This is a genomic window from Oceanibaculum sp., assembly GCF_022449305.1.
Taxonomy (GTDB): domain Bacteria; phylum Pseudomonadota; class Alphaproteobacteria; order Oceanibaculales; family Oceanibaculaceae; genus Oceanibaculum; species Oceanibaculum indicum.
Window position 1 is genome coordinate 1 of record NZ_JAKUSO010000019.1, and the last position, 55,580, is coordinate 55,580.

The window sequence follows — 55,580 nt, forward strand, 5'->3', positions numbered from 1 at the left end:
CAGCGACGGCCTGTCCTCGCGGATCAGCTCCGGGAATTTCGCCTCGATCGCCTGGTTGCGCCGGAACAGCGCGTCATAGGCGGCGTCGGTGATCTCCGGCGCGTCTTTCTGGTTATAGAGCGCATTGTGATGGGCGAACTCCCGCGCCAGCCGTTCCCGCTCCTGTGCGGCCTGGTCCAGGGTCAGCCCATCGACCGGCAGGCTGGACGTGTCGGCAGTATCCTCGGTGTCTGTCATGTCAGGCTCTCAGGAGCTGGCCATCAGGCGGTTCGCGGCGGCGCGCGCCTCGTCGGTGATCTGCGCGCCGGACAGCATGCGGGCGATCTCCTCGCGCCGGTCCGGGTCGCTCAGCGGGACGACGGTGGTGGTCGTGCTGTCGCGCCCGGCGCGCTTTTCCACGCGCAGATGCTGCCCGCCGCGCGCGGCGACCTGCGGCGAATGGGTGACGACCAGCACCTGCAAGCCATCACCTAGCCTCGCCAGCCGTTCGCCAACGGCATCCGCCGTGGCGCCGCCGACGCCGCTGTCCACCTCGTCGAACACCAGGGTCGGCACGGGCGATACCTGGCTCAAGACCACCTTCACCGCCAGCATGAAGCGCGACAGCTCGCCGCCCGAGGCGATCTTGTTGATCGGCCCCGGTGCCTGGCCCGGATTGGTTGCGACCTCGAAGGCGACGCGATCCATGCCCTGCGGCCCCCATTGCGCCTCCGGCAGCGCCTCGATGCGGGTGGCGAAGCGTGCCTTGTCCAGCTTCAGCGGCGGCAGTTCCGTCCCCACGGCCTTGTCGATGCGGCCGGCGGCCTTGCGCCTTGCCTCGCTCAACCGGCCGGCGGCAGCGGAATAGGCTTCGCGCGCCGCCTTCGTCGCCGTTTCCAGCGCTGCCATGCGGTCGCCGCTGTCGTCGATGGCGGCCAGCCGCTCGGCCAGCCGGTCGCGCAGCGCGGGCAGCGCATCGACCTCGACGCCATGCTTGCGGGCGACATCGCGCAGGGCATAGAGCCGGTCCTCCGCCTTCGTCAGTGCCGCCGGATCGGTTTCCAGCTCGCTGGCGACCGATTGCAGCAGGTGTACGGCCTCCTGCGCCTCCGCCGCCGCGCGGTCGAGCGCGGCCAGCGCAGGATCGAGGATCGGGCCGGCCTTGCCGGCGATCCGGCCAAGCTGGCGCGACGCCCCGGCCAGCCCGGACTCAGCCCCCCGCTCGCCGCTCAGATGTTCCAGCGCGGCGGCCATCGCCTCGGCGATCTGCTCGGCATTCATCATCAGGCTGCGCTGCTCGGCCAGCCTTTCCTCCTCGCCCGGCTCGGGGGAGAGCGCGTCCAACTCCTCCACCGCATGGCGCAGGAAGGTCTCGTCGGTGCGGGCCTGTGCCGCGTCCGCCTTCGCCCGGTCCAGCGCCTCGGCGGCCTGACGCCAGGCGGCATGGGCGGTGGCGGTATCGCGCAGCAGCGCTGCATGGTTGCCGAACGCGTCCAGCGCCTCGCGGTGGGTGGCGGGGTCCAGCAGGCCGCGATCATCGAACTGGCCGTGGATTTCCACCAGCAGGTCGCCCAGCCGCCGCAGCAGGCCGACGCTGGCCGGCTGGTCGTTCACGAAGGCGCGGCTGCGGCCATCGGCGGTCAGCACCCGGCGCAGGATCAGCGGTGCCTCTGCCTCCAGCCCCTGCTCGTCGAGCACGGCGAAGGCAGGATGAGTATCCGCCACCTCGAAGCAGGCGGTGACGCTGGCCTGATCTGCCCCGTGGCGCACCAGCCCGCTGTCGCCGCGCGCCCCCAGCGCCAGCCCCAGCGCGTCCAGCAGGATCGACTTGCCGGCACCCGTCTCGCCGGTCAGCACCGACAGGCCGGCCCGGAAATCGAGGTCCAGCCGGTCGATCAGCACGACATCGCGGATGGCGAGGCTGGTCAGCATGCGGGCGTCAGAAGATGTTGCGCAGCCGGCCGAACCAGCCCTTGCTCTCCCGGTTCTCGGCACCGGGACCACCGGCCAGGTTGGCATAGCTGTCCTGGTACCATTCGCTGCCGGGGAAATTGTGCCCCAGCACGGCGGCCGCCTTCTTCGCCTCCTCGGTCAGGCCGAGCGTGTAATAGGCCTCGGTCAGGCGGTGCAGGGCCTCGGGGACATGCGTGGTGGTCTGGTACTCATCGACCACCTTGCGGAACCGGTTGATCGCCGCGAGGTAATGGCCGCGCGTCAGGTAATAGCGCCCGATCTCCATTTCCTTGCCGGCGAGATGGTCGTTGGCGAGGTCGATCTTCAGCCGCGCATCGCGGGCATATTTGCTGTCCGGGAAGCGGCGCACCACCTCGTCGAAGGCGTCCAGCGCCTGCCGTGTCGTGCGCTGGTCGCGGCCGACATCGACGATCTGCTCGTAATAGCTCAGCGCCTTCAGGTAGTAGGCATAGGCGACGTCCGGGCTGGCCGGATGCAGGTCGATGAAGCGCTCCAGCGCGATCACCGCATCGTCATACTTGTTCTGCTGATAGTAGGAATAGGCCGCCATCAGCTGTGCCTTGGTCGCCCAGCTGGAGTAGGGGTGCTGGCGCTCCACCTCCTCGAACAGCGGCGCGGCCTGGAAATAGTCTCGCGCCAGCAGCGAATCCATCGCCTCGTTGTAGATGGTCTCGGCCGGCCGCTCGACATAGGGCTTTTCTTCCTTGTCGGAACAGGCGGCGAGCAGCACGAGGGCGAGGCAGCCGGCAAACCGGGAGGCGCGTAGGAATGACGTCATGATGTCCGGACACGGGTTGCGGTCTATCAGGCCGCGACACACGCGGCACGCCACACTATAGCCCGGCTGGGCGGTGCGCCACAACGATAGCGCGGACTGAAACCGGAAAGTCAGCGAGATAAGAGGCGTTATATTCCGTGCGTGTCATGCCCGGACTTGATCCGGGCATCCAGGGGCGGTGCCCTGCCTAAAACGTCTCAGAACGTGGCCCCTGGATTGCCGGGTCAAGCCCGGCAATGACAAAAGCAATTTGGTGAAATTGTGATTACGCGGAGAGGGCCAGGGCCGGTGCCAGGCCGGCGCTGCCGTCAAGCGTCACCATCTCCCAGGCATCGGCATCGGCGAACAGCGTGCGCAGCAGGCGGTTGTTGAAGGCGTGGCCGGTCTTGCGGCCGCGGAAGCGGCCCAGGATCGGCGCGCCGGCCAGATACAGGTCGCCGACGCAGTCCAGGACCTTGTGGCGCACGAACTCGTCATCGAAGCGCAGTCCGCCCTCGTTCAGGATGCGGTCGCCATCGACCACCACGGCATTGTCCAGCGAGCCGCCCCGGCCGAGGCCGGCCTTACGCATCGCCTCCACCTCATGGGCGAAGCCGAAGGTGCGCGCGCGACTGATGTCGCTCTTGAACACGCCGTTCAGGGCCGGTCCGCGATAGGTCTGGCGGGCAATGGCCTTGCTGTCGAAATCGATCTCCAGCTCGATGGAGAAATCGGTGTCCGGCTCCAGCCGGGCCCAGACATCGCCCTCGCGCACCTCGACGGCCTTCAGCACGCGGATGACGCGGCGCGGCGCTTCCTGCAGGCTGATTCCGGCATTCTCGATCAGCGAGACGAAGGGGTGGGCGCTGCCGTCCATGATCGGCACTTCCGGGCCGCCGACCTCGACGATGGCATTGTCGATGCCGCAGCCGGCCAACGCCGCCATCAGATGCTCGACGGTGGAGATGGTGGTGCCGTCCTTGTTGCCCAGCAGGGTGCACAGGCGGGTATCGACGACATTGGCGTAATGCGCGGGAATGGTCGCTTCGCCCCGGCTGACGTCGGTGCGGCGGAAGACGATGCCGGTATCGGGAGCGGCGGGCAGCAGGCTCAGCACTACCTCGGCACCGGAATGCAGGCCGACGCCAACGCAGGAAACCGGGTTGCGCAGGGTCCGCTGGAGCTGCACGGTACGGGCGCGCTCGCTGAAGGGACGAGAGTCCCCCCGGGCGTCTCCGTGCATGTGGGCGGAGCCGCGAACCTGATCCATGAGTGCCGTGTCGATGCGCATGGGCGCGAAGGCCTTTCGTCCGTGCAGTAAGATAGACTGTCTATTAAGAACTTTTATCAGTCCCGGACGGTTGCCTCAAATCACCTTTTGTAACGAATTGTTACGAGAAAATTGTTTTCTTCCAAAATCTTGGCAGTGGTTTTGGCATTTGTAAAACGGTCCGTCCGGGCGAGGCGGAGTCTCGCCCGGACGGGTGCCGTTCGGCGCTGGGAACCGGTGTACCGGGCAGGGCTGCCCGGCGACCGGCTTAGTTGGCCTGGCGACGCAGGAAAGCCGGGATTTCCAGCATGTCCTCGTCGGCCTGCGAGCTGCGCAGGCGGTCAGCGGAATCGAGCCCGCCCAGGCGCGGCTGTGTGGCCGGCGCGGCCGGCGGCAGCGGAGCGGAGGCACGCGGCGCGGCGGCTGCCGGCATCGCGGGCTTCTGGGCAACCGGCTGCGTAGCCGGCTGGGCCTGCGGCTTCTGCGCTACCGGTGCGGCCTCGCTGTCCTGCCCGCGCATCAGGCCAACGGCCTTCTGGAACAGGCTCGGCGTCCGCTTTTCGGCGGCCGGACGGGCACCATTGGCCATCGCCGCCTCGGCGAACGGATCGGCCCTGCCAGCCGGAGCAGCCGGACGGGCAGCCGGGGTTACCGGACGCGGGGCGATGAACGGCGCCGCCGCCTTGGTCTCGGCAGCAGCCGGAGCCTTGGTTTCAGCCGGAGCGGCCATTTCAGCGGACGCGGCCTCGGCGGTTACCTGCTCGGTCACCTTCGCCTCAGCGGTTTCCGGGGCGGCTTCGGTGGCGCCCAGATCCAGCGTCTCCTCGTCCAGCTTGTAGGCCAGCGCGGTGGCGTGGTTGCCCATGCTGCCGCCCATGCCGCCGGAATTCAGCGGCATGCCGGCAAAGCCGGTGGCCGTGGCGGGCGCCGCCGGGGCGGCCGGAGCGGCAGTGCGGGTGCGCGAGGCGACCACGCTCAGCTGCGGGCGGGCCGCCGGGCGGTTCATGGTCTGCGACTCCGCCTCGATGCCGGTGGAGACGATGGAGACGCGCATCTGGCCTTCCAGGCTGTCGTCGAAGGTGGCGCCGAAGATGATGTTGGCGTCGGCATCGACTTCCTCGCGGATGCGGTTGGCTGCCTCGTCCACCTCGAACAGCGTCATGTCCGGGCCGCCGGTGACGTTGATGAGCAGGCCACGCGCGCCCTTCATCGAGGTGTCGTCCAGCAGCGGATTGTTGATCGCCGCCTCGGCGGCGTCGATGGCGCGGCGGTCGCCCGAGGCCTGGCCGGTACCCATCATCGCCTTGCCCATCTCGCTCATGACCGTGCGGATGTCGGCGAAGTCCAGGTTGATCAGGCCCGGCATGACCATCAGGTCGGTCACGCCGCGCACGCCGGCATGCAGCACATCGTCAGCCATCTTGAAGGCGTCGGCGAAGGTCGTCTTCTCGTTCGCCACCCGGAACAGGTTCTGGTTCGGGATGATGATGAGGGTATCGACATACTGCTGCAGTTCCTCGATGCCGGCATCGGCGAGGCGCATGCGGTGATGGCCCTCGAAATGGAACGGCTTGGTGACCACGCCGACCGTCAGGATGTCGCGCTCGCGCGCCGCCTGGGCGATGACCGGCGCCGCACCGGTGCCGGTGCCGCCGCCCATGCCGGCGGTGATGAAGCACATGTTGGAGCCTTCGAGGTGCTCCAGAATCTCGTCGATGGAGGCTTCCGCCGCCGCCCGGCCAACCTCAGGCCGCGACCCGGCGCCCAGACCCTGGGTCACCGAGGTGCCGAGCTGGATACGCCGCTCGGCGACCGACTGCGCGATCGACTGCGCATCGGTGTTGGCGACCACGAACTCGACCCCGGTCAGGTTCGAGCGGATCATGTTGTTGACCGCGTTGCCGCCGGCCCCGCCGACACCGATCACGGTGATCCGCGGCTTCAGGTCCGGCTCGTTCGGTAGAGAGATATTGATGGTCATACTGCCCTCCGCTTGCTCATACCATCGTTGACAAAAGACTGCGTGAAACCCCTGTTTCCCAGCATCAGAAGTTCTCCCGCAGCCACGACCCGATCCGGCCCATCAGGCCTTCGGGCGCCTCGGTGTCGCCACGCTTCAGCAGCGCGGCGTCGATCTGTTCGTTGACCGCGTAGGTCAACAGCCCGGCGCAGGTGGCGAACGCCGGCCCGCCTGTGGAATCCGCCAGCCCGTGCACCCGGATCGGCCGGCCCATGCGGACCTGCTTGTCCAGCACCAGCTGCGCCATGTCGCGCACGCCCGGCAGCTGGCTGGCGCCGCCGGTCAGCACCACGCGCCGGCCGGCCAGCTTGTCGAAGCCGGAAATCTCCAGGCGCGAGCGCACATGCTCGAAGGTCTCCTCCAGGCGCGGCTGGATGATCGAGACCAGGAAGCTCTTGGGCACATGGTTCGGGCTGGTGTGGCGATCCTCGCCGACCAGCGGCACGTCGATCACCTCGCGGTCGTCCAGCGGCGAGGAAATCGCGCTGCCATACAGCGTCTTCATGCGCTCGGCCTCGGCCAGCGGCGTGGTCAGGCCACGCGCGATGTCGCTGGTCACATGGGCGCCGCCGATCGGCACCATGTCGGTGAACACGACCTGGCCCTCGAAGAACACCGCGACGGTGGTGGTGCCGCCACCCATGTCGATGACGGTGACGCCCAGCTCCATCTCGTCCTCGACCAGCGCTGCGAGGCCGGAGGCGTAGGGCGAAACCACCAGCGCCTCGATATCCAGATGGCAGCGTTGCACCACCGTGGTCAGGTTGCGCAGCACGCCGGCCTGGGCGCTGACGACATGGATGTCGGCGCCGAGGCGCTGGCCGAACATGCCGCGCGGGTCCTTGATGCCCCGGCTGCCATCGATGGAGAAGCCGATGGGGATGGAATGGATGAGCTGCCGGTCCTCCGGCTCCTGCTGGGTACGGCCCTGGCTCAGCACCCGGCGCACGTCGCGCTCGCCGATCTCCTGGCCACCCAGCGCCACCTCGACGCCGATGGTGTGCGAGGCGGGATGGCCGCCCGACACATTCACGACGACCTGGCGCACCGTCTCGTTCGCCATCTTCTCGGCGGCATGGACGGCGTTCAGGATCGATTCCTCGGCCGCTTCCATATCGACGATGGCGCCGGAGCGCAGGCCGCGGCTGACCTGATGGCCGATGCCGACGACGCGCGGCACGCCATGGTCGATCCGGGCGATGAAGCAGGCGACCTTGGTGGTGCCGATGTCCAGCGCGGCGACCAGTCCGGTGCGGGGCTTGCTGAGGCTCTTGCTCATCAGGTGTTCTTCCCGGGGTTGCGCAGACGCTTCGCCGTCTCGGGGGCTACCCGCACGACCAGCCGGTCGGCGAAGCGCAGATCGATGGCGACGACATCCTTGGCCAGCACCTTGTGCTCGCGCTCCAGCGCGGCGAGGCGGGTCCAGGCGCCGGCCGGGTCCTCCTCCGGCAGGCGGACATCGATGCCGTTATCGAACAGCAGGTTCCAGCGCCGCTCGCCGACCAGGGTGGCGGCGCGCACGCGGGCGCGCAGGTCCGGCGCCGACTCCAGCATGGCCAGCAGGGCCGGGGCTTCCTTCGGCGCCTCGTCGCCGACCAGCACCGGCAGATGGCCGAAGGCGGCAATATCGTCGCGCAGGATCACCACGCCCTCGGCGTCGACCAGCACCAGCTTGTCGTCGCGCTGCCACAGCGCCATCGGCTGGCGCTCCTCAATGCGGACATAGAGCGTGTGCGGCAGGCGGCGCTCGATGACGGCGCTGCGCACCCAGTTGATCGATTCCAGCCGCTCGCGCGCGGCCTCGACATCGATGCCCAGCAGCGCATCGCCGCGGTTGACGTCGAGAACCGCCAGCAGCAGCCCGGCATCGGTCCGCCCGCGCCCCTCGACCAGCACGTCGGCGACGGTCAGCCCGGCCTTGCGGGTCAGCTCCAGCGCGTTGGCGCGCAGCTCCATCGCCGCTTCCGGGATGGTGTCGCTGGACCACAGGTACCAGCCGCCGCCGGCCAGCCCGCCCAGCAGTGCCAGCACGAATCCGGTCTTCGCCAGCGGCTTCACCCAGCGCGGCTGGATGCGGCGGCGCGGGGCCGCGCGGCGCTTCGTGGCGGCAGGCTTCTTCGTCAGGAGTCGCATCGCGCCTCCTCGACCATGCGGGCCACCAGCTCGGGGAAGGAGATGCCGAGATGCGCCGCCTGTTCCGGCACCAGCGAGGCCGGCGTCATGCCCGGCTGGGTGTTCACCTCCAGCAGGTACAGCGTGCCGGTTTCGGCCTCGGTATCGTCATAGCGGAAATCGGCGCGGCTCACCCCCCGGCAGCCCAGCACGGCATGCGCCTGCTCGGCCATGCGTAGCGCCTGGTCATAGACCGGCTTCGGCAGTTCCGCCGGGACAATATGCCGGGTCCGGCTGGTCGCCGCGTACTTGTTCTCATAGTCATAGAAGCCCTCGTCGGTCACCAGCTCGGTCACCGCCATGGCCTTGCCGGACATCACGCCGACGGTCAGCTCGCGGCCGGGGATATAGGTCTCCACCAGCACTTCCTCGCCGAACGGCCAGTCGCCGTTCAGCATCGGCGCATTGCTGCCCTTCTGGACGATGCGCACGCCGATGGAGGAGCCCTCATCGATGGGCTTCAGCACATAGGGCGGCTCCATCGGATGCTCCAGCACCACCTCTTTCTTGCCGACGATACGGCCTTCCGGGCAGCGCAGCCCGACACCGGCGAAAAGCTGCTTGGCCGCCGGCTTGTTCATGGCGATGGCCGAGGCCATGACGCCGGAATGGGTGTAGGGGATGCCCAGGATGTTCAGCAGGCCCTGCACATTGCCGTCCTCGCCGATCGGGCCGTGCAGCGCGTTGAACACCACGTCCGGCTTCAGCCGGCCAAGCACCTCGGCAATGTTGCGCTCCATGTCGATCTCGGTGACGCGGTAGCCGGCCTGGCGCAGCGCCTTGGCGCATTCATGGCCGCTGACCAGCGACACTTCGCGCTCGGCCGACCAGCCGCCCATCAGCACGGCGACGTGAATATTGGAACGCGCCTTCATGCCGTCTCTCCCGTCTCGACAATGGCGCTCGGGCCGCTCTGCGACGGCACGCCGATGCGGCGGATTTCCCAGTCCAGCCGGATGCCGGAAGTCTCGAACACGCGGCGACGCACTTCCTCGCCCAGCGTCTCGATATCGGTTGCGGTGGCCGCGCCGGTGTTGATCAGGAAGTTGCAGTGCTTGTCAGACACCATGGCATCGCCGATGCGCAGGCCGCGGCAGCCGGCCTTGTCGATCAGCTGCCAGGCCTTGTGCCCTTCCGGATTCTTGAAGGTGGAGCCGCCAGTGCGCGCGCGGGTCGGCTGCGTCTCCTCGCGGCTCTTGCGGATATCGGCCATGCGCTGGGCGATGGATGCCGGATCGCCCTTGCGGGCCTGCAGCAGGGCGGACAGGAATATCCAGCCCGCCGGCACTTCCGAACGGCGGTAGGAGAAACCCATCGCCGCCGCGTCCAGCCGGTGCCGCTTGCCGAACGGATCGACTGCCTCGGCCTCGACCAGCACGTCCTTGATCTCGCCGCCATAGGCGCCGGCATTCATGCGCAGGGCACCGCCGACAGTACCCGGAATGCCGGAGAAGAATTCAAGGTCGGTCAGCCCGGCCTGCTGCGCTGTCAGCGCCACATTCAGGTCCAGCGCCCCGGCACCGGCCCGCAGTCGGTCGCCTTCCTCCAGCGTCACCTCGGTAAAGCCGCGCGCCAGCCGGATCACCACGCCCGGCACGCCGCCGTCGCGGATCAGCAGGTTGGAGCCGACGCCGATCACCGTCACCGGCACGTCGGCCGGGCGGGTGGCCAGGAATTCCACCAGATCGTCGGCATCGGCCGGGCGGAACAGCACCTCGGCCGGCCCGCCGCAGCGGAACCAGGTGGTCTTCGCAAGGTCCGCATCCTCGGTATAGCGGCCCCGGACCGCGGGCAGACGTTCGATGAGACTGGTCATGGCTCTGCGCACCGCCTTCATGAGCGTGCCCTCCGGCTTGCCTCGACGCCGAACACGGCATCCAGTTCGGCCGGCAGGGCGTTGGCCCAGTTGGTGATGGAGCCGGCGCCGAGGCAGACCACCATGTCGCCCGGCCTGGCGATGGCGGCGACCCTCTTGGCCAGCGATTCCGGGCCGGACAGCGGGGCGACCCCGCGATGGCCATGGGCCTGCAGGCCGGCGACCAGCCGGTCCTTGTCCATGCCCTCGATGGGCTGTTCGCCGGCGGCATAGACATCGGCGACCAGCACCGAATCGGCGTCGTTGAAGCAGGTGCAGAATTCCTCGAACAGGCTGGCCAGCCGGCTGTAGCGGTGCGGCTGCACCACGGCGATCACCTTGCCGTCCGGGCAGGCGCCGCGCGCAGCGGCAAGCACGGCGGAAATCTCCACCGGGTGATGGCCGTAATCGTCGATCACGGTGATGCCGTTCGACTCGCCGGTCTTGGTGAAGCGCCGCTTCACCCCGGCGAAATTCGCCAGCGCCTGGCGGATCGTGTCTTCCTCCAGCCCCATCTCGGCGGCGATGGCAACCGCGCCCAGCGCGTTCTGCACATTGTGCTTGCCGTACATCGGCAGCATCAGATCCTTGAAGGCGCGGCCCTCATTGCGCGAGCGCGGCCCGAAGATGACAGAGAAGCGCGAGCCTGCCGGGCTGATCTCGATATCGACGCCGCGCACCTCGGCCTGCGGGCTCATGCCGTAGGTGACGATGCGGCGGTCAGGGATCTGGCCAATCAGCGACTGCACCACCGGGTGGTCTAGGCACATGGCGGCGAAGCCGTAGAAGGGGATGTTCTCGATGAAAGTGCGGAATGCCTCCTGCACCTTCTCGAAGCTGCCGTAATGGTCGAGATGCTCCGGATCGACGTTGGTGACGAGGCCGATGGTCGCCGGCAGCTTGGTGAAGGTGCCGTCGCTCTCGTCCGCCTCAACCACCATCCAGTCGCCGGTGCCCAGCCGCGCATTGCTGGCCCAGGCATTGATGATGCCGCCATTGATGACCGTCGGGTCGAGGTCGGCCGTGTCCAGGATCGAGGCGACCAGTGATGTCGTCGTGGTCTTGCCGTGGGTGCCGGCGATGGCGAGGGACCCTTTCCGGCGCATCCGCTCGCCCAGCACCTCGGCCCGGCGCACCACCGGGACGAAGCGGGCGCGGGCGGCCACCACCTCGGGATTGTCCTGCTTCACCGCCGAGGAGATCACGACCACGGCGGCGTGGCCGATATTCTCCTCGCGATGGCCAACATGGATGGTCACGCCGCGTTCGCGCAGCCGCTTCACATTGGCGCTGTCGGCAATGTCGCTGCCCTGCACCTGGTAGCCCAGATTCAGCAACACCTCGGCGATGCCGCTCATGCCGATGCCGCCGATGCCGACGAAATGCACGATGCCGATATCGAGTGGAAGCGCCCTCATGCCGCCTTCTCCTGCGGTTCCGGGGAGGTATGGCGGACGCTGCCGCCATTCGCGGGGAGTTCGGCCACCACCAGGTCGGCCAGCCGCTCGACCGCGTCCGGCGTGCCGGCCTCGCGCATCTTCAGCGCGGCGGCGTTCAGCTTCTGCGGCATGCTCAGCAGCATCTCCAGACGGTCGGCGACGGCCTTCGGGCAGAAGGCGTCCTGCGGCATGACCCAGGCGCCGCCAGCCGCCTCGACGGCATGGGCGTTGGCGCTCTGATGGTCATCCATGGCATGCGGATAGGGCACCAGCACCGCCGGGCGTCCGGCCACCATCAGCTCGGCGACGGTTGAGGCACCGGACCGGCAGATCGCCAGATGCGCACGGGCCAGCCGGGCCGGCATGTCGGAGAAGAAGGACGCGACCTCCGCCGGGAAGCTGATCTCGCTATAGGCCGCCTCGACGCGGGCAACATCCTCCGGCCGGGCCTGCTGCTCGATGCGCAGCCGGCGGCGCACGCTCTCGGGCAGCAGCGCGATGGCGGCGGGCATCACGTCGGAGAATACGGTCGCGCCCTGGCTGCCGCCGGTGACCAGCACGGTCAGCTTGCCGTCGATCTCGGCCGGCGGGTAGGGGCTGTGGCGCACGGCGGCGACGTCCGGGCGCACCGGGTTGCCGGTGAAGCTGAGGCGGTCGCGCAGGCCCTCCTTCACGCCGGAAATCTCGGCGAAGGAGGTGGCGATGCGCTTCGCCCGGCCGGCCAGCAGCCGGTTGGCGCGGCCCAGCAGGGCGTTCTGCTCATGCAGCAGGATGCCGATGCCCAGCAGGCCGGCGGCGGTGACGGTCGGCACCGAGGGGTAGCCGCCGAAACCCACCACCAGGGCGGGCTTCAGTCGGCGCAGCAGCGTCAGCGCGTCCAGCGTGCCGAGGCCGAGCGAGACGGCACCGCCCAGCTTCGCCGCCAGGCCGGGCTTGCTGATGCCCTCGGCGCGGATGCGGTGCACGGTGAAGGCAGCGTTGGCCGGCGCCTCGAAGGCCTTGCCGCGCCGGTCGGTGACCAGCGCCACGGCATAGCCGCGCGCCAGCAGCGCATGGGCCAGCGCCTGTGCCGGGAACAGATGCCCGCCGGTGCCGCCGGCGGCCAGCACGATGGTCTTCTTCAGGACGGCGCTCATGGCTGGCCTCCACCGGGGCGGCGGCGGGTCAGCGCCAGCGCCATGCCCATGCCGACGGCCAGCGCCAGCAGGGAGGAGCCGCCATAGGAGACGAAGGGCAGGGTCATGCCCTTGGTCGGCATCATGTGCAGGGTGGAGCCCATATTGATGATGGCCTGGATGCCGAACTGCGCCAGCAGACCCGAGGCGGCCAGCATGACGAACAGATTTTGCTCGCTCAGCACGCGGGCGAAGCCGCGCAGCACCACGAAGGCGAACAGCAGCAGTACCAGCAGGCAGGCGATCAGCCCCAGCTCCTCGCCGGCGACGGCGAACACGAAATCGGCGTGCGCGTCGGGGATGAAGGCCTTCACCGTGCCCTCGCCGGGACCGCGCCCCAGCAGGCCGCCATTCATGAAGGCCTCCATGGAGCGGTTCACCTGATAGCTGTCGCCCGAGGCCGGATCGAGGAAGCGGTCGATGCGGCTGGCCACATGATCGAGCGTGAAATAGGCGCCGATCAGCCCCAGCACGCCGAACAGGATGGCGCCGCCGACCCAGGCGATGGGCATGCCGGCCAGGAAGAACTGGCCGAAGAAGATGGCGCTCAGCACCACCGCCTGGCCGAGGTCGGGCTGCATCAGCAGCAGGCTGACGATCAGCAGGTACAGGGCGCCGGCGGCGATATGGCCGGGGAAGCCCTCGGCGCGCCGCCATTCGGCGAACAGCCAGCCGGCGATCACGGCGAAGAAGGGCTTGGCGAATTCGGAAGGCTGCAGCGAGAAGCCGGCCAGGTTGATCCAGCGGCGCGCGCCCTTGATCTCCGCCCCGCCCAGCAGCACGGCGATCAGCAGCACGATGGTGCCGGCAAGACCGATCAGCGCCAGCCGGCGCACGGTGCGCGGTTGCATCAGCGACACGCCGATCAGCAGCGCGATGGCGACCGGCAGCAGCGCGAAATGGCGGCGCACGAAATAGAACTGGTCGAGGCCGATACGCTCCGCCACCGGCGGGCTGGCGGCCAGGATCATCAGCGCGCCGAAGCCGATGATGAGACCCAGCGCCGCCAGGCTCCAGCGGTCGATGGTCCACCACCAGCGGCCGAACAGGCTGGTATCGTTGCGGGACAGCGCGCTCATGCGGCACCTCCCGTCACCGTGGCAGCGGCATGCCGCGTCATGGCCGTCACCAGCTCGCGAAACCGGTCGCCGCGCTGCTCAAAGCTGTCGAACTGGTCGAAGGAGGCGGCCGCCGGCGACAGCAGCACGACACCGCCGGTGCCGCGCGCATCCTTCGCAGCGGCGGCCACGGCCTGCTCCAGCGTGCCGCATTTGGACCAGGTCAGCTTGCCGTCCAGCGTCGCGGCGAAGGCGTCTGCGGATTCGCCGATCAGATAGGCATGGCGCACGCGCCCGAAATGCGGGGCCAGCGCGGCGATGCCGCCTTCCTTGGCGCGTCCGCCGGCAATCCAGTAGATGCGCTCGTAGCAGGCCAGCGCCTTCTCGGTCGCCTCGGCGTTGGTCGCCTTGGAATCATTCACGAAGGTCACACCGTCCAGAACGGCCACCCGCTCCTGCCGGTGGGCAAGGCCGGGGAAGCTGCGGATGCCCGCCGCGATGGCCTCGGCCTCAACCCCCAGCGCCGCGCAGATGGCGAAGGCGCTGGCCGCGTTCTGCCAGTTGTGCGAGCCCGGCAGGGCAGGGGCCTCGGTCAGGTCCAGGATGGTGCGCGCGCTGCCGTTGCGGGCGTCGATCAGTCGCCCACCACCGATGGCGCCATCGACATAGACGCCGCCGACCACCGGGCGATAGGCGGAAATGCCGGTCACGCCGCGGCTCAGGATGCTGCGGCCCAGCGCCTGGGCGACGCCGCGCGTGGTCTCGTCATCCAGCCCGATGATCGCCGTACCGTCCGCTGGCAGCTGGTCGAACAGATGGCGCTTGGCGGCGACATAGCCCTCGAACCCGCCATGCCGGTCGAGATGGTCCGGGGTGATGTTCAGCAGCGCGGCCACATCGAAGCGCGCCTCGCGCAGCAGCTCGATCTGGTAGCTGGAGAGTTCCAGCACGTAGACGCCATCGGCTTCCAGCGGCGCCAGCGTCAGCGCCGCCATGCCCAGATTGCCGCCGACCTCGGCCTTGCGTCCGGCCTGCTTCAGGATATGGCCGACCAGCGCCGTGGTGGTGGATTTGCCGTTGGTGCCGGTGATGCCGACGAAGCGCGCCTGCGGGCAGGCCAGCGCCAGCAGCTCGATATCGCAGACCAGCGCCACGCCAGCCGCCTTCGCGGCGGTGGCGGCGGGGTGCGGCACCGGGAAGGAATGCGGGATGCCGGGGCTCCACACGGCGAGGTCGATGCCGGACCAGTCAGCCTTGGCGAGATCGGTAACGGTGGCGCCGAGCTTCTCCGCCTCGGCACGGCGCGCGGCGTTGTCGTCCCAGGCCAGCACGTCTGCGCCGGCCTTCACGAGCGCGGACACGCTGGCAAGGCCGGAACGGGCGAGACCCATCACGGCGATGCGGCGGCTGGCGAAACGGGAGAGATCGATCATGCCGCCTCCCTCACCGCAGCTTCAGGGTGGACAGGCCGGCAATCGCCAGCACAACGGCGATGATCCAGAAGCGGATCACGATGGTCGGTTCGGCCCAGCCCTTCTTCTCGAAGTGATGGTGCAGCGGCGCCATGCGGAAGACGCGCTTGCCGGTCAGCTTGAAGGACAGCACCTGGACGATGACCGAAACGGTCTCCAGCACGAACAACCCGCCGATGATGGCCAGCACCAGCTCGTGCTTGGTGGCGACGGAGATCGCGCCCAGCCCGCCGCCCAGCGCCAGCGAGCCGGTGTCGCCCATGAACACCATGGCCGGCGGCGCGTTGTACCACAGGAAGCCGAGGCCGGCGCCGACCAGCGCGCCGCACAGCACTGCCAGCTCGCCCGTACCCGGCACATGCTGGATCTGCAGGTAGTTGGAGAACACCGCATTGCCAACCAGATAGGCGATCAGCGCGAAGCAGGAGGCGGCGATCATCACCGGCACGATGGCGAGGCCATCCAGCCCGTCGGTCAGGTTCACGGCGTTGGAGGCGCCGACCATGACCAGAGCGGCAAAGACGATGAAGAACCAGCCGAGGTCGATCAGCAGCGCCTTGAAGAACGGCACGGCGAGGCTGGTCGAGAGCGCCGGTTCGCTGATCCAGGCGAACATGATCGCGGCAGCCAGGCTGACGCTGATCTGGCCGGCCAGCTTCAGGCGGCCCGGCAGGCCCTTGGCGTTGCGCTTGGTCAGCTTCAGAAAATCGTCGAAGAAGCCGATCAGACCGAAGCCGCAGGTCACCAGCAGCACGGTCCAGACATGTAGGTTGCGCAGATCGGCCCAGAGCAGGGTAGAGACCACCAGCGCGAGCAGGATCAGCGCGCCGCCCATGGTCGGCGTGCCCTTCTTGGTCAGCAGGTGGCTTTCCGGCCCATCCTCGCGGATCGGCTGGCCCTCGCGCTGCTTGGCCTTCAGCCAGCCGATGACGGCCGGGCCCATCAGAAAGGCGATGGCGAGCGCGGTGACGACCGCGCCGCCGGTCCTGAAGGTCAGGTAGCGGAACAGGTTGAACGGGCTGAACAGATCGGCCAGCGGGGTGAGGAGAAGCGGCAGCATCGGTCAGTTCTCCCCCGTGCGCAGTGCCAGCAGGGCATCCACCACCCGCGCCATTTTCATGCCAAGGCTACCCTTCACCAGAACCACGTCGCCGGCATGCACCAGCGCAGTCACCAGCGGCGCCAGCGCCGCCGTATCGTCTGCAGAACCGCCCAGCAGCGCGCGCGGCAGCTTTTCGGCCATGCGGTTCATGTGCGGGCCGGCGGTGAACACCAGATCGACACCGGCGGTCTGGATCGGCTGGGCCAGCGCGTTGTGCGCCTCGGCAGCGCCGTCGCCCAGCTCCAGCATGTCGCCCAGCACTACGACACGCCGGCCACCGGCCTTCGGCTTGGTCATCGCCAGCACGTCCAGCGCCGCGCGCACGGCGGGCGGGCTGGCGTTGTAGCTCTCGTCGATCAGCAGCAGCGTGCCGCCGGAAACTGCGATCTCGACCTGCCGGCCCCGGCCCTTCGGCGCTTCGACCTGTTCCAGCGCCGCCGCCGCCGTGGCGACATCGCCGCCCAGCGCCGCGATGCCGGCCAGCACGCCAAGGCTGTTCATCACCCAGTGCCGGCCCGGCACAGCCAGCCGGTAGCGCAGCCGGCGCTGCGCCACGATGGCCTGCACCAGACTGTCGGTGCGCCGCAGTTCCGCGTTCAGCAGGCAGGTATCGGCGGCAAGGTCGGTGCCGAAGCTGACGATGTTCCGGATGCCGGCCTTCTGGGCGCGCTCGCGCAGCCGGGCATAGTGCCGGTTGTCGCGGTTCAGTACGGCGGTGCCGCCTTCCTTCACGCCGAGCAGGATGTCGGCCTTCTCCTCGGCGATTTCCTCCTCCGAGGAGAAATGCCCGGCATGCACCGCTTCCACCGTGGTGATCAGCGCCACGTCCGGCTGCACCATGCGCGCCAGCGGCTCCAGCTCGCCGCGATGATTCATGCCCAGCTCGGAGACCAGATATTCGGTATCCAGCGGCAGGCGGGCCAGCGTCAGCGGCGCGCCGATATGGTTGTTGAAGCTGGCCACGCTGGCGTGGGTCTTGCCCAGCGCGGACAGGCCGGCGCGCAGCATCTCCTTGGAGCCGGTCTTGCCGACGCTGCCGGTGACGGCAATCGCCTTCGCCCTGCTGCGGCCGCGCTGGAAGCGCCCGAGTTTCCCGAGCACTTCCAGGGTCGAGGCGACCTCCAGTACCGGCGCATCCGCCGGCACCCCCTCCGGTCGCCGCTCGACCAGCAGCGCGGCCGCCCCCCCACCCAGGGCGTCCCTTGCATAATCATGGCCGTCGAACGCATCGCCCTTCAGGGCGACGAACAAATCCCCCTCCGCCACCGTCCGGCTGTCGATGGACACGCCGAAGGCCTGCCAGTCACGGCTGTTCTTGCCGCCGGTGGCGGTAACGGCATCAGCCGAGGTCCAGAGCGGTTCGGTCATGCCGCACCTCCCAGGCCCAGCGCCTGCACGGTGCGGCGCGCCACATCGGCATCGTCGAAGGGACGAACCTCTCCGGCGACTTCCTGGCCCTGCTCGTGCCCCTTGCCGGCGATCACCAGAACGTCGCCGGCACCCAGAGCGGAAATGGCGGCGTGAATCGCCTCGGCACGGTCGCCGATCTCCGTGGCGTCCGGGCAGCCTGCCATCACCTCGGCGCGGATCGCCGCCGGTGCTTCGCCGCGCGGATTGTCGTCGGTGACGATCACACGGTCGGCTAGGCGCTGGGCGATCTCGCCCATCATCGGGCGCTTGCCGCGGTCGCGCTCGCCGCCGCAGCCGAACACGACCGACAGGCTGCCGGTGGTGAAGGGGCGGATTTCCGTCAGCACCGCCTCCAGCGCGCCCGGCTTGTGCGCGTAATCGACATAGATGGCCGCACCGTTTGCCAGCGTGGCGACGCGCTGAAGCCGGCCCGCCACGCCCTGCAGGTGCTCCAGCGCGGCCAGCGCCTCGTCCAGCTGCGCGCCGGTGGCGGTGACAAGACCGAGGGCCGCCAGCGCGTTCATCGCCTGGAAGCCGCCGGCCAGCGGCAGATCGATCTCGCGCGCCCGTGCGTGCAGGATTAGCGCCAGTGTCTGCCCGTCGGGGCGCGGCAGCCGGTCCACGATGCGGAAGTCCGCACCCGCCGCCATGCCGTAGCTCAGCACGCGGTGACCGCGCCGGCCGCAGATTTCGACAAGGGCAGGGAACTGGGGGCTGTCGGCATTCAGGACCGCCGTCCCGCCGGGCGCCATCACCCGGTCGAACAACTGCGCCTTGGCGGCGAAATAGGCCTCCATGGTGCCGTGATAATCCAGATGATCGCGCGCCAGATTGACGAAGGCGGCGGCCTTCAGCCGCACACCGTCCAGCCGGAACTGGTCGAGCCCGTGGCTGGAGGCTTCCATCGCCAAAAAGCCGACCCCGGAGCCGGCAAGCTCCGCGAGGACGCGGTGCAGCTCCACCGGGTCCGGGGTCGTAAGCCCCTTGCTGCTCGGCAAGTCAGGGGCGATCACGCCGAGGGTGCCCATACTCGCGGCCTTGCGGCCCAGCCGGGTCCAGATCTGACGGGTGAAGTCGGCGACGGAGGTCTTGCCGTTGGTGCCGGTCACGGCGACCACATTTTCCGGCTGCTGGCCGAAGAAGCGGGCGGCCATGCGGGCCAGCCGCAGCCGGGGATTGGCGTCGGCGATAACAGGGACCGGGCTGTCGAGCGTCAGGCCGGCGGGGGCCAGCACGGCGCGCGCACCGCGCTGCACGGCGTCGCCGATGAAGGCGCTGCCATCTTCCCGGGCACCGGGCAAGGCGGCGAACAGATAGCCGGGGCGGACCTGCCGGGAATCCGCCGTCAGCCCCTCGATATCAATATCGAGGCTGGCGGCAATGGCCGCCTCGGCCGGCTTGTCGCCATTCATGAGGTCAATAAGACGCAAGGCGCTTGCTCCCATTCTGAGAGGGGTCGCGGGGCGCGATATCGACCACCAGATCACGGCGGATTTCTGGCGCGTTTTCGTCAATCGGGGGAATTCCGTACATCGGCGCCATACGGGCGACGATGCGGTTGACCACCGGGGCGGCGACCCAGCCGCCGGTGGCGTAGCCGAAGGTGCGCTTGTTGCCGACCGGCTCGTCGATCATGGCCAGCACGACATAGCGCGGATCGTTGATCGGATAGGCGCCAACGAAGGAGGAGATGCGTGCCTTGCGGTTGTAGCCGCGGCCGTTCAGCTTCTCCGCCGTGCCGGTCTTGCCGCCGACCAGATAGCCCTTGGCGTCGGCGTTGCGGCCGCTTCCTTCCTCGACCACGAGGCGCATCAGCTTGCGCATCTGCAGGGAGGTGCGCTCGGCGATCACGCGGCTGCCCTGGACCGCGGCACCCGGCTCGCGCCGCAGCAGCGTCGCCGGATGCAGCATGCCGCCATTCACCAGCGCCGACACGCCGCTCACCAGATGCAGCGGGCTGACCGACAGGCCGTGCCCGAAGGAGATCGTCATCACATTGATGTCGCGCCAGGGGCTGGGCGCCAGCGGCAGGCCGGCCTCGGGAATCTCGATCGGCTGGCGGGCCAGCATGCCGATCTTTTCCATGAAGGCGCGCTGACCGGCGGCACCGACCTCCAGCGCCATCTTGGCGGAGCCGATATTGGAGGAGTGGATCAGGATTTCCGGCACGCTCAGCCAGCGGTTCTTGCCGTGATAATCGTTGATGGTGAAGCGCGCGATGCGGATCGGCTGGCTGGCGTCATAGCCGCCACCCATGCGCACCTTGCCGCTGTCCAGCGCCATCGCGTGATTGAACAGCTTGAAGGTGGAGCCCATCTCGTACACGCCCAGCGTGGCGCGGTTGAACTGCTGTTCCTCGGTGATGCCGCCGGGCTGGTTCGGGTCGTAATCGGGCAGCGACACCATCGCCAGCACTTCGCCGCTGCGCACATCCATCACCAGGCCGGCCGCGCCGATGGCCTTGAATTCCTCAATCGATTCCAGCAGCGAATCGCGGACGATCTGCTGCAGCCGCACGTCGAGCGACAGCTGCACCGGCTGGCCGCCGCTGCGCAGTACCTCGTCGAAGGACTTCTCGATGCCGGCGATGCCGCGCCCGTCCACATCGGTGTAGCCCAGCACATGCGCGGCTGCCGAACCCTGCGGGTAGAAGCGGCGCTCCTCGCGCTGGAAGTAGAAGCCGGGGATGCCCAGCCGGTTCACTTCGTATTTCTGGCGCGGCGTCAGGTTGCGCTTCACCCAGACGAAGCGGCGGTCGGTTGCCAGCTTGGCGATCAGCTCCGGCTCGCTGAGGTCGGGCAGCACGGTGGCCAGCTTGCGCGCGGCCTCTGCCGGGTCCAGCACCGCCTGCGGATCGGCATAGAGCGAGGGCGTGGCAAGGCTGGTCGCCAGCAGCAGCCCGTTGCGGTCGATGATCTCCGCCCGGCCCGAGGGGCTGGCATTGGCGCGCGGCGTCTCGGCCAGGCGCGGCTCGCTGGCGCCGGACAGCACGCTGACATCGACCAGACGCAGCCCGACGGCGGCGAACACGGCGGCGAACAGGGCGGTAGCGATGACCAGCCGGGTGCGGCCGGTTTCCAGCGCCTGCTTGGCCACACCTTCCAGCGCCACATGATGCGCGGGCGGGGGCGCCTCCGGCGTTGCCGGGCGCGTGAAACCGTTGCGGAACAGCCGGGTCATTGCACGCTCCGCTGTGCGGCCAGAACCGGCTGCGGCTTATCGAGAGGGGCATAGACCAGCGGGTCGCCGGGACGGGGCTTGGTCGCCAGTGGCAGCCCATCGGGCGTGATGACCGGGCGCGCTTCCGGCACGGCCGCGAGCGACACCGCGATCTGCCGGCCGCCGGCGGGCACCAGGTCGAGATGGCGCTGCGCCAGGTCGGCCAGCCGGTCCGGGCGGTTCAGATAGCTCCATTCGGCGCGCAGGACCTGAATCGCCTCCTGCGTGCGGATGATCTCGGAATTGATGCGGGCCAGCCGTTCCTCGCGCGCCTGCACCTCGTATTTCAGCAGGAACAGCGCAACGCCGGCGCCACCGACCAGCAAGACCCAGAAGAGGAAGCCCTGGCGGATCATGCGGCCTCCTCCCATGCCGGCGCGTCGGTACGTTCGGCGACGCGCAGCTTGGCGGAACGGGCGCGCGGGTTGGCGGCGATCTCGGCGGAGTCCGGCGCCAGCGGCTTGCGGTGCACCAGCCGGAAGCTGGGGGCCTGCGGCGCGGCGGCGGCCACCGGCATGTGGCGCGAAGGCTGCGAGGCTTCGCCGCAGCGCGCCTTCAGGAAGCGCTTCACCTGGCGGTCCTCCAGCGAATGGAAGGTGACGACGGCCAGCCGCCCGGCCGGCTTCAGCGCGCGCTCGGCGGCGGCGAGGCCACGGTCCAGATCGCCCAACTCGTCATTCACATGCAGGCGCAGCGCCTGGAAGGTGCGGGTGGCGGGGTCGATGCCATCCTTGGATTTCGGCACGACGCTGCGCACGATGGAGGCCAGGCGCCCGGTGCGCTCGATCGGCGCCTCGGCGCGCGCGGCGACGATGGCGCGGGCGACGCGGCGGGCATGCCGCTCCTCGCCCAGATGGAAGACGATGTCGGCCAGTTCCGCCTCGTCGGCGCTGTTCACCACGTCGGCGGCGCTGGGACCGGCCTGTTCCATGCGCATGTCGAGCGGCCCGTCGGCGCGGAAGGAGAAGCCGCGCCCGGCCTCGTCCAGCTGCGGCGAGGACACGCCGAGGTCCAGCGCCACGCCATCGACGCCGTCGATGCCGCGTTCGGCCAGCAGCCGGTCCATCTCCCCGAAGCGGCCCTCGATCAGCACCAGCCGGCCGGCATAGCGGGTCACCATCGGCTCGGCGCGGCGGATCGCATCGGGGTCGCGGTCGATGCCATAGACGCGGCAGTCGGCGCTGTCCAGCAGAGCACCGCTGTAGCCGCCGAGGCCGAAGGTGCCATCAACGAAGATGGCGCCGTCACGCGGCGCCAGGGCGGCGACTACCTGGTCGCGCAGTACAGGGATATGGAGCGGCCGGTTGGCTTCCGTCATGCGCCGCCTCCCGCCTCGCCATCGCGGCGCAGCTTCAGCGTGACCTCGCCCTCGCGGATGCGCTGGCGGGCTTCTTCCTTGCGGCGGCTATAGGCCTCGGGCGACCAGATCTGGAAGGTCGAGCCCTGGCCGACGAACAGCGCCATCTCGTCAATGCCCATCTCGTCCAGCAGGTCGCGCGGCAGCATGATCCGGCCTTCGCCGTCGAAGGGGAGTTCGCGGGCTTCGGCAAGGATCGTGGCGGCCAGGTCGTCGGCCTTGTCGGAGAGCATGTCGAGATCGTCCAGGCTGGCGGCGATCTGCTCGATACGGCGGAAACTGCAGCCTTCCAGCGCCTGGAATTTGGGGGAGGGGTACACGACCACGCCCTGGAAGTCTTCCTTGGCGAGCTGGGCACGGAACTTCGACGGAACGGAGACACGCCCCTTCCTGTCGATCTTGTTCTCGTGCTGGCCGATGAACGTCGCCACCGAAAGCTCCCCTCGAATATCCCCGCCCGGATGGTGCGCCGGTCGCGATCCGGCTGCGCCTTTGGGCGGCGATGGCATCCCATGGGTCTCTTATGGGATATGATGGGATATCATGGGAATATATGGTGGTCAATGGGAATGGCTGGTGATTTCCTGGGTTAGTTCTTGATTTATTCCAGTTTTTCGGGGCGACAGGGTGCTCGTCGACAGTCATCGTCAGTACAGGCGGGGCTGTGGATAAATATTCGCCGGATTCTATTGTGTTGCCTGAATGTTCTCATCTGGGCTTGCGGGAAAATCCAAGCGATATCAACAGGCAGCGGGGATAGAAGGGGGTCAGGCGGTCTGTAAGCCGGGTTCTGTCCCCGCCGGCGCTTGCGCGCGGGTGGCGGGGGATGGCCATTCATCTGGGACGCCCGTTACCGGACGCCTCGCGCGACCAACCCGGACGGCGGCGCGGAACCCGCCTGCCGGCCCGCATCAAAGCGAACCTGCGTGCCATCCCTATTCGGTCTTGCTCCTGGTGGGGTTTACCGTGCCGTTCCCGTCGCCGGGACCGCGGTGCGCTCTTACCGCACCCTTTCACCCTTACCTGCCGCCTGTCCGAAGACAGGGGGCGGGCGGTCTGCTCTCTGTGGCACTTTCCCTAGGGTCGCCCCCGCCGGGCGTTACCCGGCACCATGTTTCCGTGGAGCCCGGACTTTCCTCCCCTCGGTTACCCGGAAGGCGGCCATCCGACCGTCTGACCCCGGCGGATAGGTAGGCGTTCCGGACAGGCCGGTCAAGCGAAGAGGGGACTTACTCCCCCTGCAGCGCATCCTGGCGCGGCAGCATGCGGGCGAGGCCGTTGATCAGGCCGGCGGTTTCGCGGTCCAGCTGCCCGTCAATCAGCGATGGCCGGTAGCGGCGCTGGAAGGCGGCGATGGAAGCCGGCAGGTCGGCGATGTCATAGCCGATCTCGGCCAGCAGGAAGGCGGCCTCCATCGGTGCCACGGGGGCGCCGGCATGGTTCGGTTTCGGCCACAGGCCGAAGCCTTGCCGCGCCATGTCTTTCCAGGGGAACAGCTCGCCCGGGTCCTGCTTGCGCGACGGGGCCACGTCGGCATGGCCGACAAAGCGGTGGGGCGCTATCCCATGCCGGGGCTTCAGTTCGGTGCACAGGTCGATCAGCCGGGCGATCTGCGGGTCGGGGAAGGGGCGGTAGCCATGCTCATGCCCCGGATTGACCAGCTCGATGCCGATGGAGACGGAGTTCACATCGCGCTCCCCGGCCCAGCAGGCCACCCCGGCATGCCAGGCGCGCATCGCCTCGTCCACCAGACGGTGGCAGGTGCCATCCTCGTCGATCATGTAGTGCGCGCTGACCTCGGACGCCGGATCGCACATCCGCTCCAGCGCCTCGGCGGCGCTTTTCATGCCGGTATAGTGCAGCACCACCAGATCGGGCTGCCGGCCGTCGCGGCGCGGCCCGAAATTCGGCGAGGGGCTGTCGATGATGCTCATCCGCCGGAGGCCGCTATGACCTTGGGGCCACGGGCTGCGCCTGCTGCGGCCGGCGCACGGTGATGATGGCGACGCCGAGGATGGTAAGGGCACCGCCCGCCAGCTTCAGCAGGCTCAGGCTCTCGCCCAGCATGACCACGCCGGCCAGCACGCCGAACATCGGGGCCAGCAATGTGAAGGGCATGACCTGGTTCACCTGATAGCGCCTTAGCATCTGCATCCAGATACCATAACCGATTATGGTGACCGCGACTGCCATAAAGGCAACAGCGCCCCAGCCCTGCCAGCCGGCGCTGGCGATGGCCTCCGCCTGGCCGTCTTCCAGCAGCCAGGAGCCGACCAGCAACTGCGGCGCCGCGAACAGCCCCATCCAGCCATTCAGCGTCAGCGTGTCCAGGTCCGAAAGCTGCTTCATCTGGATCGCCGAGACCGCCCAGATCATCGAGGCGGTGAGGATCATGCCGAGATACAGGATGTTGCTGCTGGTCTGCGGCTCGCCCGCCAGCAGCACCACCCCGGCAATCGCCAACGCCATGCCCAGCGCGCGCCGCCAGCCCAGCTTGTCCTTGAAGAAGATGGCGGCCAGCAAGGCGGAGAAGGGCACCTGGATCTGCACCGCGATGGCGGCGGTGCTGGCATCCACCTTCTGCAGGCCGGTGAACATCAGCGCGAAATGCAGCAGCCCGAGCGTAGTGCTGAGCAGCAGCACCGGCAGCATCTTGTCGCGCGGCAGCCGGGTGAAGGGCACCAGGAATAGGGCGGTCAGCGCGAAGCGCAGCCCGACCAGCAGCAGCGGCGGCAATTCCTGAAGCCCCAGCTTGCTGACGCCGAAATTGGCCCCCCAGACCGCCATGACGAAGATGATGAGGGCGATGTCGCGCAGGCTCATATTCATACGGTCTTCGCCTGTTCGATGCCTTCGCGCAGGCTTTCCAGCTCCAGCCAGCGATCTTCCGATTTGGCGAGCGCGGCCTGGGCGCGTTCCAGCAGCGCGCTGGTCTTCTGGAAGCCGTCCGGGTCGCGCCGGAACAGGTCGGGGTCGGCCAGCTTCTCCTCCAGCTTGGCGATCTCCGTGCCCAGCTTGTCGATCATGCCGGGCAGCTGGTCCAGTTCGCGCTGGTCCTTGTAGCTCAGCTTCGCGGGCGCGGCTTTCGGCTTCTCCGCCTTCGGCGCGGCCGGCTTTGCGGCGGCTTTCGGCGTGTCCTCGACGGGCGCCGGGCGCTGTGCCAGATAATCGCGGTAGCCGCCGGCATATTCCGTAACCTTGCCCTCACCCTCGACGGCCAGCATGGCGGTGACGGTACGGTCCAGGAAGTCACGGTCATGGCTGACCAGCAGCACCGTGCCCTCATAGTCGGCGATGACTTCCTGCAGCAGGTCCAGCGTCTCCATGTCGAGGTCGTTGGTCGGCTCGTCCATCACCAGAAAATTGTGGGGCTGGCTGAACAGCTTGGCCAGCAGCAGGCGGTTGCGCTCGCCGCCTGACAGGCTGCCGACCGGGCTGCGGAACTGGCGGTCCTGGAACAGGAATTCCTTCAGGTAGGTCGCCACATGCTTCGGCTTGCCGTTGATGAACACGGTGTCGCCGCCGGGCGCCAGAGTCTCCCACAGGCTGGTGGTGGGGTTCAGCTGCTCGCGCTTCTGGTCGAAATAGGCGATCTCCACACCGAAGCCGATCTTCACGCGCCCCTTGTCCGGCTTCAGCTCGCCGATCAGCATTTTCAGCAGCGTGGTCTTGCCGGCGCCGTTCGGGCCGATCAGGCCGATGCGGTCGCGGCGGATGATGCGGGTGGAGAAATCCTTCACCAGCAGCTTCTCCGTACCGTCCGGCTGCGGAAAGGATTTGGCGATGTGGTTGGCCTCGATGATCGCGGTGCCGGCGCCCTCGGCGGTCTCCACCGAGACGATCATGCGGCCGGACGGGCGGATGCGCTCGGCACGCTCCCGCCGGTTCACCATCAGCGCCTTCACCCGGCCCATATTGCGCTTGCGCCGGGCGGTCAGCCCCTCGCGCAGCCAGCGAGTCTCCTCGGCGATGCGGCGGTTCAGCTTCTGCGCCTGCATCTCCTCGTCGGCCAGCAGCTTGTCAGCCCAGTCCTCGAAATGCGCGAAGCTCTGGTTGGTGCGGCGCAGCTCGCCGCGCTCCAGCCAATAGGTTTTCTGCCCCAGCCGGGTCAGGAAGGCGCGGTCATGGCTGACCAGCAGGATGCCGCCGCGGAAGCCCAGAAGTTCCTGCTCCAGCCATTCGATGGTCGGCAGGTCCAGATGGTTGGTCGGCTCGTCCAGCAGCAGCACGTCGGGGTCGGAGACCAGCGTGCGGGCCAGGGCGGCGCGCCGGCTCTCGCCGCCGGACAGGCGCGCGGTCGGCGTCTCGGGCGCTAACCCCAGCCGGCGCACCACCGATTCGACCAGATGGTCGCGCGGCGCATTGTCCTGCACCGGCGGCAGCCCCTGGGCGACATACTGGCCGACGGTGCTGTCCTTGGCGAAGACGGGCTCCTGCTGCAGATAGGCGATGCGCGCGCCGGGCTGCTGGAAGCGCTCGCCGGAATCGATATCGGCGAGGCCCGCCAGCGCCTTCATCAGGGTCGATTTGCCGCTGCCATTGCGGCCGACCAGGCACAGCCGGTCGCCGATGCCGACCGGCAGGTCGGCCTTCTCGAACACCGGGTTGCCGCCGAAGCTGAGGGAGGCGCCACGCAGCGCCACAATGGGGGGATTGGTCGCCATGGTCAGAGAAATCTGTCCGGAAATAGAGGGTTGTCATTGCCGGGCTTGACCCAATGGGGCTTGGGGCAATCCAGGGCGGCGGCCTGAAGTGTCACAGGCAAAGCACCGCCCCTGGATGCCCGGATCAAGTCCGGGCATGACAGAAGAGAATAATGCCGGTATGAGCCAGCGCTCATTTCATCCCGCGATGCTTGCGGATGCGGTCGTAGGCGGCGTTGATCGCCGCCACCTTCTCGTTGGCGATCTCGATGAATTCCTGCGGCAGGCCCTGCGCCATCAGCCGGTCTGGATGGTTCTCGCGCATCAGGTCGCGATAGGCCTTCTTCACCGTGTCGTCATCAGCGTCCGGGGATATCCCCAGCACCGTGTAGGGATCGCCCGAGGATTCGCCGGTATGCTGGGCGCGGATACGCTCGAAGGCGAATTCGTCGAAGCCGAAGATGCGCGCCACTTCCTTCAGATAGGCGATTTCGGCATCGTGCAGCCGGCCATCCGACATGGCGATATGGAACAGGCTGGCCAGCAATTCCTCCAGCACCGGCGAGCCGGGCTCGAACAAGCCGGCGATCTGCCGCGCATAGGGCTCGAACCCGCGCGCGTCGCGCTTGGCGAGGTTGAACACTCGGGCGACATTCTTGATCTCGTCGGGCGGGACGCGGAACACCTCCTTGAAGGCGCGAATCTCGCGCTCGCTGACCACGCCATCCACCTTCGCCATCTTGGCGCCCAGCACGATGACGCCGATGGTGAAGGCGATCTTGCGCGTGCCATCCTCGTCGCGCTGCGGCTGCGGCTCGACGGTGTCGATGGCGCGGATCTTGTCCACGGCATGGCCGGCCAGCGCGCCCAGAAGCGCGCCCAGCGGTCCGCCCAGCGCGAAACCTGCCGCGCCGCCTATGATCTTGCCCCAGATACTCATGTGTCGCTCAGTTTCCTGCCTTGCCCGACCCTACCGAGAAATACCGCAGGGCACCAGTGCCCCTTGCCACGAGATAACCGTTGACAAGGGCACACGGCCACAACATTTATGTTTCAAATTATTGTGCGATGCAGCATAGTGTTGCGCAGCAACGTATCGCAGAAGCGACGATACGATACAAGCCGTCCGCACGGGCCTCGGTCCCTCGGATGGAGCGGCCGCAAGGCCCAGGGAGGGTACCCGCAGCAGGTTAGGTGCCCCAATGCTTGTTTACAGACGTCTCTGGCCGACCGACTCCACCGCCTATTCCGATCATCTGGCCCGGCTGACGCCGGAGCAGCGCCATTACCGCTTCGGCGGTTTCGTCGATGACGGCTATCTCTCCACCAAGACCAAGGCTATCGACTGGTTCCGCTGTATCGCCATCGGCTGCTTCGTCGATGGGGTGCTGCGCGGCGCCGTCTTCGTCATCCGCGCCCATAATGGCTGGATCGATGAGGCGGAGCTGGCGATCACCGTCGAGGCGGATTTCGAGGGACGCGGCATCGGCACCCAGCTGATGCGCCGTGTCGTCACGCTGGCGCGCAATCGCGGCGTCCACCGGGTGACTCTGTTCTGCCTGTCCGACAACCGCCGGCTGCTCGAGCTGGCCCGCAAGTTCGACCCCCGCATGCAGCATGACCATGGCGAGGCGGAACTGACCGTCGATCTTGGGATACCGGATCAGATGAGCTATGCGGAGGAGGCGCTCGGCCTGATGGAAACCACGGTCGGCAGCTTCTTCGAGCAGCTCGGCGCGAAGGCGGCCTAGTTCCCCCAGAAAGGCAGGCGGGATAGGATGCCCGCCTTGTCCGAAGGGGGATGCATGCTGATCGTGTTCGGCGGGCTGCCGGGAACCGGAAAAACCACGATATCCCGCGCCCTGGCCGCGCGGTTGCGGGCGGTCTATCTGCGAATCGACGCGGTGGAGCAGGCGCTGCGCGAGTCCGGCGAATTGTCGGGTGAGGTTGGCGCCGCCGGCTATCTGGCGGCGATGGCGCTGGCGCGCAGCAATCTGGAGATTGGCCATACCGTCATCGCGGACTGTGTGAACCCGGTCCCCGAAAGCCGCGAAGGCTGGGTCACTGCTGCGCGCACCGCCGGCGCCCGTCTGTTGCAGGTGGAAGTGATCTGTTCCGATGTGGCGGAACATCGCCGGCGTGTGGAGGAACGCGAAGCCGATATCGTGGGTCACCTTCAGCCGGATTGGGAAGCCGTGCAGGCTCGTGACTATCGCCCCTGGCCGGACGCCGATGTGGTGATCGACACCGCCCGGCTGCCGCCCGAGGCGGCAGTCGCCGGACTGGAGCGGCTGGCCCTACAGGACGGGCCGCTATAGCCAGCCTGCCGCCGCGAGCAATGCGCACATCCAGCTTTCCCTGACCGTCTCGCTTTCCTTGTCCGTCATTCCCGGCCTTGTGCCGGGAATCTAGGGTTCAGCCTGCTCGATAAGCGATCCAGCTAGCGGAGGTCTGGACCCTCGCAATAAATGCGGGGGTGACGGGTAGTGGTGATGGCGGGTGTCAGTGCGATAGGCGGCAGGGCGTTTCATATCGCCGCCATATGCTTCGAGACGGGCCTCCAAGTGCCTTGGCGGCCCTCCTCAGCATGAGGTCACCAAGGGGTACCGCCGGTGTCCCGATAGATTTAGGCACTGTCGGAATGCCAACCATCACCTCGCCCTGAGGGCCGGCGAAGCCGGCGTCTCGAAGGGCATCGGGGGAAGGTCGGTGTTTCTTCCCTCCGTCCTGCATGACTGCCCCGTGACAGGACCATGGGAAGTTGCTAGGTACGTTACCGCAGTGCGACAGGATCGCAGGATCGTATCAGGGTGACGGAACATGGCGGTTGAGACGGTGGGCGCAGGCGAGTGGCAGTTCTGGATCGACCGGGGCGGCACCTTCACCGATATCGTGGCGCGCAAGCCGGACGGCACGCTGGTCACCCACAAGCTGCTGTCGGAAAATCCGGAATCCTATGCCGATGCTGCCCTGCAGGGTATCCGTGAGCTGCTGGGCCGCACAGCCGAGGATTCTATCCCGGCGGAGCAGGTGGAGGCCGTGAAGATGGGCACCACCGTGGCCACCAACGCGCTACTGGAACGCAAGGGCGAGCGCACGGCACTGGCGATCACGCGCGGCTTCCGCGACGCGCTGCGCATCGCCTACCAGAACCGCCCGCATCTGTTCACCCGCAAGATCACCCTGCCCGAACTGCTCTATGAGCGCGTCGTCGAGATCGAGGAGCGCATGAGCGCCCAGGGCGAGGTGCTGACCAGGCTCGACATCGACGCGGCGCGCCGTGACCTTCAGGCGGTGTTCGACAGCGGCATCCGCTCGCTCGCCATCGTGCTGCTGCATGGCTACCGCTATACCGAGCATGAGGCGGCGCTGGAGAAGATCGCGAAGGAGATCGGCTTCACGCAGATTTCCGTCAGCCATCAGGTCAGCCCGCTGATGAAGCTGGTCGGGCGCGGCGACACCACGGTGGTGGACGCCTATCTGTCGCCGATCCTGCGCCGCTATGTGGACCGGGTGGCGGGCGAACTGGGCGATACCCGACTGATGTTCATGCAGTCGAATGGCGGCCTGACCGACGCCTTCCTGTTCCAGGGCAAGGACGCAATCCTGTCCGGCCCGGCCGGCGGCGTTGTCGGCTGCGTGAAGACCGCGCAGATGGCCGGATTCGATCAGGTTATCGGCTTCGACATGGGCGGCACCTCGACCGACGTGTCGCATTTCGACGGCGAGTATGAGCGCGCCTTCGAGACCATCGTGGCCGGTGTGCGGATGCGCGCGCCAATGATGCGCATCCACACCGTTGCGGCGGGCGGCGGGTCCATCCTGTTCTTCGACGGCTCGCGCTTCCGCGTCGGGCCGGAATCGGCGGGTGCCAATCCGGGCCCGGCCTGTTACCGCCGCGGCGGGCCGCTGACCGTGACCGACGCCAATGTGATGGTCGGCAAGCTGCATCCCGATTTCTTCCCGCCGGTGTTCGGGCCGAAGCGCGACGAGAAGCTGGACGCCGATGTGGTGCGCCGGAAATTCACCGAGATGGCCGCCGAGATCGAGAAATCCATGGGCGTGAAGCGCACACCGGAGGAGGTCGCCGAGGGCTTCCTGAAGATCGCGGTCGAGAACATGGCCAACGCGATCAAGCAGATTTCCGTGCAGCGCGGCTATGATGTCACGCGCTATGCGCTGAACTGCTTCGGCGGGGCCGGCGGGCAGCATGCCTGTTCTGTTGCCGATGCGCTGGGCATGAAGACCATCCTGATCCACCCGTTCGCCGGCGTGCTGTCGGCCTATGGCATGGGGCTGGCCGATCTGCGCGTGCTGAAGGAGAAGGCGGTCGAGGCGAAGTTGGCCGACGATCTGATCCCGGCGCTCGCCAAGGAACTCGACATGCTGGCCGGGGAAGGGCTCACGGAGATGCGCCGCCAGGGCGTCGCCGAGGACCACATCAAGGTGCTGCGCAAGGTGCATGTGCGCTATGACGGCTCCGACACCGCACAGGTGGTGGAGTTCGGCAGCCGGCAGGAGATTGCCGCGCGCTTCGTCGAGGCGCACAAGCAGCTCTACGGCTTCCACATGGAAAACAAGGGCATGGTGGTGGAGGCCGTGTCGGTCGAGGTGATCGGCGTCACCGATTCCGCCGAGGACCCGGTGCTGGAGGCAGGCTCAGGCGCGCTGCCGGCCGCCAAGGGCACGCTGCCGATGTACAGCGGCGGCGGTAAGCACGATGCCCCGGTCTATGACCGGCTGGATCTCACGCCCGGCTGCAAGGTCGATGGCCCGGCCATCATCACCGATGCCAACGCCACCACGGTGGTGGAGCCGGGCTGGCAGGCCGAGGTCACCACCCGCGACCATATGGTGCTGAAGCGCGTGAAGGCCTTGCCGGCGCGCGTCGCCATCGGCACCCAGGTCGATCCGGTGATGCTGGAAGTGTTCAACAACCTGTTCATGTCGATCGCCGAGCAGATGGGCGTGACCCTCCAGAACACCGCCTATTCGGTGAACATCAAGGAACGGCTGGATTTCTCCTGCGCCATCTTCGACGAGGACGGCAATCTGATCGCCAACGCGCCGCATATGCCGGTGCATCTGGGCTCAATGGGCGAGAGCGTGCGCACGGTGGTGCGCGAGAACCCGGATATCCGGCCCGGCGACGTCTATGCGCTGAACGCGCCCTATAATGGCGGCACGCACCTGCCGGACGTCACCGTCATCACCCCTGTGTTCGACGAGGCGGGCAAGAAAATCCTGTTCTATGTCGCGTCGCGCGGTCATCACGCCGATATCGGCGGCACCACGCCCGGCTCGATGCCGCCGGATTCGGTGACCGTCGATCAGGAAGGCGTGATGATCGACAATTTCCAGCTGGTCGATCAGGGCAAGTTCCGCGAGAAGGAGCTGGTCGCGCTGCTGACCGACGGGAAATACCCGGTGCGCAACGTCACCCAGAACGTCGCCGACCTGCAGGCGCAGATCGCCGCCAACGAGAAGGGCGTGGCGGAGCTGCGCAAGATGGTCGGGCATTTCGGCCTCGACGTGGTCATGGCCTATATGCAGCACGTCCAGGACAATGCGGAGGAGCAGGTGCGCCGCGTCATCGGCGTGCTGAAGGATGGTAGCTTCGCCTACGAGATGGACGATGGCAGCGTCATCAAGGTGACCGTCTCCATCGACCGGGAGAAGCGCTCGGCGAAGATCGACTTCACCGGCACCAGCGCGCAGCAGAAGACCAACTTTAACGCGCCGTCCGCCGTGTGCAAGGCCGCCGTGCTGTACGTGTTCCGCACGCTGGTCGATGACGACATCCCGATGAATGAGGGCTGCCTGAAGCCGCTGGAAGTCATCATCCCCAAGGGCTCGATGCTGAACCCGAACTACCCGGCCGCCGTGGTCGCCGGCAATGTCGAGACCTCGCAATGCATCACCGACGCGCTCTATGGCGCGCTCGGCGTGATGGGCGCGGCGCAGGGCACGATGAACAATTTCACCTTCGGCAACGAGACCTACCAGTATTACGAGACGATCTGCGGCGGCTCCGGCGCCGGGCCGGACTTCGACGGCTGCAGCGCCGTCCACACCCACATGACCAACAGCCGCCTGACCGACCCGGAGGTGCTGGAATGGCGCTTCCCGGTGCTGGTCGAGGATTTCCGCATCCGCGAGGGCTCCGGCGGTACAGGTCTGCACAAGGGCGGCGACGGCGTGATCCGCCGAGTGCGATTCCGCGAGGCGATGACGGCGGCCATGTTGTCCGGCCACCGCGTCATCCCGCCCTATGGCATGGCCGGCGGCGGGGAAGCGAAGACCGGCCGCAACGCGGTGGAACGCACCGACGGCACGGTGATCGAGCTGGAGCACATCAACCAGATCGAGATGCAGCCGGGCGATGTCTATGTGATCGAGACGCCGGGCGGCGGCGGCTACGGCAGAAAGCAGGCCGCGGAGTAGGGGCTATTTTATTTCGAGCGCGGAATGACTACCCAGTGGCAGAAGGCGAGCGTATCTGATTTAACTACAAAATGACTTCTGCCGCTGGAAATCACCGCCGATGAATTTCCGGGACTTCCTGCGCATTCTCGAGGCGAACGGCTTCGAGCTGGCTCGCCAGCGTGGGAGTCACCGGACCTATCGCGGCGTAATGAATGGGGAAACGAAGATCGTTGTGGTCGCCTGCACACGGGAGGGCGACGAGATCAAGCCGGGTACGCTGGGTTCGATGATCCGCCAGAGCGGGTTGCCGAAATCGCTGTTCCGCTGATCAGGCGGCCATCGGCAGTGTGAAATCCGCCGATGACGTCCGGTTCGTCAGGCTGTCCGACAGGACATTGCGGAGCGCATAACCGAGAAAGCGCAGGCGCGACGGCAACGGGGCCGGCCTGTTCAGGAGGCGTCGCCGATCCCCTTCCGGAAGATCGGCGACGGTTTCCAGATACAGCGCGATGGCTTCCTGCAGTGCGGCATAGACTTCCTCGAAGCTGTCGCCCTGCACGGCAATGTCGAGGTCGAGGCAGGTCGCCTCCCACCCATCGCCGCTTTGTTCCGCATGGCACCTGAGAAGCCGTGTCATCACCAATCCGTGCCGTTAAATGCATGCCTGTTTAACGGTTCTATATTCGGGATCGTGACCAGCTTTAGCAAGCCCCTCCCGGCTTCTTCCCCTTACGCCGCCTTCACCTTGTCGAGGAAGGCCGCGACCTGACGGTCGAGCGTGCTGGTCTGCTGGGTGATCTCCCTGGTTGCCGCCAGCAGGTTGCCGGCCATGCTGGAGGTTTCGTCCGACACCCGGCTGACATCCTCGATGGCAGCGCTGACGCGCTGTGTACTCTGCGAGGATTCCTGGATGTTGCGGGAGATTTCCGTTGTTGCCGCCTGCTGCTGCTCGGCGGCGGCGGCGATCACCGCGATCACCTCGTCGATCTTGTCGATGCGGGTCGCGATCTCGGCGATGGCGTTCACCGTCTCGCGGGTGACGGACTGGATCTGGTCGATCTGGCTGCCGATTTCCTCCGTCGCCCGGCCGGTCTGGGTCGCCAGCGCCTTCACCTCCGACGCCACGACCGCGAAGCCCTTGCCCGCCTCGCCGGCACGCGCCGCCTCGATGGTGGCGTTCAGCGCCAGCAAATTGGTCTGCGAGGCGATTTCCTGGATCATCGAGACGATCTCGCCGATCTTCTCCGATGCCTTGGTCAGGGTGCCGACCGTTTCCTGGGTGGTGCGCACCGTGGCCACAGCCTCCTTCGAGGCCTGGGTGGAGTTTTCCAGCTGGCCGGCGATCTCGCCGATGGAGGCGGACAGCTCCTCGGCGGCGGAGGCAACGGAATCGACTGCGTTCGCGGTCGTTGTCGCGGCATCCTTCACGACCGCCACCTGGCGGGTTGCGTCATCGGCGAAACCGGAGAGCGACTGCGCGCCGGAATTCAGCTGGGTCACGGCAGCGCCGATATTCTGGCCCAGCGAGCCAACGCCCGATTCGAACTCGCTGGCGAGCCGGGCCAGCAGCTCTTCCTTCTCGCGCGCACCCTCCTCCAGATAGATCGAGATGGCATAGTCCATGTCCAGTAGCGCGGCCTTGTTCAGCGCGTCCAGCATGGCGGCGCGCTTGGCGCTGTTGTTGCGCATCATGCCGTCGGCATAGGTGTCGCTGACCGCCTTCTGCATGGCGGAGGTCAGATAGCCATAGCCGCCGATATACCAGCGCGGCTCCAGCCCCAGCCGGTTGTGGGCGCGGCCGATCCTGCGCACCGAATCGACATAGGCCTGGTCATACTTGCCCGACAGGATGATCTGCCAGTGCTTCATCTGCGCCGATTGCGCATGGGCGCGGATCGCCGGGTCGGTGAAGTGGCGCTGCACCGAGGGGAAGCGGGCGATCTGGGCATAGAACTGGTCGAGAATGCCGGGCAGATGCTTTTCGATCAGCGGCCGGGATTCGCGCAGCATGGCCTTCACGCTGTCATCAATGTTCAGGAAACGGAGCCTTTCGGCGAGGTCGTCGGTATGGGCGGCAGCGCTCATGGCAGTTCTTTCGATGGCTTGTTGTGTAGGGTTGGCGCCGAAAAATCCCGTGCGCGACATAAGGTTAATAAGAAAATGATAAAATAATAGTTAATTGACTGGAATCAGATCATCAAAATTCATGAATTTTTGTACGCACACGCCGTTGCATGCCGGCGTGTGGGCCATGCGATGGCGGTGCGACAGAAAAGCCGGCAATCATCCTCATCTGGGCCTTCACACAGCGCGGCACTGGTGTATAGTGCGGCCCCGTTTGCATGGAGGCGCAATGCAGATCCGTGACGCGCTGACCTTCGACGATGTGCTGCTTGAGCCGGCCAGATCGCAGGTCATGCCCACCGAGGTGGACACCCGTACCCGTCTCACCCGGTCCATCGAGCTTGGAATTCCGCTGATTTCGTCCGCCATGGACACCGTGACCGAGGGCCGCCTGGCGATTGCCATGGCACAGGCCGGCGGCATTGGCGTTGTCCATCGCAACCTGTCGATCGAGCGGCAGGCCGAGGAGGTCCGGCGGGTCAAGAAATTCGAATCCGGCATGGTCATCAACCCGGTGACCATCGACCCCGACGCCACGCTGGGCGAGGCGCTGGGCCTGATGGCACAGCACCATATCTCCGGCATTCCGGTCGTCGAGAAGGCATCGGGCAAGCTGGCCGGCATCCTGACCAACCGCGATGTCCGCTTCGCCCGCAACACGGCGCAGCCGGTGCGCGAGCTGATGACCAAGGACAATCTTGTCACCGTCCGCGAAGGCATCGAGAGCGAGCAGGCCAAGGAGCTGCTGCATCGCCACCGCATCGAGAAGCTGCTGGTGGTCGATGATGCCTATCGCTGCATCGGCCTGATCACCGTGAAGGATATGGAGAAGGCGCAGCTGCACCCGTCCGCCACCAAGGACGCCAAGGGCCGCCTGCGCGCCGCTGCCGCTGTTGGCACCGGCGACGAGGCGCTGGCCCGGGCCGAGGCGTTGTTCGATGCCGAGGTGGATGTGCTGGTGGTCGATACCGCGCATGGCCATTCGCAGAAGGTCATCGACACGGTCGGCAAGGTGCGCAAGCTGTCCAACTACACCCAGGTCATTGCCGGCAATGTCGCCACGGCGGATGCCGCCAGGGCGCTGATCGATGCCGGGGCGGATGCCATCAAGGTCGGCATCGGGCCGGGCTCCATCTGCACCACCCGCATCGTCGCCGGTGTGGGCGTGCCGCAGCTGACCGCGATCATCGACACCAGTGCCGTCTGCCGTGAACGCGGCGTGCCGGCCATCGCCGATGGCGGCATCAAATTCTCCGGCGACCTGGCGAAGGCCATCGCGGCGGGTGCCGATGTGGCGATGATCGGCTCGCTGTTCGCCGGCACCGACGAAAGCCCCGGCGAGGTGTTCCTCTATAATGGCCGGTCCTACAAATCCTATCGCGGCATGGGGTCGGTCGGCGCCATGGCGCGCGGCTCGGCGGACCGCTACTTCCAGCAGGAAGTGAAGGACACGCTGAAGCTGGTGCCGGAAGGCATCGAGGGTCAGGTGCCCTACAAGGGGCCGCTGGGCGCAGTCGTGCACCAGCTGGTCGGCGGGCTGAAGGCGGCGATGGGCTATACCGGCAGCCAGACCATCCAGGATCTGCAGGCCAATGCCCGGTTCGTGAAGATCACCAATGCCGGCCTGCGCGAGAGCCACGTCCATGACGTGACCATCACCCGGGAGGCGCCGAACTACCGCAGCGAAGGCTGACGGGTAGGGGACAGGAGCAGCGGCAGGACAGCGTGAGCGACAGCGGCCAGCAGCATATTCTCAGTGTTCGCGTCGCCGAGCTGGACGACGCCTTCGGGGTGGCGCGCGTGCAGCTGCGCAGCCTGGTCGGCAAGCCGGTGCCGGATGACGCCTTCGAGGATTTCGCGGACGTCCGCGCCGCCGCCTTCTGGGGCGAGGTGATCGAGAGCACCAACAACATGGTGCTGGTCGCCGTGCTGGCGCCCCCAGCCCAGCCTCAGCCCGCGGACTCCGTAAAGAAGCCTTCCGAAAAGAAGGGCAAGGCGTCCAAGGACAAACCGGCGGAAGAGAGTATCGTCGGCTTTATCGCCTTCGGGCCGCCCCGGTCCGAGGAGGATGCGGCGCTGGATGCGGAGATATACGCCATCCACGCCGATCCCGGCCATCGCCGACAGGGGGTGGGCCGCCGCCTGCTGGCCTCTGCCTTCAAGGCGATGGCGGCGGTCGGCCAGCTGTCCGTGCGCGCCTGGGCGCCGTCGGACAACGAACCGGCGGAAAGCTTCTATCTGCGTTTCGGGGCCGCCCCCGGCCAGCGCATGCTCGCCCAGATCGGCGAGGAGGAAGTGCCCGAAACCGCCTATGACTGGATCGATGTGCGCCGCGTCATCCCGCGCCTCGACAATCCGCTCGACCGGCCCCATCACAGATCGTCCGAAGAGAATTGAGAACGAGCCCGCCATGACAGACCGCATCCTGATCCTCGATTTCGGCAGCCAGGTCACGCAGCTCATCGCCCGGCGGGTGCGCGAGGCCGGCGTCTATTGCGAGATATTCCCCTTCAATGTCGATCCCGCCCGCATCCGGGAGTTTGGCCCGAAGGCGATCATCCTGTCCGGCGGGCCGGCCAGCCCGGCGGAGGAGGGCAGCCCCCGCGCGCCGCAGCTGGTGTTCGACATGGGTGTGCCGCTGCTGGGCATCTGCTATGGCCAGATGACCATGGCAGCCCAGCTGGGCGGCACGGTGGAAAGCGGCCATCACCGCGAATTCGGCCGCGCGCTGCTGGATGTCAAGGAGCCCTCCGGCCTGTTCGATGGCGTCTGGGCGCCGGGCGAAAAGCATACGGTGTGGATGAGCCATGGCGACCGCATCACGCAGCTGCCCCCCGGCTTCAAGGTGAAGGGCGTGTCGCAGAACGCGCCCTATGCGCTGATCGAGGATGAGGGCCGGCACTATTACGGCCTGATGTTCCACCCGGAGGTGGTGCACACGCCGGACGGCGCGAAGCTGATCCACAATTTCGTGCTGAACGTCGCCGGCTGCAGGGGCGACTGGACCATGGCCGCCTTCCGCCAGCAGGCGGTGGAGGCGATCCGCAAACAGGTCGGCTCCGGCCGGGTGATCTGCGGCCTGTCCGGCGGTGTCGATTCCTCGGTGGCGGCGATCCTGATCCATGAGGCCATCGGCGACCAGCTGACCTGCGTGTTCGTCGATCATGGCCTCATGCGCCTCAACGAGGCGGAAGAGGTCGTGACCATGTTCCGCGACCATTACAACATCCCGCTGGTGCATGTGGATGCCAGCGACACCTTCATCGGCGCGCTGGAAGGCCAGAGCGACCCGGAGGTGAAGCGCAAGACCATCGGCCGGCTGTTCATCGACGTGTTCGAGGCCGAGGCGAAGAAGATCGGCGGCGCCGATTTCCTGGCCCAGGGCACGCTCTACCCGGATGTGATCGAGAGCGTTTCCTTCACCGGCGGCCCCAGCGTGACCATCAAGTCGCACCACAATGTCGGCGGCCTGCCCGCGCGCATGAACATGAAGCTGGTGGAACCGCTGCGCGAGCTGTTCAAGGACGAGGTGCGCGCGCTGGGCCGCGAGCTGGGCCTGCCCGACCGCTTCGTCGGCCGCCACCCCTTCCCGGGGCCGGGCCTCGCCATCCGCTGCCCCGGCGGCGTGACGCGCGAGAAGCTGGACATTCTGCGCCAGGCCGATGCGGTCTATCTCGACGAGATCCGCAAGGCCGGCCTGTATGACGCGATCTGGCAGGCCTTCGCCGTGCTGCTGCCGGTGCAGACCGTGGGCGTGATGGGCGACGGGCGGACCTACGAGTTCGTCTGCGCGCTGCGCGCCGTCACCTCGGTCGATGGCATGACCGCCGATTTCTACCATTTCGACATGGAATTCCTGTCCCGCGTCGCCACCCGCATCATCAACGAGGTGAAGGGCGTCAACCGCGTGACCTACGACATCACTTCCAAGCCCCCCGGAACCATCGAGTGGGAGTGAGGGCTTAGGCCTTCCAAGGGTCGATTACGGTCAGTCCCGCAGCGGTAAAGGCGCTGTTGTCTCGCGTGGCCACGGCGAAGCCGTGCGCGGCGGCAATCGCGGCGATGTAGCCATCTGGCGTCGGGAAGCCTCGCCCGGCGGTGCGGGCCTGCACCGCGAGATCGGCATAGTGCCGCGCCGCTTCCGTGTCGAAGGGCAGGATGCGGTCGGCGAACTGGCTCAACAGCCGCGCGATCCGTTCTGCCAGCGTTTCTTTTCGCTTGCCCTTGGGGAGCACGCCGATGCCGAAGAGAAGTTCGGCGACGGTGATGCTGGACAGGAACAGCGTCTCCGCCGCCTGAGCGTCGAGCCAGGCGAGAACCGATGGGTGGGGCTCAGGCTTGATCGCCTCCGAGACGATATTGGTATCGAGCAGGATCATTCGAACTTGAAGGGCTCGGCGGGGCGGGTGTCGCGGACTTGTTCGAGGGATTCCTCCAGCGCCTCGACATCGGCATTGGTGAGCCCCATCTTCCGGCTAACATCCGCCATGGCCGTGCCGAGTCGCAAGCGTCCCTCGGGGCGTACGGCGGCCTCCAGAATGGCGCGCATCTCCGCTTCCGCGCTGCGATTATGCTGCGCCGCGCGGACTTTCAGCGCGCGATGCACTTCCTCCGGGAGATTGCGAATGGTGACAGCAGCCATGATGGCAACCTGCGGTGATTCATTGTTATGCTATCAATATGATGGCGATGATAGCAATCTTCAAGGGAGTGTATTAAATGAGGCGAAACGTGTGAACCGCGTGATCTATGATATCACTCGCAAGACCTCAGTGGACGGTCATGCGGAATAAAAAATAATGTTCTCTTCTTGCGGAAAATAATATCTCAAAATATTCAATTGTGATGCATTTAGTTGCCTTGTGTCGTCTCATTGTATTTGACTATTTTTCTCCAAGCTTGATGTTCTATGCGAACAGGAAAATCCTGTAAGTAGCTTTCATCACGCGTTGGAAGGTCATGGCCCGTATCGTATACCTCGACCAGAACGCTTGGATAGAGCTTGCGAAAGGCTCTTGGGAGAAGGAGCGCTACCCCAAGGAATATGAAGCGCTGGCGAAAGTTGTCGATCTCGTCCGTTCTGGTTCGATCGTGGTGCCGCTGACCTTCGCCAACATCTACGAAACTTTAAAAACCAATGTTCCTGGTAGGCGCGTCAACTTAGCGCTCGTTCAGTCACTGATCAGCGGCGGGTGGGTTTTTCGAGGAAGGCGTCGAGTTTTCACTGAGACCCTAGCCGCCTACCTCGCCACTAAGTCAGAGATTCTCCGCCCTGATTTGCCACAAAGTTGGTTTCTTTCCGATGTTTGGTTGGAGGCCGTAGCGGATTACACTCCGGAAATCTACGGCTTGGAGGTGCCAGCACGAGTGATTAACTCCATACAGCGAGATCCGGGCCGTGCGCTGTTCGATTGTCTAGCGTTCAGTGACGACGATTTCCGGCGCGGAGTCATTCAACGCTACAGCGCAGCCTCAGCTGACCTAATTGCCCGCATTGAGTATCGCCGCGCTCGTGTCGCTAGCGAGCCGATTTCCGTTAGAAAACGCGCATATGGGGCGGGTCTTATCATCGACGAGTTCGACTTTATACTGTCGATTGCACAAGATTTGGGGCTCGGTTGGTCGACGGTCAGTGACATCGGCTCCTCGCTGATACGCAGCATCGCAGTCGACGTGCCAGTCTTGAATATCGAGCGTGAACTGGCCGTCCGGCTTGAGGATCAAGGGCGAGCAATCTCAGAGAATGATTTGCGGGACATGATGTCGTTCATAACAGTGTTGCCCTTTGCAGACATCGTTGTTGCGGAGAAGCAATTCGTAAACCTGTCCCGCCAAGCGCGTCTGGACGAGCGCTACGACACAAGGATGCTGACTTCAATCTTCGCCTTTCTAGAAGACGAAGGGTAGCATTTGAGCTAGTCGGTATCACCGTGACCTGATTCTATTACAAAGTAGAAATCCCCCTCACACTCCCACCTCATCCACCAGCCGGGCGAGCTTGTCCGGGTTGCGGGTGATGTAGATGGCGGCGATGCGGCCATCGCGTATGTCGAAGGCGGTTGTCTGCAGGATGCCATCGCGCTCGCGGCTGAGATAGCCGGGCAGCCCGTCGATGCGCAGCGGGCGGATCAGCACGATCTGCTCCGGGCTGTATTTACGCCTTAAGCCCGCATAGAGCCGCAGGATGCGCGCCAGCCCCCGGATCGGGTTGTGGAAGGCGATCACCTTGCCGCCGCCATCGGCGTGCAGCACCGCATCCTCGGCCAGCAGGGTGCTCAAGCCCTGCACATCCCCCTTCGAGGAGGCGTCGAAGAAGGCGCGGGCCAGCCGCTCCCCTTCCTCCCGCCCGACCTCGTAGCGCGGCCGGGCCTCGCGTACATGCCGGCGGGCGCGCGAGGCCAGCTGGCGCACGGCGGCGGGTTCGCGCTCCAGCGTCGCCGCCACCTCGCCCAGCGGCACCCCGAACACGTCATGCAGCAGGAAGGCGGCGCGCTCCAGCGGCGACAGCCGTTCCAGCGCCAGCATCAGGGTCAGGGTCAGCTCGTCCGCGCGGGGCTCCTCCTCCGGCGGCTCGGCGACCGGCTCCGGCAGCCAGGGGCCGATATAGGTCTCGCGCCGGGCGCGGGCGGATTTCAGCGCATCCAGGCACAGCCTTGTGACGATGCGGCTGAGATAGGCCGCCGGCTCCGCGACGGTGCTGCGGTCGGCCGCCTGCCAGCGCAGCCAGGCCTCCTGCACGATATCCTCGGATTCCGCGCGGGAGCCCAGCATGCGGTAGGCAAGACGCAGCAGCCGGGGCCGCTGCGCCTCGAACGGGCCGGTGAGGGCGGCCTGCGCGCTCAAGCGGCTGCCTTGTCCACCGGATGCGCCGCGCGGAAGCCGACCTGCAGCCGGTTCCACACATTGATCGCGCCGATGGCGATGGTCAGGTCCACCTGTTCCTCCTCGCTGAACTCGGCCTTTACCAGGGCGTAATCCTCGTCCGGCGCGCCGGTTTCGGCAAGCAGGGTCAGCGCCTCGGTCCAGGCCAAGGCGGCGCGCTCGCGCGGCGTATAGAGCGAGGATTCGCGCCAGGCATTCAGCATGTAGAGGCGCATCTCGGTCTCGCCGGAGGCGCGCAGCCAGGTCGAATGCATGTGGATGCAGAAGGCGCAGCCATTGATCTGCGAGGCCCGCAGCTTCACCAGCTCCAGCAGCCCATGATCGAGGCTGCATTTGGAGAGGGCTCCCTCCAGCGCCACCATGGCCTTGATCGGGCCGGTACCAAGCCCGTGCGGGTTGTTCAGACGCGGTGTCATTGTCGCTTCCTCTCGTCGGGTTAAACAGGGTCGATGCCTGCCTGACGAGACAGAAGGGCGGAATGTGACACGCGCGCCTGAATTTTTTCGTCTTACTCCGCCGCGTTGCGCTTCGGCAGCACCCAGTTGGGGCGCGGGAAGTGGCAGGTATAGCCGTTGGGGTAGCGTTCCAGGTAATCCTGATGCTCCGGCTCGGCCTGCCAGAAATCGCCGGCAGGATCGACCTCCGTCACCACCCTGCCGGGCCACAGGCCGGAGGCGTTCACATCGGCGATGGTGTCCAGCGCCACGCGGTGCTGTTCCTCGTTCAGATAATAGATCGCCGAACGGTAGGAGGGGCCGCGATCATTGCCCTGGCGGTTCGGCGTCGTCGGGTCGTGGATCTGGAAGAAATATTCCAGGATGCGGCGGTAGCTGGTGACCGCCGGGTCGAAGACGATCTCGATGCCCTCGGCATGGCTGCCGTGGTTGCGGTAGGTCGCGTTCGGCACGTCGCCGCCGGTATAGCCGACGCGGGTGGACAGGATGCCGGGCTGCCGGCGGATGAGGTCCTGCATGCCCCAGAAGCAGCCGCCGGCCAGAATCGCTTTCTCGGTCATCGCTTTTTCGGTCATGTCAGTTCTCCTTCACCTGGTCCAGATAGGCGCCATAGCCTTCTTCCTCCATGCGGTCGCGCGGGATGAAGCGCAGCGAGGCGGAATTGATGCAGTAGCGCAGGCCCCCGCGGTCGCGCGGCCCGTCCGGGAAGACATGGCCCAGATGGCTGTCGCCATGGGCGGAGCGCACCTCGATGCGGATCATGCCGTGGCTGGTGTCGCGCAGCTCCGCCACATTCGCCGGCTCGACCGGTTTGGTGAAGCTGGGCCAGCCGCAGCCGGATTCGAACTTGTCGGTGGAGACGAACAGCGGTTCGCCGGAGACGATATCGACATACAGGCCGGGCTGCTTGTTGTCGTTATATTCGCCGGTGAAGGGGCGTTCGGTGCCGTTCTCCTGCGTCACCCGGTACTGTTCGGGCGTCAGCCGGGCGATGGCGTCCTTGGTCTTGGCGTAGCGCATGGGAATCCCTCTACGGGCTGCGGAAATCTGCATCCAATATGGGGTAGGTACGCCCGCCTGCCAAAGCACGCATCACGGTTATTTGAAGATTGCCCGGTTCAGGCCCCGGTTTTATGCCCGGATGCTGTCGGCGTAGCTGACGACCTGCAGCGCCGACTGCGCCACGATGTCCGCCCCGATGCGGTTGAAGGCATCGGGGTTGGCCAGCACGGCCGGGCCGCCGACCGCGATCTTCAGGCGCCTGGGGCTGGGGGTGGCGTGGATGCGCCGGATCGTCCGGGTGCATTCCTCCACCTGGTCCACCTGCCCGACGGAAATACCCAGCAGGTGATAGGGCGTGTTGGACAGGCGCTTGTGGATGGTGTCGTCCAGCTCCGTATCGACACCGCCATCGACCACCCAGCCCATCTCTCGGAAGCAGCTGGCCACGATTGCCACGCCGATGGTGTGGGCGGCCTTGCCGGTGCGCGCCAGCAGCACCCGGCGGACGGGCCGGTCGTCCTGCGACTGCGTCCGCTGGATGGACAGGTGTGACAGATGGTTGATGATCATGGAGAGCCGGGTGGAGGCCACCGCGACCAGCATGAAATCGATCTCGTCGTCGCACCACTGGTCGCCTAGCCGTGCCGCGACCGGCGAGAACAGGTGGATCGCCAGGGTCTGCATCGGCACGCCGCTGGCCTGCAGCTCCTCGATCATCGCCCGGTGCGCGCGCGGGTCGATGTCGATCAGCGCTTCCTTGAGGGCGTTGCGATAGGAAATGGCCTTGTCTGTTCCCGGCAGCTGGCTGGCAACGGGGTCCTGTTCGGGATACAGCCTCGGGTCGAAATCCAGTCCGCACAGACCCGCCTCAGCGCCGGCGTCGGCATTCGCTTTCGGCGGCTCCGCCTGAGGAATTTCCGGATGGCCGGCTCCGACCATGCGCGAAACCGATTTCCGGATGGCGTTTTCGAGAACCCCGTGGTCCCTGGCGCTCAAATGTTCAGCGCCGTGAAATCTGCCAGTCTGACCAGTATCCGAGTCTATCGGCTGGTTCGAGGACTGGTTATCCGCACCTGATGGCCGGCCTGAATTGTCATTGGCCATTTCCCCCTCCCGTTATTCGGTCCAGGTGGTCTGGCGCCTCCTTGGTTAAGCGTATCCTAACGCTCTGTCGGCACCGAAAGCAATGCACCTTGGGACCCGGTCTTCTGTCACTACTCCGCTACCTGAACCCGTCTGACATGCCGGCCGTTCAACTGGCGTGCTGCCAGGGGCACCACGCTTCTGGCGGCCAGCACATCCCGCACAAGTAGGGCGATGTGGTGCGCGCTCAACCCGGCGTCTTCGTACATTTCCTCCGGTGAGGCCTGCGCGATGAACCGGTCGGGCAGGGTCATGGTGCGCAGCGCGCAACGGGAACCCAGATGCCCGTCCAGCAGCCCCCGCCCGGCGAGATGGCCGAGCACAAGGGCCGCGAAGCCGCCGCTCGCTCCTTCCTCTATGGTCACCAGCAGCTCATGGGTCTCGTACAGCTCTTCCAGCAGCCCGGTATCCAACGGCTTGGCGAAGCGCGCATCCGCTACCGTCACCGGAATACCGTGCGTGGCCAGCATCTGCCGGGCCATCAGGCATTCGCCCAGCCGGCCACCGAAGGACAGCAGCGCCACCGTGCCGCCAGCCGCCACCACGCGGCCCTTGCCGATGGGCAGCGGTACGCCGGTCTCGGGCATGGCCACGCCGGTGCCTTCGCCACGGGGATAGCGGAAGGCAATCGGTCCGCTGTCATGCGCAGCGGCTGTCGCCACCATGTTCACCAGCTCTGCCTCGTCGCTGGCCGCCATGACGGTGAAGCCGGGCAGGTTCGCCAGGTAACCCACATCGAAGGCGCCGGCATGGGTCGGGCCGTCGGCGCCGACCAGCCCGGCGCGGTCAATGGCGAAGCGGACCGGCAGCCCCTGCAGGGCGACATCATGGACGATCTGGTCGTAGCCGCGCTGCAGGAAGGTGGAATAGATCGCGCAGAATGGCTTCATGCCGCCGGCCGCCAGCCCGGCGGCGAAGGTCACGGCATGCTGCTCTGCGATGCCGACATCGAAGGCGCGGTTGGGGAAGTGCCGGCGGAAGATATCGACGCCAGTGCCGGCCTCCATCGCGGCGGTGATGGCGATGATGCGGCTGTCCTTCTCCGCCTCCTTCACCAGCGCGCCGGCGAATACCTTTGTGTAGCTGGGCGCCGTGGCGGCGGCCTTCGCCTGCTGCCCGGTTTCGACATCGAACTTGGCAACGCCATGATATTTGTCCGCCGAGGTTTCGGCGGCATCGTAGCCCGCCCCCTTGCGGGTGATTGCATGCAGCAGCACCGGGCCTGTGGCCTCCTCCCTGAGGGACCGCAGGCTTTCCAGCAATCCGGGCAGGTCATGACCATCCACCGGCCCGTGATAGGCAAAGCCCATCTGCGCGAAGAAGCTGCGCTCTTCGCCGGGCCGCGCGCCGAGTTCTGCCAGATAGGTCGCGAACGCCCCGGTGGACGGGCTGATCGACATGGCGTTGTCGTTCAGGATGACGAAGATGCGCTTGCCCAGCGCGCCGGCATTGTTGATCGCCTCGAAAGCCATGCCGGCCGACATGGCGCCATCGCCGATGACACAGACCACATCGCCCGGATCGCCGCCCAGCTCCCGCGCCATGGCGAAGCCAAGGCCGGCGGAGATGGAGGTGGAGGAATGCGCGGCCCCGAAGGGATCGTAGGGGCTTTCGGCGCGCCGGGTGAAGCCGGAGGGACCATCTTTCTTGCGCAGGCCCAGCATGCGCTCGCGGCGTCCGGTCAGAATCTTGTGCGGGTAGCACTGATGGCTGACATCCCAGATCAGCTTGTCGTGCGGCGTGTCGAAAATCGCGTGGATTGCCAGCGTCAGCTCGATGACGCCAAGGCTGGAACCGAGGTGCCCGCCGGTCCTGGAGACGATGCGGATCGTCTCGGCCCGCAATTCGCCGGCAAGCCGGACCAGCGTCTCGGAGTCCATTGTCCGGAGGTCTTTGGGACCGGTCACGCCATCGAGCAGCGGCGTGGCGGTTACCGGTGCTGAAATCAAGCCCATCGCATGTCCTCCCGGCAATGGACCGTCCATTTTAGTTGACGCTTGTCTGGCGCCTTTTCCATTGCGCAGTCCGGTTGTCACCGGTGGGCCTGTCGTCTCGACTTGGTCGTCTCGACCGGGCCTGCCGGCTTCTCACCGCGACCGGGGAAGCTTCTTTCTCCGGTGACCGAACGCCTTGATGCTGAATGAAATCCGCTTTTCAGAAAGGGTGAGCGGCGTATCCCCCAGCACCGGGCGGTGTCGGCCGTCGCAACGTGGACGGTATTATGCTTCCATATTCAGCGAGACTTAATGAACTGTAAACTTTTTTTTACACACACGGTCCGACTTCCGGCATTTCTGTTTCTTGGTAATCCCTCTCCGACAACCTATGTTGACAGCAGACACAAGGGGCAGGGCCGGTTCCCGGATAGGATTGCCCCGGAAAGGCGAAACCGTTTGATCTCCGCAATCGCGTTCATTCTCATCGTGGTCGCCACCGCCTCCAGCGGCGCCATCTTCAAGCCCGGCCCCTGGTACGAGACCCTGCGAAAGCCCGCCTGGACCCCGCCGAAATGGGCGTTCCCGGTGGTCTGGACGATTCTCTACATGATGATCGCCTATGCCGGCTGGATCGTCTGGCAGCAGGCCGGATGGTCTGCGGCGATGCTGGCCTGGGGCGTGCAGATCCTGGCCAATGCCGCCTGGTCCTGGCTGTTCTTCGGGCGGCGGCGCATGGATCTGGCGCTGGCCGATATCGGTGTGCTGTGGCTGTCGGTTGCTGCCTTCATCGTGCTGGCCTGGCCGATCTCGACGCTGGCCGCGCTGCTGTTCCTGCCTTATCTCGTCTGGGTCAGCACGGCGGGCGCGCTGAACTATTCGGTGCTGCGGCTGAATTCCGCCCGCTGACCGGCCAGCCTCTGCAACACATCCAGAGCATGGGCCAGCAGGGAGAGGGCCAGCAGCCCGACGATCCAGACCGCGCCGCCATCCCGCAGCGCTACTCCCAGCGCCAGCAGCAGGCAGGTGCCGGAGGTGGCGTTCGGTGCGAGTGCCCGCAAGCGGTCCAGCGGCCCTGGTGCAAGCGCGCTGAGCAGCGCGGTTTCGGCCCACAGGATCACCACGGCAACCGGCGGCAGCCAGCCGAGCCAGTCGGCGAGCAGCGTCATTTCTGCGCCGCCGGGATGCCGAGCAGCTGGGCGAGGTCCTTGAAGAAGATGCGGATATGGGCGAGCGGATCGCGCCGCGTCAGCTTCTTGTCGAGATAGGATTCCCAGGTCAGGCGCTGGATGTCCGGATCGGCGCACATGGTCACGAATTTCTCGCGCAGCCGGTCGTTGCGGTACCAGACACTCTGCATGATGCCGAGGATCAGGAAGACCCGGCCATGCTCGCGCATAAAGCGGCGGCGGACCTGCTTCAGCGGGGCGGCCTGCCCGCTTGCCAGGCAATCGACGACGGCATCCGCCGCAAGCTGCCCGCACAGCATGGCGTAATAGATGCCCTCGCCGGAGGAGGGCGCCACGGTCCCCGCCGCATCGCCGATCAGCAGGATGTTTCGGCCATTGTCCCAGCGCCGCATCGCCTTCAGCGGCAGCGGTGCGCCTTCCCGCCGGACGGTGCGGCAGTTCTCCATGCCCGAGGCGCGGCGCAGCGCGGCAGTCGCCTGCCGCAGATCGTGGCCCTTCACCGCCGTGCCGGTACCGACCGAGCTGTAGGGCCCGTGCGGAAACACCCAGCCATAGAAATCCGGCGAAATGCGTCCGTCATAGACGACGTCGCAGCGCGCCGGATGGAAGCCCTCTGGTGTCTCACCAACCGGACTCTCGACGATCTCATGATAGGCGAAGACATAGCGCGGCTTTTTGGCGGCGGGAAAGGCCAGCCGGCGCACGGCAGAATTGGCGCCATCAGCGCCGATCACCAGCCGCGCCCGCAAGATCAGGTCGAGGTCCGTCGCGCCGGGTGAAGAACGCGACGGCCTGACCACCAGCGCCATGCAGCCATCCGCCTCCTCTGCCAGCCCGATCAGCCGGCCCGTCACCGGCTCCGCCCCGGCCCGTGCGGCGCGGGCACGCAGCCAGGGGTCGAAGGTCGCGCGGTCCACCATACCGACGAAGCCACGGTCGCCGATCTGCATTTCCACGCTGCGGCCGGAAGGCGCGATGATGCGCGCGCCATGGGCGCGGGACACCAGCTGGCTTTCGGGGATGCTGAAATCCTTTAACGCGCGGGAGGGGATGGCCCCGCCGCACGGCTTGATGCGATCCGCCGGATCGACCAGCGCGACGCGATAGCCCGCCCGCGCCAGCTGTTCGGCGGCGGTGGCGCCGCTCGGCCCGCCGCCGATCACCGCGACGTCATAGAGAGTTTCCATCGTGAACCTCCTGGCGGCTTTAGCCGCCCCCTGTCATTCGGCCGCTACAGGGCCGGGTATATAGCTTTCTGGCTCCGGCTGGGCGCGTCGGGACGGTCCGATGCGCAGCGCCAGCAGGGTCGAGAGCAGGAACAAAGCAGCCTCGCCGCCGAACACCAGCGCGAAGGCTGTCGAATCGAGACCGGTTGCCCAGCGCCCCAGGTCGAAGGCGATGGTGCCGAGCAGCCCACCCAGCCCGAAGGCGATGGCCTGCGCCGCGCCCCAGACGCCCATGCGCATGCCGGCATTCTTTTTCGATCCCTGGCCGGCAAGCTGCATCATCGTGCCGATGGCGGCGACGGCGAAGGCGCCGTTCATCAGGCCGAGCAGGAAGATGTTGGCCTGCAGCGGCCAGGCCGGCGCATGCGAGGCGGACAGCGCCAGCGCCGCCAGCGCCAGACCCGAGCCGGCGCAGCCCCAGACGATGAAATGCCGGGCGATGGCCGGGTTGCGGCGGCCGTAGAGCCAGCCGGAAATGCCGACGATGGCCATGCCCAGCAGCATGCCGGCATGCTGGGTGCCTGACAGCCGGGTGGATTGCCCCGGCGTCATGCCGAACATCAGCCCGGCGAAGGGCTCCAGGATCAGATCCTGCGTCGAATAGGCCAGCATCGACAGGAAGACGAACAGGGTGAATATCCGGGCCTGCCGGTCCTGCCAGACATCGGCCAGGCTGTCGCGGAAGCTGGTCGCTGCCGGGCGCTGCGTCGCTTCAGGCAGGGCCGGCCGGCGCTCCACGCCCCGCACCGCGAGGCAGGCGATGGCAAAGGCAGCCGCCCCGGTCGCCGCCGTCACGGCAATCAGGCGCGGGTGGGAATAGGGTTCCAGCAGGAAGCCGGTGACGATGGAGGTCACGACGATGCCGGCGATCATCATCATCCAGGTGATGGTCGCCGCCGTTGCCCGTCGCTCCGGCGCGGTGCGTGTCGCCAGCAGGGCCAGCAGCGAGGTGCCGCTGGCGCAGATGCCGACGCCGATCAGCACATAGGCTGGAACGGCGACCAGCAGGCCCAGCGCCTGGCTGTGCGCGAAGGCGAGCGGGGACGCTGCCGCCATGGTGCCTGACAGGCCCAGCAGGGCCAGCCCGCCCAGAATCCAGCGCTGCCGCGAGCCGTCCGTGTCGGAACGGTGGCCCCAGACTGGCCGGGAAATCTGCACGGCATAATGGATGCCGACCAGCAGGCCGGGAATCACCGCCGCCAGCCCCAGCTCGACGATCAGCACGCGGTTCAGCGTGGAGTTGGTCAGCACGACGATGGCGCCGAGCGCCGCCTGCACCAGCCCCAGCCGGACGATATCCAGCCAGCCGAGTCCGGCGCTGGCCGGGAGATGGGGGCGGAAGAGGGAAGTACGCATGGCCTCACTCCCTCAGGAAAATTAAACGGGCATCGCCAGTCCGCGCAGCCCGAAGGCCGCGACCATCATGCCGGTGACATACAGGCCGACACCGGCGGCCGAATAGAGGATGGCGCGGCTGACCGGATCGCGCAGGAACCACACCATCAGCAGCAATTGCGCCGCGACCAGCGCCTCGATGAGGATGGCATGACCGTCCAGCCCGGCCATGTGCAGCATGACGATCACGCCGGCCTGTGCCAGGGCGATCACCGCGCAGGCGATCAGCGCGGCCATACCCGCACCATAGCGCGCCGGCAGGCTGCGGATGCCCATCTCGCGGTCGCCGCGGATCGACTTGAAATCGTTCAGCGTCAGGATTCCATGGGCGCCCAGCCCGTAGAGCAGGGCGATGCCGGCCATCGTCCAGGAGGGCGGATGGCCCAGCACGGCGACGGCGGCGGTCAGCCAGGGCAGCGTCTCGTAGCTGAAGCCGACCAGCCCGTTGCCGATCCAGCCATTCTGCTTGAAGCGGAAGGGCGGGGCGCTGTAGGCCCAGGCGAAGGCCAGGCCGAACAGCGCGGCGGTGAACACCCACGGACCGAGCAGCAGCGCCACGGCGGCGGAAATGCCGGACATGGCGATGGCGATATAGAGCCCCCAGCTACCCGGCATGCGGCCCGACGGGATCACCCGGTCCGGTTCGTTGATCGCATCGACATGGCGGTCGAACCAGTCATTCACCGCCTGGCTGGTGCCGCAGATCAGCGGACCGGCCAGCAGGATGCCAAGGGCGACCAGATACCAGCGCTCGCCTATCGGTGCCCCGGCGGCAACGGCCCCGCAGACATAGGCCCACATCGGCGGAAACCAGGTGATCGGCTTCAGCAATGCCAGCACGGCACCCGGCGTCGGTCCCCTGACGGGTGACGGGCCGGTATCGGTCTGTGGGCGAGCCATTTCCATGAGGCGATGCTAAGCTTCGCCCCTTCGGAGTGTCAATTTTAATTTACAGTTTTGGGGAGGCAGTCGTATTGACAGCAGCGGCCTGTCAGGAGGCGGAGGCGGGCCGGTAATCCTCCAGCCCATGCCGGCGTAGCTTGATATAGAGGCTCTGCCGCGACAGACCGAGGATTTCGGCGGCGCCGGCGCGGTTGTTGTTGGTCTGGTCGAGCGCCGCCTCGATGCAGATCTTCTCGATCACATCCAGCGATTCACGGATCAGCTCCTTCAGCGGCACCTTGCCAACCAGGCTGGCAAAACCCTCGGCCTGATCGACGGATCGCGGCGGCGGCAGGGCGATGCGCTCGTTGCTGAGGACCTGCGGGATCACCAGGATCTGCACCGTGCCGGTATCCGGGTTCTGCCGCGCCGAGATTGAGACCTGCCGGTCGCCTGACAGATTGTCGGTCAGCACGGAGGAGAAGCCGCGCACCACGACCTCGTCCACCAGCCGCGAGAAGAGGACGTGGATATCGATGGCGGCCTTGGTGAACCAGGAACCGATATGCCGGCCGATCACCTGGCTGAGCGATGGCGCATGGACGAAGTCGAGGAACAAAGTGTTCGCCGCCTGAATCTGGCCGTCTGCGTCGGTCTGCACCGCGGCCTCGGGCACGCCGGACAGGTCGATGGCGTGACCGACTGCTGGCTCGGCGCCACGCTGCAGGCGGATTTCCTGCGCGCCGGAGGACGGCCACAGCGAGACGAAGAGGTTGGTGACACCATTTTCGCGGTAGGAGCGCAGGCTGAGCGACATCTCCTCGCCCTTGGCGCTCAGAATACTGTCGATCAGCACGGGGCTGGCGCTGTGGCGGGCCTCGCTGATCGCGTCGGTCAGCCGCTCGCGTTCCTGCCTGCCGAAGAAATCGCGCATCGGCTTGCCGGTCAGGCTGCCCTTTCCGGCCCCCAGCAGTGTCAGGGCGGCGGCGTTCGCGTCCAGCACCGACTTGCGGTCGCCATCCAGCATCAGATGGGCGACGGCGGACAGCTTGAAGGCGGTGCGGTAGCGCGCTTCCGCTTCCTGCAGCGCGCGGTAATCCGCCTCCATCGCCATCTGGGTCTCGACCAGGCGCTGCTGGTCGAGCGATTGCTGCCGCAGGTCGCGGCCGATGACCAGCGTGAAAGGCAGCCAGTCGGCCCGGTGGGCGGAATAGACCACCGGCAGGTCGGGCCTGCCGTCAACGCGGTGATTGACCTGATAGCCGCGCGCCGGCCGGTTCTTCGTATCCGGTGCCAGCATCGCCTCGACTTTGGGCACTGACTCGATGGTCACGCAATCGGCCAGGCGCTTGCCGGCGAAGCCGGTCACGCCCCACTCGTCCAGCCTGGGATCGGAAATGCGGATGCTCGATATGATTCCCTTGTCATCGACGAACATGACGATGTCCGCGCCGAGGGAGATCAGGGACACCAGGGCATCCGGGTCAAGCTTCTTCAGGAGGCCGCCATCGACCCCTTGAATTTCGCTCCCAGGATGACCGTTGGGGGGTGTCATGGGCTGAGCCAATCTATGCCGCTTGAGCTTACAATTGCAGTCCTGCCGGTATCCGTCTTTCCGGCAGGAGGGGTGCCTGGTGCACAAGCCTGTTGATTAAGTTCTTCTAGATCATAAAAGCTTTTACAAATCCTGGCAGCTGAATAGACGCTGTCACAGACGCAGTCAATCCCTATTTCTACAAGAAAATCAACGGATTTCAAGGCGGCTGCGCCACCAACCACCAGGGGGAGTCTGCGGCCAGCGCTAAGCCTCCTGATCTGGCTGACGAGGTGCTGGAATTCACCGGCCAGCCGCTCATTGCTCCAGCCAATGCAGACGACATCCGCGCGCGCCACAGTGGCGGCCAGCATGGCGGCATTTTTCGGGCCTGGATCGACCACGGTCCGCGACCAGCCCAGCGTGTCGAACAGCAGGCCCAGCAGATGGGTTGTCAGCGTGTGCTGCTCGCCCTGGGGCGTCATCAGGGCGGCGAAAGGCCTGATCGTGGTGCCAACCGGATTCCGGGTCTCCATGGCAAAGGTCTGGATCAGGTCCTGCAGGCGGGCCGTTCCGATGGTGACATCAATGAAGTCGCAGCTGTCCCCGACCCATCGTTCGCCGAGCTGGCGGGCGGCGGCTTCGATGAACAGCGCCTTCATATAGTCGGGCCGGCCTGCCGGCAGCTTATGCTCGATAAAGGATTTGAGGACGGCCGCCCGCGTGCCCGGCGCCAGAATGAGGTCTTGAAACTGGGCGAGGGGCTTCCGGTAAAGACGGTCGTGTTCCAGACCCAGGTCATACATTGCCGCAAGGTTCCCGGCCATCATGGGCGCCACCGTCCCTTGCAGAATGCGGCGGAGTTTCTCTCTTTCACCCGGTTTTAAGTAAGCGTTCCCGGCTTCACATGCAATAGCGCGCATATGCCAGGCAGCGATATCCGCCGGTCCTGCGAAGGCCGGTTCGTATTCGGCCAAAGCTGTGTCGGTTCTGTCCATCGTCACGGCGCCTCATCCCTCGGGGAGTGGAGTGCCGGCGGGTTTGGGGCTCTTGTGGCGATTTTCATCGCGCCGCGCTTTGCGCCGACAAGCCCGTACACCATGCGCCTAGTTGGCGCGCATGTAAACAATCTTATACGTCAAAGAAAGTTGACACTTCTGAAATCCGGGGTTTACTCTTTCCCAGTCCGGTTCGCCCTTCGTCAGGTACGGCAGGGCGGGCACGGTAGGGAAGGAAGCCTACAGATGGCCCAGATCGAAAAAACGGCCGCTTACAAGGCGCTTTACACGGATGAGGAGCGGCAGCGGCGCGACCGCAGCGTCTGGACATTGGTTCAGGGGGTGCTGGCACCCGTCCAGTTTCTGGCCTTCCTGATCAGCCTGGCCCTCATCCTGCGCTATCTGGCAACCGGCGACGGCCTGGTCGCCGCGCAGGTCTCCATCGTCGTGAAGACGCTGACGCTGTACGCGATCATGGTCACCGGCTCGATCTGGGAGAAGGAGGTGTTCGGCCGATACCTCTTCGCCCGGCCCTTCTTCTGGGAAGATGTCTTTTCCATGCTGGTGCTGGCGCTGCACACCGCCTATCTGCTGTGCCTGTATCTGGATGCGCTGGGCCCGGCCGGGCAGATGGTCCTGGCGCTCGCCGCCTATGCCACCTACGTCGTGAATGCCGGGCAGTTCCTGTGGAAGCTGCGCATGGCGCGGCTGGAGCGCCCCGCTCAGGCTGGTTCCGCGCCGGTCGGGTTGGCCGCGGAGCCGTCCCGATGACCGCCGTACAGAACATGCCGTCACGCGATACCGGGCAGGATGCGGCCTGCCGCTCCGGGCAGCTGATCCGCGAGCGCGGCCAGCACGAGGTGTTCTGCGGCCTGACCTCCATCATGTGGCTGCACCGCAAGATGCAGGACGCCTTCTTCCTGGTGGTCGGCTCCCGCACCTGCGCCCATCTGATCCAGTCCGCCGCCGGCGTGATGATCTTCTCCGAGCCGCGCTTCGCCACGGCGATCATGGAAGAACGCGACCTTGCCGGCATGGCGGACATGCATGACGAACTCGACCGGGTGGTCGAGGAACTGCTGCAGCGCCGGCCCGACATCCGCATGCTGGTACTGGTCGGGTCCTGTCCGTCCGAGGTCATCAAGCTGGATTTGTCGCGCGCGGCGGAACGGCTGAACCGGCGCCTGGCGCCGCGCCACCGTGTGCTCAGCTATTCGGGCAGCGGCATCGAGACGACCTTCACCCAGGGCGAGGATAATTTCCTGGCGGCGCTGGTGGCCGATGGTGCCACCCAGCCGGCGAAGGCAGAGACGGCATCGCTCGTCATCGCCGGCTGCCTGGCCGATGTGGTGGAGGACCAGTTTGCGCGGCTGTTCCGCGATCTCGGCATCGCCGATGTCGCCTTCCTGCCGTCGCGGTCCAGCGAGGCCCTGCCGGCCATCGGCCCGGACACGCGCTATATCATGGCCCAGCCCTATCTCGGTGCC

The 55,580-nt window shown here is 66.6% G+C and carries 50 protein-coding genes, 1 other RNA gene and 1 pseudogene; 11 read left to right on the forward strand and 41 right to left on the reverse strand.

The features are described 5' to 3' along the window. From MK313_RS08005 to MK313_RS08125, 25 genes and pseudogenes are all read right to left on the reverse strand, one after another. Positions 1–237: pseudogene (locus MK313_RS08005) on the reverse strand (NAD-dependent DNA ligase LigA); the annotation flags it as partial. Positions 238–246: 9 nt separating this feature from the next. Continuing rightward, positions 247–1,911 carry a DNA repair protein RecN gene (recN, locus tag MK313_RS08010; protein ID WP_287780769.1) on the reverse strand — a complete coding sequence of 555 codons (1,665 nt, stop codon included), beginning with the start codon at positions 1,909–1,911 and terminating at the stop codon, positions 247–249. A 7-nt stretch (positions 1,912–1,918) separates the two neighbouring features. Next, a complete protein-coding gene (locus MK313_RS08015) occupies positions 1,919–2,731 on the reverse strand; it encodes an outer membrane protein assembly factor BamD (RefSeq protein WP_287780770.1) in 813 nt (270 codons plus the stop codon). Between the two features lie 265 nt (positions 2,732–2,996). Further along, positions 2,997–3,899: a UDP-3-O-acyl-N-acetylglucosamine deacetylase gene (gene lpxC, locus MK313_RS08020; protein WP_008946144.1), complete on the reverse strand. Its 903-nt coding sequence runs from the start codon at positions 3,897–3,899 to the stop codon at positions 2,997–2,999. 349 nt (positions 3,900–4,248) lie between these two features. Continuing rightward, complete coding sequence (ftsZ, locus tag MK313_RS08025; protein WP_287780772.1) at positions 4,249–5,961, reverse strand: cell division protein FtsZ; 1,713 nt, start codon at positions 5,959–5,961, stop codon at positions 4,249–4,251. 64 nt (positions 5,962–6,025) lie between these two features. Beyond that, a complete protein-coding gene (gene ftsA, locus MK313_RS08030; protein WP_008944367.1) occupies positions 6,026–7,279 on the reverse strand; it encodes a cell division protein FtsA in 1,254 nt (417 codons plus the stop codon). After that, on the reverse strand, positions 7,279–8,133 hold the full coding sequence (locus MK313_RS08035) for a cell division protein FtsQ/DivIB (protein WP_287780773.1): 855 nt from the start codon (positions 8,131–8,133) through the stop codon (positions 7,279–7,281). Before MK313_RS08035 ends, ftsA begins: the two co-directional genes overlap by 1 nt. Beyond that, the gene (locus MK313_RS08040; protein ID WP_287780774.1) at positions 8,121–9,047 is read right to left on the reverse strand and encodes a D-alanine--D-alanine ligase; all 927 of its coding nucleotides are present in this window, start codon (positions 9,045–9,047) and stop codon (positions 8,121–8,123) included. The genes MK313_RS08035 and MK313_RS08040 overlap by 13 nt, the downstream gene beginning before the upstream one ends. Next, positions 9,044–9,988: a UDP-N-acetylmuramate dehydrogenase gene (murB, locus tag MK313_RS08045; protein ID WP_287780775.1), complete on the reverse strand. Its 945-nt coding sequence runs from the start codon at positions 9,986–9,988 to the stop codon at positions 9,044–9,046. Before murB ends, MK313_RS08040 begins: the two co-directional genes overlap by 4 nt. Before the next feature lie 17 nt (positions 9,989–10,005). After that, the gene (gene murC / locus MK313_RS08050) at positions 10,006–11,445 is read right to left on the reverse strand and encodes a UDP-N-acetylmuramate--L-alanine ligase (RefSeq protein WP_287780776.1); all 1,440 of its coding nucleotides are present in this window, start codon (positions 11,443–11,445) and stop codon (positions 10,006–10,008) included. Continuing rightward, positions 11,442–12,602 (reverse strand): undecaprenyldiphospho-muramoylpentapeptide beta-N-acetylglucosaminyltransferase, encoded by a 1,161-nt coding sequence (gene murG, locus MK313_RS08055; RefSeq protein ID WP_287780777.1) that lies wholly within the window; start codon positions 12,600–12,602, stop codon positions 11,442–11,444. The genes murC and murG overlap by 4 nt, the downstream gene beginning before the upstream one ends. Beyond that, positions 12,599–13,720 carry a putative lipid II flippase FtsW gene (ftsW, locus tag MK313_RS08060; protein WP_287780778.1) on the reverse strand — a complete coding sequence of 374 codons (1,122 nt, stop codon included), beginning with the start codon at positions 13,718–13,720 and terminating at the stop codon, positions 12,599–12,601. Before ftsW ends, murG begins: the two co-directional genes overlap by 4 nt. After that, the gene (gene murD / locus MK313_RS08065) at positions 13,717–15,132 is read right to left on the reverse strand and encodes a UDP-N-acetylmuramoyl-L-alanine--D-glutamate ligase (protein WP_287780779.1); all 1,416 of its coding nucleotides are present in this window, start codon (positions 15,130–15,132) and stop codon (positions 13,717–13,719) included. Before murD ends, ftsW begins: the two co-directional genes overlap by 4 nt. A 10-nt stretch (positions 15,133–15,142) precedes the next feature. Then, positions 15,143–16,231, reverse strand: coding sequence for a phospho-N-acetylmuramoyl-pentapeptide-transferase (mraY, locus tag MK313_RS08070; RefSeq protein WP_008944375.1), 1,089 nt, complete (start codon positions 16,229–16,231; stop codon positions 15,143–15,145). A gap of 3 nt (positions 16,232–16,234) precedes the next feature. After that, positions 16,235–17,641 carry a UDP-N-acetylmuramoyl-tripeptide--D-alanyl-D-alanine ligase gene (locus tag MK313_RS08075; RefSeq protein WP_287780780.1) on the reverse strand — a complete coding sequence of 469 codons (1,407 nt, stop codon included), beginning with the start codon at positions 17,639–17,641 and terminating at the stop codon, positions 16,235–16,237. Then, positions 17,638–19,095, reverse strand: a complete 1,458-nt coding sequence (locus tag MK313_RS08080) for a UDP-N-acetylmuramoyl-L-alanyl-D-glutamate--2,6-diaminopimelate ligase (protein WP_287780803.1) — start codon at positions 19,093–19,095, stop codon at positions 17,638–17,640. Before MK313_RS08080 ends, MK313_RS08075 begins: the two co-directional genes overlap by 4 nt. 4 nt (positions 19,096–19,099) lie before the next feature. Further along, positions 19,100–20,863 (reverse strand): peptidoglycan D,D-transpeptidase FtsI family protein, encoded by a 1,764-nt coding sequence (locus tag MK313_RS08085; protein WP_287780781.1) that lies wholly within the window; start codon positions 20,861–20,863, stop codon positions 19,100–19,102. Then, on the reverse strand, positions 20,860–21,258 hold the full coding sequence (locus MK313_RS08090; RefSeq protein ID WP_008944379.1) for a periplasmic protein TonB: 399 nt from the start codon (positions 21,256–21,258) through the stop codon (positions 20,860–20,862). The genes MK313_RS08085 and MK313_RS08090 overlap by 4 nt, the downstream gene beginning before the upstream one ends. Then, positions 21,255–22,220 (reverse strand): 16S rRNA (cytosine(1402)-N(4))-methyltransferase RsmH, encoded by a 966-nt coding sequence (rsmH, locus tag MK313_RS08095; protein ID WP_287780782.1) that lies wholly within the window; start codon positions 22,218–22,220, stop codon positions 21,255–21,257. Before rsmH ends, MK313_RS08090 begins: the two co-directional genes overlap by 4 nt. Then, positions 22,217–22,690, reverse strand: a complete 474-nt coding sequence (locus tag MK313_RS08100; protein ID WP_287780783.1) for a division/cell wall cluster transcriptional repressor MraZ — start codon at positions 22,688–22,690, stop codon at positions 22,217–22,219. Before MK313_RS08100 ends, rsmH begins: the two co-directional genes overlap by 4 nt. A 332-nt stretch (positions 22,691–23,022) precedes the next feature. Further along, positions 23,023–23,436, reverse strand: an RNA gene (rnpB, locus tag MK313_RS08105) — RNase P RNA component class A. A gap of 52 nt (positions 23,437–23,488) precedes the next feature. Next, a complete protein-coding gene (locus MK313_RS08110) occupies positions 23,489–24,193 on the reverse strand; it encodes an N-acetylmuramoyl-L-alanine amidase (RefSeq protein ID WP_287780784.1) in 705 nt (234 codons plus the stop codon). Between the two features lie 13 nt (positions 24,194–24,206). Beyond that, positions 24,207–25,088 carry a DMT family transporter gene (locus tag MK313_RS08115; protein ID WP_287780785.1) on the reverse strand — a complete coding sequence of 294 codons (882 nt, stop codon included), beginning with the start codon at positions 25,086–25,088 and terminating at the stop codon, positions 24,207–24,209. Next, positions 25,085–26,923, reverse strand: coding sequence for an ATP-binding cassette domain-containing protein (locus tag MK313_RS08120; RefSeq protein ID WP_287780786.1), 1,839 nt, complete (start codon positions 26,921–26,923; stop codon positions 25,085–25,087). Before MK313_RS08120 ends, MK313_RS08115 begins: the two co-directional genes overlap by 4 nt. Before the next feature lie 172 nt (positions 26,924–27,095). Then, positions 27,096–27,842 carry a TerB family tellurite resistance protein gene (locus tag MK313_RS08125; protein ID WP_008944385.1) on the reverse strand — a complete coding sequence of 249 codons (747 nt, stop codon included), beginning with the start codon at positions 27,840–27,842 and terminating at the stop codon, positions 27,096–27,098. A gap of 262 nt (positions 27,843–28,104) precedes the next feature. Between MK313_RS08125 and MK313_RS08130 the strand changes: the two genes are divergently transcribed. From MK313_RS08130 to MK313_RS08145, 4 genes are all read left to right on the forward strand, one after another. Further along, complete coding sequence (locus MK313_RS08130; protein ID WP_121220496.1) at positions 28,105–28,653, forward strand: GNAT family N-acetyltransferase; 549 nt, start codon at positions 28,105–28,107, stop codon at positions 28,651–28,653. Between the two features lie 54 nt (positions 28,654–28,707). Then, on the forward strand, positions 28,708–29,220 hold the full coding sequence (locus MK313_RS08135; protein ID WP_121220498.1) for an AAA family ATPase: 513 nt from the start codon (positions 28,708–28,710) through the stop codon (positions 29,218–29,220). 502 nt (positions 29,221–29,722) lie between these two features. After that, complete coding sequence (locus MK313_RS08140) at positions 29,723–33,346, forward strand: hydantoinase B/oxoprolinase family protein (protein WP_287780787.1); 3,624 nt, start codon at positions 29,723–29,725, stop codon at positions 33,344–33,346. 100 nt (positions 33,347–33,446) lie between these two features. Next, a complete protein-coding gene (locus tag MK313_RS08145; protein ID WP_287780788.1) occupies positions 33,447–33,656 on the forward strand; it encodes a type II toxin-antitoxin system HicA family toxin in 210 nt (69 codons plus the stop codon). Here MK313_RS08145 and MK313_RS08150 read toward each other — a convergent pair whose 3' ends face one another. Together MK313_RS08150 and MK313_RS08155 are read right to left on the reverse strand one after the other, a co-directional pair. Beyond that, entirely contained in the window at positions 33,657–33,965 is a 309-nt protein-coding gene (locus tag MK313_RS08150; RefSeq protein ID WP_287780789.1) for a type II toxin-antitoxin system HicB family antitoxin, read from the reverse strand. Positions 33,966–34,057: 92 nt separating this feature from the next. Beyond that, positions 34,058–35,413 (reverse strand): globin-coupled sensor protein, encoded by a 1,356-nt coding sequence (locus MK313_RS08155; RefSeq protein WP_008944391.1) that lies wholly within the window; start codon positions 35,411–35,413, stop codon positions 34,058–34,060. Between the two features lie 268 nt (positions 35,414–35,681). Here MK313_RS08155 and guaB point away from each other — a divergent pair, with 268 nt between their 5' ends. From guaB to guaA, 3 genes are read left to right on the forward strand one after another with little or no spacing between them, the layout of a single operon-like run. Further along, positions 35,682–37,145: an IMP dehydrogenase gene (guaB, locus tag MK313_RS08160; RefSeq protein WP_008944392.1), complete on the forward strand. Its 1,464-nt coding sequence runs from the start codon at positions 35,682–35,684 to the stop codon at positions 37,143–37,145. 32 nt (positions 37,146–37,177) lie between these two features. Then, positions 37,178–37,849, forward strand: a complete 672-nt coding sequence (locus MK313_RS08165; RefSeq protein ID WP_287780790.1) for a GNAT family N-acetyltransferase — start codon at positions 37,178–37,180, stop codon at positions 37,847–37,849. A gap of 13 nt (positions 37,850–37,862) precedes the next feature. Beyond that, positions 37,863–39,410 (forward strand): glutamine-hydrolyzing GMP synthase, encoded by a 1,548-nt coding sequence (guaA, locus tag MK313_RS08170; RefSeq protein WP_287780791.1) that lies wholly within the window; start codon positions 37,863–37,865, stop codon positions 39,408–39,410. 4 nt (positions 39,411–39,414) lie between these two features. On the opposite strand, the gene MK313_RS08175 is transcribed toward guaA, so the two are convergent. Then, positions 39,415–39,831, reverse strand: a complete 417-nt coding sequence (locus MK313_RS08175; RefSeq protein ID WP_287780792.1) for a type II toxin-antitoxin system VapC family toxin — start codon at positions 39,829–39,831, stop codon at positions 39,415–39,417. Continuing rightward, on the reverse strand, positions 39,828–40,094 hold the full coding sequence (locus tag MK313_RS08180; protein WP_287780793.1) for a FitA-like ribbon-helix-helix domain-containing protein: 267 nt from the start codon (positions 40,092–40,094) through the stop codon (positions 39,828–39,830). Before MK313_RS08180 ends, MK313_RS08175 begins: the two co-directional genes overlap by 4 nt. Before the next feature lie 317 nt (positions 40,095–40,411). On the opposite strand from MK313_RS08180, the gene MK313_RS08185 reads away from it, so the two are divergent. After that, positions 40,412–41,359: a hypothetical protein gene (locus MK313_RS08185; RefSeq protein WP_287780794.1), complete on the forward strand. Its 948-nt coding sequence runs from the start codon at positions 40,412–40,414 to the stop codon at positions 41,357–41,359. A gap of 57 nt (positions 41,360–41,416) precedes the next feature. Here MK313_RS08185 and MK313_RS08190 read toward each other — a convergent pair whose 3' ends face one another. From MK313_RS08190 to MK313_RS08215, 6 genes are all read right to left on the reverse strand, one after another. Then, on the reverse strand, positions 41,417–42,295 hold the full coding sequence (locus tag MK313_RS08190) for a sigma-70 family RNA polymerase sigma factor (protein ID WP_287780795.1): 879 nt from the start codon (positions 42,293–42,295) through the stop codon (positions 41,417–41,419). Then, a complete protein-coding gene (locus tag MK313_RS08195) occupies positions 42,292–42,750 on the reverse strand; it encodes a carboxymuconolactone decarboxylase family protein (protein ID WP_121220510.1) in 459 nt (152 codons plus the stop codon). The genes MK313_RS08190 and MK313_RS08195 overlap by 4 nt, the downstream gene beginning before the upstream one ends. Positions 42,751–42,842: 92 nt before the next feature. Then, the gene (msrA, locus tag MK313_RS08200) at positions 42,843–43,349 is read right to left on the reverse strand and encodes a peptide-methionine (S)-S-oxide reductase MsrA (RefSeq protein ID WP_287780804.1); all 507 of its coding nucleotides are present in this window, start codon (positions 43,347–43,349) and stop codon (positions 42,843–42,845) included. 16 nt (positions 43,350–43,365) lie between these two features. Continuing rightward, complete coding sequence (gene msrB / locus MK313_RS08205) at positions 43,366–43,809, reverse strand: peptide-methionine (R)-S-oxide reductase MsrB (protein WP_287780796.1); 444 nt, start codon at positions 43,807–43,809, stop codon at positions 43,366–43,368. A 111-nt stretch (positions 43,810–43,920) separates the two neighbouring features. After that, positions 43,921–44,730 (reverse strand): B12-binding domain-containing protein, encoded by an 810-nt coding sequence (locus MK313_RS08210; RefSeq protein ID WP_287780797.1) that lies wholly within the window; start codon positions 44,728–44,730, stop codon positions 43,921–43,923. A gap of 275 nt (positions 44,731–45,005) precedes the next feature. Beyond that, positions 45,006–46,889, reverse strand: a complete 1,884-nt coding sequence (locus MK313_RS08215; protein WP_287780798.1) for a 1-deoxy-D-xylulose-5-phosphate synthase — start codon at positions 46,887–46,889, stop codon at positions 45,006–45,008. Between the two features lie 438 nt (positions 46,890–47,327). On the opposite strand from MK313_RS08215, the gene MK313_RS08220 reads away from it, so the two are divergent. Next, positions 47,328–47,777, forward strand: a complete 450-nt coding sequence (locus tag MK313_RS08220) for a TspO/MBR family protein (RefSeq protein WP_121220516.1) — start codon at positions 47,328–47,330, stop codon at positions 47,775–47,777. Here MK313_RS08220 and MK313_RS08225 read toward each other — a convergent pair. From MK313_RS08225 to MK313_RS08250, 6 genes are all read right to left on the reverse strand, one after another. Further along, complete coding sequence (locus MK313_RS08225; RefSeq protein WP_008944405.1) at positions 47,744–48,037, reverse strand: hypothetical protein; 294 nt, start codon at positions 48,035–48,037, stop codon at positions 47,744–47,746. The genes MK313_RS08220 and MK313_RS08225 overlap by 34 nt on opposite strands. Beyond that, positions 48,034–49,245, reverse strand: coding sequence for a geranylgeranyl diphosphate reductase (locus tag MK313_RS08230; protein WP_287780800.1), 1,212 nt, complete (start codon positions 49,243–49,245; stop codon positions 48,034–48,036). Before MK313_RS08230 ends, MK313_RS08225 begins: the two co-directional genes overlap by 4 nt. Before the next feature lie 33 nt (positions 49,246–49,278). After that, entirely contained in the window at positions 49,279–50,640 is a 1,362-nt protein-coding gene (locus MK313_RS08235; RefSeq protein WP_287780802.1) for a BCD family MFS transporter, read from the reverse strand. Between the two features lie 21 nt (positions 50,641–50,661). After that, complete coding sequence (gene chlG, locus MK313_RS08240; RefSeq protein WP_322098631.1) at positions 50,662–51,585, reverse strand: chlorophyll synthase ChlG; 924 nt, start codon at positions 51,583–51,585, stop codon at positions 50,662–50,664. A gap of 85 nt (positions 51,586–51,670) precedes the next feature. Beyond that, positions 51,671–53,032, reverse strand: coding sequence for a transcriptional regulator PpsR (gene ppsR / locus MK313_RS08245; RefSeq protein WP_008944409.1), 1,362 nt, complete (start codon positions 53,030–53,032; stop codon positions 51,671–51,673). 80 nt (positions 53,033–53,112) lie between these two features. Next, complete coding sequence (locus MK313_RS08250) at positions 53,113–54,093, reverse strand: cobalamin-binding protein (RefSeq protein ID WP_287780806.1); 981 nt, start codon at positions 54,091–54,093, stop codon at positions 53,113–53,115. Between the two features lie 246 nt (positions 54,094–54,339). On the opposite strand from MK313_RS08250, the gene bchF reads away from it, so the two are divergent. Both bchF and MK313_RS08260 read left to right on the forward strand, forming a co-directional pair. Beyond that, positions 54,340–54,864, forward strand: coding sequence for a 2-vinyl bacteriochlorophyllide hydratase (gene bchF / locus MK313_RS08255; RefSeq protein WP_121220530.1), 525 nt, complete (start codon positions 54,340–54,342; stop codon positions 54,862–54,864). Then, the coding region (locus MK313_RS08260; protein WP_416054116.1) for a ferredoxin:protochlorophyllide reductase (ATP-dependent) subunit N at positions 54,861–55,580 on the forward strand (720 nt) is incomplete at its 3' end. The genes bchF and MK313_RS08260, both read left to right, overlap by 4 nt.

Excerpts from the sequence above, each read along its gene's own strand:
- MK313_RS08250 (WP_287780806.1), bottom strand. The coding sequence starts at position 54,093 with ATGGACAGAACCGACACAGCTTTGGCCGAATACGAACCGGCCTTCGCA.
- MK313_RS08225 (WP_008944405.1), bottom strand. The coding sequence starts at position 48,037 with ATGACGCTGCTCGCCGACTGGCTCGGCTGGCTGCCGCCGGTTGCCGTG.
- MK313_RS08185 (WP_287780794.1), top strand. The coding sequence starts at position 40,412 with ATGGCCCGTATCGTATACCTCGACCAGAACGCTTGGATAGAGCTTGCG.
- MK313_RS08110 (WP_287780784.1), bottom strand. The coding sequence starts at position 24,193 with ATGAGCATCATCGACAGCCCCTCGCCGAATTTCGGGCCGCGCCGCGAC.
- MK313_RS08175 (WP_287780792.1), bottom strand. The coding sequence starts at position 39,831 with ATGATCCTGCTCGATACCAATATCGTCTCGGAGGCGATCAAGCCTGAG.
- MK313_RS08140 (WP_287780787.1), top strand. The coding sequence starts at position 29,723 with ATGGCGGTTGAGACGGTGGGCGCAGGCGAGTGGCAGTTCTGGATCGAC.
- MK313_RS08195 (WP_121220510.1), bottom strand. The coding sequence starts at position 42,750 with ATGACACCGCGTCTGAACAACCCGCACGGGCTTGGTACCGGCCCGATC.
- ftsA (WP_008944367.1), bottom strand. The coding sequence starts at position 7,279 with ATGAGCAAGAGCCTCAGCAAGCCCCGCACCGGACTGGTCGCCGCGCTG.
- murB (WP_287780775.1), bottom strand. The coding sequence starts at position 9,988 with ATGACCAGTCTCATCGAACGTCTGCCCGCGGTCCGGGGCCGCTATACC.
- MK313_RS08235 (WP_287780802.1), bottom strand. The coding sequence starts at position 50,640 with ATGCGTACTTCCCTCTTCCGCCCCCATCTCCCGGCCAGCGCCGGACTC.
- MK313_RS08015 (WP_287780770.1), bottom strand. The coding sequence starts at position 2,731 with ATGACGTCATTCCTACGCGCCTCCCGGTTTGCCGGCTGCCTCGCCCTC.
- MK313_RS08040 (WP_287780774.1), bottom strand. The coding sequence starts at position 9,047 with ATGAAGGCGCGTTCCAATATTCACGTCGCCGTGCTGATGGGCGGCTGG.
- ftsW (WP_287780778.1), bottom strand. The coding sequence starts at position 13,720 with ATGAGCGCGCTGTCCCGCAACGATACCAGCCTGTTCGGCCGCTGGTGG.
- MK313_RS08145 (WP_287780788.1), top strand. The coding sequence starts at position 33,447 with ATGAATTTCCGGGACTTCCTGCGCATTCTCGAGGCGAACGGCTTCGAG.
- MK313_RS08130 (WP_121220496.1), top strand. The coding sequence starts at position 28,105 with ATGCTTGTTTACAGACGTCTCTGGCCGACCGACTCCACCGCCTATTCC.
- guaA (WP_287780791.1), top strand. The coding sequence starts at position 37,863 with ATGACAGACCGCATCCTGATCCTCGATTTCGGCAGCCAGGTCACGCAG.
- MK313_RS08180 (WP_287780793.1), bottom strand. The coding sequence starts at position 40,094 with ATGGCTGCTGTCACCATTCGCAATCTCCCGGAGGAAGTGCATCGCGCG.
- MK313_RS08215 (WP_287780798.1), bottom strand. The coding sequence starts at position 46,889 with ATGGGCTTGATTTCAGCACCGGTAACCGCCACGCCGCTGCTCGATGGC.
- msrB (WP_287780796.1), bottom strand. The coding sequence starts at position 43,809 with ATGCGCTACGCCAAGACCAAGGACGCCATCGCCCGGCTGACGCCCGAA.
- MK313_RS08080 (WP_287780803.1), bottom strand. The coding sequence starts at position 19,095 with ATGAATGGCGACAAGCCGGCCGAGGCGGCCATTGCCGCCAGCCTCGAT.
- MK313_RS08120 (WP_287780786.1), bottom strand. The coding sequence starts at position 26,923 with ATGGCGACCAATCCCCCCATTGTGGCGCTGCGTGGCGCCTCCCTCAGC.
- mraY (WP_008944375.1), bottom strand. The coding sequence starts at position 16,231 with ATGCTGCCGCTTCTCCTCACCCCGCTGGCCGATCTGTTCAGCCCGTTC.
- murG (WP_287780777.1), bottom strand. The coding sequence starts at position 12,602 with ATGAGCGCCGTCCTGAAGAAGACCATCGTGCTGGCCGCCGGCGGCACC.
- MK313_RS08210 (WP_287780797.1), bottom strand. The coding sequence starts at position 44,730 with ATGGTCGGAGCCGGCCATCCGGAAATTCCTCAGGCGGAGCCGCCGAAA.
- msrA (WP_287780804.1), bottom strand. The coding sequence starts at position 43,349 with ATGACCGAGAAAGCGATTCTGGCCGGCGGCTGCTTCTGGGGCATGCAG.
- guaB (WP_008944392.1), top strand. The coding sequence starts at position 35,682 with ATGCAGATCCGTGACGCGCTGACCTTCGACGATGTGCTGCTTGAGCCG.
- MK313_RS08230 (WP_287780800.1), bottom strand. The coding sequence starts at position 49,245 with ATGGAAACTCTCTATGACGTCGCGGTGATCGGCGGCGGGCCGAGCGGC.
- rsmH (WP_287780782.1), bottom strand. The coding sequence starts at position 22,220 with ATGACGGAAGCCAACCGGCCGCTCCATATCCCTGTACTGCGCGACCAG.
- recN (WP_287780769.1), bottom strand. The coding sequence starts at position 1,911 with ATGCTGACCAGCCTCGCCATCCGCGATGTCGTGCTGATCGACCGGCTG.
- MK313_RS08035 (WP_287780773.1), bottom strand. The coding sequence starts at position 8,133 with ATGCGACTCCTGACGAAGAAGCCTGCCGCCACGAAGCGCCGCGCGGCC.
- murD (WP_287780779.1), bottom strand. The coding sequence starts at position 15,132 with ATGATCGATCTCTCCCGTTTCGCCAGCCGCCGCATCGCCGTGATGGGT.
- murC (WP_287780776.1), bottom strand. The coding sequence starts at position 11,445 with ATGAGGGCGCTTCCACTCGATATCGGCATCGTGCATTTCGTCGGCATC.
- MK313_RS08135 (WP_121220498.1), top strand. The coding sequence starts at position 28,708 with ATGCTGATCGTGTTCGGCGGGCTGCCGGGAACCGGAAAAACCACGATA.
- MK313_RS08155 (WP_008944391.1), bottom strand. The coding sequence starts at position 35,413 with ATGAGCGCTGCCGCCCATACCGACGACCTCGCCGAAAGGCTCCGTTTC.
- bchF (WP_121220530.1), top strand. The coding sequence starts at position 54,340 with ATGGCCCAGATCGAAAAAACGGCCGCTTACAAGGCGCTTTACACGGAT.
- MK313_RS08090 (WP_008944379.1), bottom strand. The coding sequence starts at position 21,258 with ATGATCCGCCAGGGCTTCCTCTTCTGGGTCTTGCTGGTCGGTGGCGCC.
- chlG (WP_322098631.1), bottom strand. The coding sequence starts at position 51,585 with ATGGAAATGGCTCGCCCACAGACCGATACCGGCCCGTCACCCGTCAGG.
- MK313_RS08085 (WP_287780781.1), bottom strand. The coding sequence starts at position 20,863 with ATGACCCGGCTGTTCCGCAACGGTTTCACGCGCCCGGCAACGCCGGAG.
- MK313_RS08115 (WP_287780785.1), bottom strand. The coding sequence starts at position 25,088 with ATGAATATGAGCCTGCGCGACATCGCCCTCATCATCTTCGTCATGGCG.
- ftsZ (WP_287780772.1), bottom strand. The coding sequence starts at position 5,961 with ATGACCATCAATATCTCTCTACCGAACGAGCCGGACCTGAAGCCGCGG.
- MK313_RS08125 (WP_008944385.1), bottom strand. The coding sequence starts at position 27,842 with ATGAGTATCTGGGGCAAGATCATAGGCGGCGCGGCAGGTTTCGCGCTG.
- MK313_RS08075 (WP_287780780.1), bottom strand. The coding sequence starts at position 17,641 with ATGACCGAACCGCTCTGGACCTCGGCTGATGCCGTTACCGCCACCGGC.
- MK313_RS08150 (WP_287780789.1), bottom strand. The coding sequence starts at position 33,965 with ATGACACGGCTTCTCAGGTGCCATGCGGAACAAAGCGGCGATGGGTGG.